Below are 56203 nucleotides of genomic sequence, written 5' to 3' on the forward strand. Positions count from 1 at the left end.
GCAACTCGCTATGACAAGCTGGCCTGCACTTACCGGGCCGGGTTCGTCATGGCCCTCACGGTCGAATGGCTGAAGCTATTGGGAGACATGACCTAAGGCAGTGTGAGCGCTCGGTACACGCCGACTACAGTTGCCGCGCCGATGATTTCGCCACGGTCGATCATCTGCACAGCCTCATCGAGCGGCACCCACCGAATTGCCTCGGCTTCATTGATGTCCGGGCGTGTGTCAGTGAGGTCGGCACCGTGAGCGAGATATACCTCCTGTGGCTGGTCAAGAGTGCCGATCGCGGGTTGGTAGGTCACCAGGTGTTGCATGGTGCGGGGACGCCACCCGGTTTCTTCCTCGACTTCGCGGGCCGCTGCCGAGGCCACGTCTTCGGCGTGGTCGACATACCCGCCAGGCAGCTCCCAAACCCACTGGTCGATGATCCACCGGTGCCGGTACATCAGCAGCACCTCGCGGGAATCATTGAGGACCAGGGTCATCGCGCACCGTGGCATCCTGGCGACGTAATGGGTGAACTCCACCCCATCCGGCAGACGGATATCGGCGGTCGACAACCGGATGTGCCGGTTCTCGTCGAGTATTCGCTCACCGAGGATTGTCCACTGGGTATCGCTCATACCGCTGAAGATAGTGGAATGCGCTGGCGGAATGGAATTGTCGAGTTCGGATGCGTCAGATCGTGTCGACTTCGATGGGCGATCCGAGATGGCGGGAGACGGGCCGGTGGCTCGGCCCGCTCGCCACGTTCATGTCCGCACGGTCAGTGTGGCTACACCCATAGCGGCCAACGCTGCCGAACTCAACTTCGTCAGTGTTTGCCCGACCCGGGGCTGCCGTAGCCATTGCACAGCGCGGGCCGCGACGACAGAGACCAAGAGCAGCCAAACGAACGCGACGACTCCATCGATCGCGCCCAGAACCATCGTCACGCTCACCGCCGAGGACCCGACGGGCGCGAACTGAGGAACGACTGCGAGGAAGAACAGGCCGACTTTCGGGTTCAGTAGACAGGAGACGACGCCATCACGAAACGCTGTTGTCGTTGTGGGCCCTGACTTCTGTTCGGCGCCAGCAACATCCGGTTCGACATCGACGGGCATGATCGTGTTGCGGTGTATGAATCCGCTGATTCCCAAGTAGATCAGGTAAATGCCGCCGATGATCTTCAGCGCCAGCAACGCGGTCGGATACGCGGTGAGCAGCGCCGCCAGTCCCACAGCGACCGCACCGGCCCACACCAACGATCCGAGACCGGACCCCGCTGCGGCGGCGACACCGAGGCGCGCACCGGAGAAGGAGTAGCGCAGCACAAGAAAAGTGTCTGGTCCTGGGGTGATGGCAAGTAGCAGACAGAGTCCGGCGAATGCCGCCAGAGTCGGGGCTGTCATGTTGGCTTCTCCTACCCGCCGATGGTGATTCCGCGTTTTTCTCCGTACTCGCGCACTCGTCCGCGGGCCTCTGCCAGGTCATCCGGGCATTGTCCGGGCATCACAGAGTCCACGTAGTCGGCCATGGTCTTTCTCTATCAATGATGTCCTTGTCGCGCCACTTCTTTTGCGCGCAACTCGTGGACGTTGGTGCTGTTGGTGGTCAGGCCGAGTTGGTGGGCGCGGTCGGGATCCAAGAGCATCGCGAAATCCATCGAACCCGGTTTCAGGTGACAGGACCTCCACATCGAGGGACGCGATGGCGGCGAGGCTGCGGGGATTGCTGCGACCTCTGGTGGCGTCCCCGGCATGATGTGGGCATGAGGATCAGCGTCACCGGGCACATGGACATCAACGCGGCGACGGCGAAGCTCGTCCGCGCCGAGCTGGACCGGTTATTTGCTGGAGTGCCAGATTTGGTGGGAGTCTCCTGCATCGCGCGTGGTGCCATGTCGCGGTTACCGCGAGGCGAAGGTGAAGCCAGATCACCTCGAACAGTTCGATCGACTGCTCGGCATGGCCGATACGGTTCGGGAGATGCCGCATGAGGTCGCAGGGCGGGCGGCGGAGATCGTGTGGCCCCAGGGCGCTGGACGACGGCACTGATCTCGGCCAGCCCCGAGGAAGGTACGGGATTTCCTCTGAATGGTCCAAACGGAGGTCCAGCCCGCGAGCTAGGCGGAGGTCCGGTTAGGCCGGACCGGTCAATGGCACCCCGTCCAGACCCGATCAAATAGGAGTTAGGTGAGACATATGGATTCTGATGATAGACCCAGCACGAGGCGCAAAAGGCGACAGTTCACTCCGGAACAGTTGGCCAGATTCGCGAAGCTGAGCAACGGTTCCCGGGAACTTCTGGAACGGTTCGCGGACCGCCTTGGGCCCGAAGCGCTGGCTCAGTACCGAACTTTCAGCGATGTCGGTGAGTGGGGCGAATTGGTCGACGGCCTGTGTGCCAGCCTCGTGAAGCGGCGAATCCCCGTCACCCCCGCTGAGCGCGACCGCTTGGCCGAACTAATGGCGATGTTCACGAACCGTGACGACTACGCGTATCTCCGCGACCCAGCGCGTGTCGTGACACAGCTTGTTGTTGTGACCGCCTAGCCACTAGTCCAGATATTTATTGGGTCTGATGTGCCGGCATGACCGGTTCCGACTTGCCGGTTCACGGCCGTTTCGGCGTGCGACACGATGCCGGTTCCGGTGGCGTCTGCGGATGGATTCGGGTACGGGGAACTATGCTTCGACACCTGAATGGTGCTCCTGAACCGTTGATGATTCCAGCCTTCGACAAGCGGGATTATCGCAGTTCAGGGCACCATTCTTCGTCAGTGGCACGCCATCGAATCGTAGCCGCGTGAAATCCCTGGGTTAGCCAGGCTGAATGTGTGCCCAAAAGTTGATGTAAATGGCGAACAATTTTGAATCAGTCGGTAAGTTTCTGTAACTGGTCAGGTTATGCGGGCAGTCATGCTCAGCCCTCAGCCCTCAGCCCTCAGCCCTCAGCCCTCAGCCAGTGCGAGCAGGGCTTGAAGGTGCCCGACACCGTGTTTGGCGGTGGTGGGTCGGAGGGGCGGTCGAAGGGGTCGTCGGCCGGGCGATTGTCGGCCCGCCATGACGAGGCGAACATGGCCAGCATCGACCGTGAATGCCCCCGCCGCGGTCGACGGCTGAGCGAGGCAGCCTGGTGCGGATCCTGGGAGCGCCGCGAGCGGGAAATGTGTTCTGCGGTTCACCCTTTGAGTCGCAGCACCGCCAGCACTCTGCGGTGGCGCGTATCCGAGGGTGGCAGGTCGAGTTTGGTGAAGATGTTGCCGATGTGCTTTTCGACGGCGCGCTCGGTGACGGTGAGTGAGGTCGCGATGGCGTTGTTCGTGAGGCCCTGGGCCATCAGTTCGAGCACCTCCCGCTCGCGGGGGGTGAGGCGGGTGAGCGAATCCTGTTGCCGGGAGGCACCCATCAGCTGACTCACCACCTCGGGGTCGAGTGCGGTGCCGCCGGTGGCGACCCGGTGTAGCGCGTCGACGAAGTCACCGACGTCGGCGACGCGGTCCTTCAGGAGGTAGCCGACGCCGCTCGCGCCGGCGGCGAGAAGTTCTGTTGCGTACCGGGTTTCGATCCATTGTGAGAACACCAGGACGCCGGTGTCGGGATACTTCCTGCGCAGTTCGATGGCGGCCAGCAGGCCCTCGTCGGTGAAGGTGGGTGGCATCCGCACATCCACCACCGCCACATCGGGGCGGTGGGCGCCGACCACGTCGCTCAGCGATGTCGCGTCGCCGACCATCGCCACCACCTCGTGTCCGCGTTCGGTGAGCAGGCCGGCCAGCCCGTCGCGGAGGATGGCGCTGTCCTCGGCGATCACCACCCGCAGGGGTCCGTGCGGGGCACCGCCCGCGGTCACTGCGGGCCCTCGTTCGGCAGGATCATGGTCACTACGGTAGGCCCACCGGCGGGGCTGTCGACGGTGAGCGTGCCGTCTACGGCGAGAGCACGGGCGGCGAGTCCGGCCAACCCGCTGCCGGTCACGGTGTGGGTGCCGGGGCGGGGTGCGCCGCCGATTCCGTTGTCCCACACGGTGACCGCGATGGATCGCAGGCTGTCGGGCAGCACCGACACCGTGGCCCGGTTCGCGTGCGCGTGTTTGACCACATTGGTGAGTAGCTCGGCGACGGAGAAGTAGGCGATCGCCTCGATGGCCGGGCTCGGCCGCTGGGGGATGTGCACACGCAGGTCGACCGGCACCGCGCAGCGGGCGGTGAGCGTCTCCAGCGCCGGGCCGAGGCCGAGCTCGAGCGCGGGTGGGTGAATGCCACGTACCAGCTCGCGCAGTTCGGTCAACGCCTCCTTGGAATTGGCGCGTGCGTCGGCGATGAGGTCGCGGGCGTCCCCGCCCGCGGCCAGGCGTTCTTCGGCCCTGCCCAGCGCCATGGCGATGGTGACCAGCCTCGCCTGGGTGCCGTCGTGCAGGTCGCGCTCGACCCGGCGCAGGGTAGCGGTCGCGTCGTCGACCGCGGCCCGTCTGCTGGCCCGCAGTTCCGCCAGTTGCCGGTCGCGCGGTGTCGCCGCCAGCAGGTGGACGATCAGCATCCGATGCAACCAGCAGACGCCCCGGACCAGCCACGGCAGCGCGAAACACAGCACGATGCCGATACCGGCCAGCGCGAGCGCTCGCGGCCACGTGTCGATGTAGAACGAACCGAACTGAGCGAGACTGTGGTGCTCGACGCCGTTGTCGTCGACCTGGACCGGATCGAACAGCACCCACGGGATGGGGGAGATCGCCGTGAATCCGACCATCGCGATCACCACGAGCACGACGTAGCCGACCGCGACACCGAGTATGGACTGCGCGATCAGGAACAGCACGACCCGCCAGCTCGGCCGATCGGTGAACGCGCTCTTCAGGAAGCCGAAAAAGCCCCTCGCCCTGGTGAAGTCCGGTGGTGATTCGACCCGGGCGCCGAGCAGTTCGCGGCCGAGGAACCGATAGATCCGGCCCCAGATCCGCCCGCCGAGCAGAACTGCCGCGAGCAACGGAATGCCGATGAGGAGGATCGACGCGTACAGCCCCCCGCCGAACCCGAAGAACAGGTAGCACACGGCAACGCAGCCGAGGACGAACGACAGGATCAGATAGGCGAGCTCCTTCCAGGTCCTGGCTTCGATCGGCGCGCGCAGCACCGCGGCGAGCGGGCCGGTCCGGCGCGGTGACGGGTGGGTCGGTTCGTCGTGCGCGCCGGTCGGTTCTCCGACGATGTCGACCACGAGAGTCGGCTCGGCTGGTGTCTCGGTCATGACTCCATCGTTGTCGTCGCGGCGCGGAAATTCGATCGAGCTGTCCACCGGGTCGATGGTGTGGCGAGCTACACCTATCCCTGGTTCGGGGCGGTGATCGAACGGCTGGCCGGATCCTCCGCGTCCGTGTATGAATGCGGCGCAACCACATTCGCAGCCGGAGGAGGGCACTATGGGCCAGGATGTCGACTTTCCGGGGCTGCCGGACGGAGTCAGGTCCCGCTTCGTCGACGACGTCAACGGGTTGCGGATGCATATTCTCGAATCCGGCCACGTCGGTGCCGGTCGTCCACTGGTGTTGCTGCTGCACGGATTTCCCGAGCTGGCGTACTCGTGGCGCAAGATCCTGGCGCCACTGGCCGGTGCCGGATTTCACGTGGTGGCGCCTGACCAGCGCGGGTACGGCCGAACCACCGGCAGCGATGTCACCGACCTCGAATCCTTCCGCACCGACAATCTGGCCCGGGACGCTCTCGGCCTCGTTCGCGCACTCGGCTACGACCGGGCTCATCTGGTCGGGCACGATTTCGGGTCGGTCGTCGCGGGCTGGGCCACCCTCGGCGACCAACACGCGGTCCGATCGCTGACGATGATGAGCGCGCCGTTCGCCGGCGCGGGAATCCCCAAGTCCTCGACCGCACTCGACAGCGCGCTTCGGGCACTGTCACCGCCACGTAGGCACTATCAGCACTACTTCGCGGGGACGTCGAGCGCGTCGGACATCGCGCAGGCCCCACAGGGGATCGCCGACTTTCTGCGCGCGTATTTCCATATGAAGAGCGCGGACTGGCCGGGAAACGCGGACGCCAGGGAACTCCCGGGATCCACCGCGCACGACTTGGCACTGCTGCCGCGGTACTACGTCATGGACGCCGACGTCGGCATGCCGGAAACAGTAGCGCCGCACCTACCGCAGCGGGCCACTTGTGAATGGCTGACCGACGAAGAATTGAATTTCTACGCACGCGAATTCGGCCGAACCGAATTCCAGGGCGCACTCAACTGGTACCGGGCCCTTACGCTGCCGAACTCCGCATCGCAGCGCGACTCGCGTATCGAGGTACCTACGCAGTTCATCGCCGGACAGTGTGACTGGGGTGTGTGGCAATCGCCCGGCGCGCTGCGCACGATGGCGGAAGTCGTCTGCGCTCGGTTCGCCGGCTCCGTTTTGATACCCGGCGCAGGCCATTGGGTCCAGCAAGAACAGCCACTCCCGGTCATCGAACAGCTCTCGGGATTCCTCGGCGAGACCGAGATCGGAGGAAGCTGAGCTACCCGGTCATCGGATGATTTCGAATCCGGTGCGTATTCGGCCCGGGTCGGGGTATGCGCTACCTACGTCTGTTCTCGATGATCGGAGGCGTCATGGTGGATATCGACGAGAAAGCCCCGACAGGGCGGGCGGGCGGATGCGCATTCCGCGTAGCCGGGGCGCGCTGGGCGGGCTGGTGGTGCTGCTCCTCGGCATCTGGGGCGCACTCATCCCGTTCGTCGGTCCGTACTTCGATTTCGCGTACACCCCCGACGAGGCATGGGTCTGGACGGCCGCTCGCGGCTGGCTCCAGGTGCTGCCGGGTGTCGTCGCGATAGTCGGTGGCTTGCTCATGCTGATGAGCCGGAACCGGGTGGTCGCCAGTTTCGGCGGCTGGCTGGCGGTGGCAGCGGGTGTGTGGTTCGTGATCGGGCCGTTCCTGGCCGCGCTGCTGCGACTCGGCGACATCGGCGAGCCGGTCGCCACCTCGGATCTGAAGCGTGCGCTGCTGCAGCTCACGTTCTTCTACGGGCTCGGCGCGCTGATCCTGTTCTTCGCCGCGAGCTCGCTGGGACGGCTGTCGGTGCGCAGCGCCAGGGACATCGCCTTCGTCGAACGCACGCGTGTCGTCGGCACCGATCAGCGCCAGGTGGTCGAGGAGAAGGTGGTTCCCGCCGACGGCAAGCAATCCGCTACCCGCCGCCTACAACACCCGACCGACGTCCGGCATCGGCCCGTCTGACGGACTATGCCGTTTTGACGGTGACCATCGTGTCGGCGCTGGGGAAGTCGAGCACGCGCAGCCGTCCGGTGACCAGGTCGACCGTGTCGGCGACCACACGACCGGCGCGGCGCGCGTCGTCGGCGAAGCTGGTGCTCACCACCCGGTAGCTGCGCTTGGCGGTGAGCACGATGTCACCTGCCCGCAGCGACCCGGCCGCGGTGGGGGGCGCGGTCGGGATCGTCGACTGCGCCGGTCTGCGTATGAGCTCGATCAGTTTCAGCAACCTGTTCTCCACACTGTGAAACGCCTGCTAGGACGTTGTTGTCCGCCGGATTCGCGAACAGCATCGAGATCTTTTTACCCACGATCGTCACGGTCGAACCCTCGGATTTCGCGCACCGAACTCGAGAACCGGTGCTGTGCGGGTCCTCGCTGGAGCCTCGGATATCACCCCGCAGTCCGATTCCATCTCATACCAAGGGATTACGGCCGACGAGAATCCGGCCGATAGCTTCGGGGCATGACGACATCTGCTCTGGTCCCCGGGCCATCTCCACGGTCACCGCGGCGTGGCGCCGACGGCGATTACGCCCGTCTGTTGCGTCGAATCTCCGACGCGGGGCTGATGGGCCGGCGTCCCGTCTACTACGCCGTGCGGCTCAGTCTCGTCGGAATCGCGTTGGTGGGCGGCTGGGCGGCGTTCGTCCTCATCGGCGATTCGTGGTGGACGCTGCTGGTCGCGGCGTTCATGGCCGTGACGTTCGCGCAGGTCGCACTCGTGATGCACGATGTCGCGCACCGCCAGGTCTTCCGGTTACGACAGCCGACGGAGCTCGTGGGACGAATCGTCGGCAACGCGGGCATCGGCCTCGGCTACGGCTGGTGGCAGGACAAGCACACCCGCCATCACGCGAATCCGAACCACGAGGAGCTCGATCCCGACGTCGCGCCCGACATTCTGGTCTGGTCACAGCGGCAGGCACGGTCCAGCCACGGTCTGCCCCGGCTCATCGGGCGGGCGCAGGCGTACTTGTTCTTCCCGCTGCTGCTGTTGGAAGGCCTGAATCTCCATGTGGCCGGTGTCCGTGCGCTCAGGAATCGCTCGGTCAAACACCGTGGATGGGAGGGCGCGCTGCTGTTGGGCCACTTCGCCCTCTACCTGACCGCGCTGTTCGCGGTTCTGCCCGCCGACAAAGCGTTCGTGTTCCTCGCTGTTCACCAGGGTCTTTTCGGCCTGTACATGGGCTGCATCTTCGCCCCGAACCACAAGGGGATGCCGACCTTGACCGGCGACGACCGCCCCGACTACCTCCGTCGCCAGGTCCTGACCTCCCGCAACGTGCGTGGCGGCGCGTTCACCGACCTCGCCCTCGGCGGACTCAACTATCAGATCGAGCACCACCTGTTCCCGAGCATGCCGACACCGAACCTGCGGCACGCCCAGGTGATCGTCCGCGACTACTGCACCGAAATCGGCGTGCCGTACCACGAAACCGGGCTGATCTCCTCGTACCGCGAGGCACTGACACACCTGCACGACGTCGGCGCACCCCTGCGCCGCCCCGATCAGCACCCGGATGCCGAAGCGCCGCAACGCAATCTATGAATCGGCCCTGGTTACGTCTGCGGTACGGGTTCGACCCGGGCGGGAACGTGTTTGTGCCAGGGGGTGGCGGAGTACTGATCGCGCCGCCGCAGGTCGGTGAGGTCGTTGGGCGCTACGCCGGTGCGCTGGTCACTTCCGGGGAGATCGAGCCCGAGACCGTTGGGCAGGGAGATGTGGCCGTCCTGCATTCGGTCGTTGAGTTCGACTGTCGCGGTGGCGGAGCCGCGGTTGGTGGTGATCAGTGCTCGCCCGCCGTCGGCCAATCCGAGGCGCTCGGCATCGGCAGGGCTGATACGCAATGCGCCGGTGGCGTCGCGGCGCCGCCAGCTGTCGTCACGGAAGATCGTGTTCGCGGTGAACGCGCGGCGCTCGCCCGCGGAGAGCACGAAGGGGTATTCGCTGCTGGTGTGTGCCCATTCCACCCGGTCGAGACCGCGCAGGGATTCGAGCAACGGAGTGATGGACAGGGGGATCGGCCGATTGCTTTCGGGGACGTAGGTCCAGCTGCCGCCGTCGAGTTCGTCGACAGTGATATGGACGCCGGATCGCTCTGAGAGCATCGCGGTGAACAGCGCTTCGGGGTCCGCGTGCCCGGCGCGGCGCATCGATTGCGGGTGCCGACGCGCGACGCCTTGCGCCAGTGCCCACAGCACCGCTGCTGCGCGTGCCCCGCCGGGCAAGGTCGGGCCCAGCGTTTCGTAGAGCAGGTAAGGAGCCAGGCCGGCGGCCTTCCGATCCAGTTTGAGCACAGCGAGCAGTGTCAGCCCATACGCCTTGCGGCCGAGGCGCAAGGCACCTTTCAACACCGACAACGACAGGGGGTTGGCGACACCGAGCTCACGGATGAGGCGGGCATAGATCTCCGGTTCGGCCAGCGTACCGGGCAGCGGCTCGAGCAGCGGGGCACGGAGCTGGAAGGTATTGACCGGAAATTCGAGGTTGAAGAAGGTCGCTTCCCACTTCTCGAACTGGCTCGCAGCCGGAAGAACATAATCTGCGCGACGAGCGGTCTCGGTCATCGCGACGTCGATGACCACGCTCAGCTCGAGGGAGTCGAACGCCTCACGGAAGCGCTGCGAATCCGCCAGGGAATGCGCGGGATTCGAGGACTCGACGATCATCGCGCGGAACCGCTTCGGATGGTCGGTGAGAATCTCTTCGGCGATGACATTGCAGGGCACGAGACCACCGGGCATCGGCGCTGCGGTCACCGGCGTGGTCTTCGTCTTCAGCGAATAATTGATCAGCGGCGCCAACCACGAGTGCATCTGCATGGTGCCGCGTGCGGCGAAGTTCCCGGTGAGCAACCAGGTCAGTTTGTTCAGATAAGACACCAGGGTGCTGTTCGGGCTCTGCTGCACACCCAGGTCCTCGTAGGTCGACACACTCTCGGCGGTCCCGATCAACTGCGCCGCTCTGCGGACCGATGCGGGATCGACGCCGCTCAGGTGGGCATACGCGTCGACGTCGACGGTGCGCAGGACGGCGAGCACCGGCTCGGCCTCGATGGTGTGCGCGGTCAGGAACTCGCGGTCGATCAGATCTTGCTGAACGATCTCACCGAGGATCGCGGCCAGACACCAGGCGTCGGTGCCCGGTCTGATCTGCAGGTGGATGTCGGCGAGGTCGGCGGTTTCGGTGCGCACCGGGTCGAGCACGATCATGGTGCGTGCGGGGTCCTTGGCGATGTTCTGGAGCACGGTGCGGGCGCGCGGAACGCCGTGGGATTGCCACGGATTCTTCCCGACGAACACGCTGACCTGCGCGTGTTCGAAGTCGCCGTGTGTGTGTCCGCCGGTGAGATGGGCATCGACCCATGCCTCGCCGAGCTTTTCCTGGGCGAGCGCGTTGGAGCGATAGCGCCCGCCGACGGCGCGCAGCAACGCGCCGCTGTATGCGCCGCCCAGGTGGTTGCCCTGCCCGCCGCCACCGTAGAAGAAGATCGATTCCCCACCGTGGGTGTCGCGCACCGCGCGCAGTCGGTCGGCGATCTCGGTGATCGCGACATCCCAGCTGATCTCGGTGTAGGTGCCGTCGTTCTCCCGGCGCAGCGGTGCGGTGATCCGGGCGCCGCCGTTCTGATAATGGTCCAGCCGCAACGCTTTGTTGCAGGTGTACCCGGCGGACGCGGGATGGGCCTTGTCGCCGCGGATTTTCGCGAATCGCCGTCCGTCGACCTTGACGGTGATTCCGCAGTTGTTCTCGCACAGAATGCAGGCGGTGGCCTGCCATTCCTCGCTGCCGCTTGTCACGTGAGCCTCCTCGACCGGCATCGACTGCCCGTCAGCGATGAATGATGCAGGTGGTGGTGGCGTGGGCGACGAGTTTGCCCGCCTCGTCGAACACCTTGCCTTCCGCTGTCGCTGTGCTGCGGCCGACATGCAGCGTCGTGCCGGTGCCGATGAGGCGTCTGCCGTCGATCGGAACCGATCGGATGTAGTTGACCTTCAGCTCCAACGTGCCGTATCCGACTCCCGCGTCCAGTGCGGTGTGCACCGCACAACCCATCACCGAGTCCAGCAGGGTCGCACAGATACCGCCGTGGGTGGTGCCGAGCGGGTTCGCGAAATCGGGCCGGGTGACGAGACTGAACGACACCCGGCCGAATTCCAGTTCTTCGACCTGCATCCCGAGCAGCGTGCCGATTCCCGCTCGATCGGGCATAGTGCTCGCCGCTCGCAGCAGTTCGAGGCCGCTCATGGTGGCGAAATCCGGCGTTTCGGGGTTGTGCGTCGCGGTTGTCATCTTGCCCTCTCACTCGATAGACCGGTCGTTCTATCCTCGGTGACGATACCGTATGATGAACTGATCGGTCTATGGCGAAGGGTTGCTGATGAACACAGTGGCGGGGCCACGAGAACGTCTCATCCGCAGCGCGATTCTCATGATGCGTGAACATGGAGTCGCGGCGACCGGACTGACCGACCTGCTCGCGCACAGCAAGACCGCCCGAGGATCGATATATCTCCACTTCCCCGGCGGCAAGAGCGAACTCATGGAGCAGGCCACTCTGCACGCCGGGCAGCAGATCAGTGCGATGATCGGCGCGCTGGTCACCGAATCGTCGTCACCGGCGGAGGTCGTTCTCGGACTCGTCGAAGTCTGGAAGCGGGTACTCGAGACTTCCTCGTTCACCGCCGGATGCCCGATCGTGGCCGCCGCGCAGAGCGGCAGCGACTCGCCGACCGTGCAAGCGGCGTCGGCGACTGTTTTCGCCGACTGGACCCGTCGGCTGGCCGATTACCTGATCTCGGCCGGTACGGATTCTGCTGCGGCCGCGTCGATCAGCAGCGTCATCGTCAGCACGATCGAAGGCGCGATCATTCAATGTCGAAGCGTGAAATCTCTTCAGCCGCTCGATGACGCGGGCGCCAACCTCGTCAAACTTCTCGAACTCTGACAGTTCTCCGCACCTGGACCAGAGAGGCCTACAACGATGACCGAGCAGATCGATCAGCGCGCCCGGCGCAAGTTTCTTTTCGAGCGTGGCGTGGGACGCTACATCGCCAACCCCACTGTGCGTGCGCTGCGCCGCGTCGGGATCGACACCGCCCTCGCTACCGAGCTGGAAACGATCGGGCGAAAGAGCGGTGCGATTCGCCTGGTCCCGGTCGCCGCGGCCTTCGACGAGTCCGGCGCCTGGGTGATCTCCCAGCACGGCACCCGCTCCGGGTGGACCGCCAACATCACCGCCGACCCGAAGGTGCGAATTCGGCAAGGCGGCCGCTGGCGTACCGGTACCGCGCAGTTGGTGCCTGACGACGATGTCGACGCTCGCGCGCGCACTTTCGCGTCGCATCCCGCTTTCGCCGGATTGACCGCCGCCACCTTCCGGGCGCTGCAGAGTGCGCCGATCTCCGTTCGGATCACCTTTACCGATAACTGATTCTTTACGGCAGGCTGTCGAACCGCACGTCGTGGGCCACGGCGGTGGCGTGGAGACCATCCGCGCCCGGTTGGATGGCGGTCAGGCGCGCACCGAGCGGCAGTTGTCGCAGCGGCACGGTGAAGGTCAGGGCCTGACGTAGCAGCGCCAGGGAGATCGTCGGTCCACCGGCCGCGGGTCGGACGGAGACCGGAGTGACCTCGATGCCGGCGTCGGTGGGTGCGACGGTGACGAAGACGATGGCCGGCACCGAGATTCCCGCTACCGAGAACGTCCCGGTAGCGCGAAGTCCTTCCGGGGTATAGGAAATCGACTCGACTCCTGCCGGGGCGAAGCTCTGCACGATGTCGTAGGGCACCAGGGCTGTCGCGGTCGCCGTGCCCGCGACGAGGTTCGATGTGCGGTTGGCGATCACGTCCGACAGCGGTGCGGAGACGTCGGTCAGCGCGACATCGAGATTGTGGACGGAGATGTTCTGCCCACTCCAGTCGCCGATCCGGATATCGATGGTGCGGTAGTTGCCGTCGACGGCCTGGGTCAGGAACGGGAAGCCGCCGATCTCGACGCCCGGTTGCTGCGGGAGGTCGTACTCGGCGGCGATCTTGCGACCGATCTCGTTCTGCGCCATGACGACCCCGACGCGATCGCCGACGACCAGCGCGATCATCAGCACGACGATCAGTATCAGCAGTGCGCGCATGCGTTCATCATCTCGGCCATCCCACCATCATGCTGTGGATCGAGGCCGGTTGTCGGTTTCGACCCGCTCGTGACAGTGATCGCCGGTCAGGATTCCAGTTCGTCGCGCGAGGAGGCTGGGGCGCGGACCTGCCACATCTCGGCCGCGAGCCACAGGGCCGCGACCGCTACCAGTGCACCCCAGACGATTCGGCCGGTGTGCGGCAGGAAGTACTGCGGCAACATCGTGACCAGCAGTGCCGCGAGCGGGACACCGCTCCAGCGATTGAGAGTGCCCGAACGCCACACCGCCACCGCGGCAAGTACCGCCGCGACCGCGATCAGCGCGAGGCCGATCGCGAACACGCTCATCGCGGTCGGGTCGGACCGGAACGCATTGCCGACCTCGGCCATCGTGGCGTCCCCGTCGGCGACCGCCCGCTGCCCGATCGCTTTGAGGCCGTAGGCCTCCGCGCCGTAGTACGAGATCGTCAGAGCCGATCCGATGTAGCCGATCGTCGCGGCCGCAGCGACTGTGCTCTCGTTGCGGGTGCCTCGGAACTGGCCGCGCAGTGCGCCGTATCCGAGTGGGATGAGGACGAGTCCTACGATCGCGGCGATATGCGCCACCGCCCAGCCGATGCTTGTCCATGACTCGGCGCTGTCGAGGGTGGTCTGGTCGGTGACGCGCGGGGCGGCGGCCTCGTAGATCACGAACAGGATCCCCGCGAGTGCGAAGGCGACGGCGCCCCAGCGGGCGCGACGGTCCGGGTGTGAGGCGAGCGGGGGAAGGGACATGACACTCCTTTTGGGATGCACCGCCCAGATTAGAGAGCGGTGCTCTTTCTTGAGATTTATGGTCACACGCCCGCGCTTGCAAAGCAAGAGCAGTGCTCTTGCTAACCCTGAAACCTTTCACCGTATGGTGATACGTATCGTCATACGGTAGTTTGATGCCGAGTCGACTGATCGGTAGGAATTCGCGATGGACGTGTCCGCAGGTGCCAGACCTCGACGTAGGCGTGCTGGTGGCGAACGTCGGCAGGCTGTGCTCGGGAACGTTGTCGAGATCCTCGCGGAGCGGGGGTATCACAACACCCGCTTCCAGGATGTCTCCCACGCGAGCGGGGTTGCGATCAGCACTCTGCAGGGGTACTTCGGATCGCGGGAAGACATGCTCGTCGAGGCATTACAGGCGGCGACCGACGGCGAGGTCATCGAGATGCTTCGAGTCGGTGAAAGCACAGCGGACCCGTGGCAGCGGGTGGTGCTGTTGATCGATCGGGGCATCGACACCCCGACGCCGGTGTGGCGGATGCTGATGGAATTCTGGGCTGCCGCAGCGCACGACGACGAGTTGCGGGCTCACAGCATCGGCCTGCAGGCCCGCTACCGGGCCCCTTTCGAAACAACGCTGCGACTCGGTGTCGACAATGGCGTGTTCCATCCGAAACATGACATCGGGTCCGTCATCGACGTGGTGGTCGCCGCCCTCGATGGGCTCTGTTTTCCGCGGGTGCTGCAACAGCCGTACCCGGAGATCGACGGCTTTCGGGCGGTTCTGCTCGATCAGCTCGCCACCACACTGGGGGTACAGCAGTGACAGTTCTGGTAACCGGCGCGACCGGCAAAGTGGGTTCGCGGGTACTCGCCGAACTCGGCCGCCGCGATGTGAAGGCACGGGCCGCAGGCCGCCGGTCCGACCCGCCGTTCGATTGGCAGAACCCGCACGGTTGGGAACAGGCCCTCGCCGGCGTCGAGAAAATGTTCCTTGTTCTGCCCGGCGGTGACGACGGCCACCGCTCCGTCCGCGGTCTGGGCGACGGCGCGGTCACTTTCCTGGACGTACTCGAACGATCGAATATCGAACGGGTAGTGCTCATGACCGCACTGGGGATGGAGCACGCGCCAGAGACGGTCGATCAGCGTCGACTGGAGTTGCGGCTGCAGTCCTCGTCGATCGACTGGACGATCGTTCGCCCGAATTGGTTCCACCAGAACGTTACCGAGGGGCCGTTGCGGGATATCGCCGCTGCCGGGGCAGGCACCTTGCGGCTTCCGGTGGCCGAGGCCGCTGTGAGCTTTGTCGATACCCGCGACATCGCGGCAGTGGTGACCGAGTCGCTCCTGGCGGAGGGGCACGTGGGCAACGAGTACGCGTTGACGGGACCGGAATCGCTCACCTTCCGCGAGTTGGCCGCGCTGACCGCCGGTACGGGTATCGGCGTGGAACGCTACGAGCCGGTATCACCCTCGGAGTTCGAACGATTCACCCTCGAACTCGGCTGGGACGCCGAGTACGTCGAAACGTTGCTCGGGCTGTTCTCGACTATCGCAGACGGGTACGCGGCACCGACGACGACCGATGTCGCCGACATATTGGGAAGGCCCGCACGCACATTCGCGGATTTCGCGGCGGTCGGTGCCGCACGGTCGCGATGATTCTCACCGATCGGGTCGGCCGTGGTGTCGCATCCGGCGAGATCGCCACGGGTCGTTCACGCTGGGCCGAGTGCGGGCTGAAATGATCTGATGTGGTGCGGCCCGACTTGGGGCGGCCTTTGTTCAGGACGGGATCTCGTGAACTCCGTTGTGCTGGTGATATCGGTCGTGCTGGTTCCGGCGGTGATGTTCGTGGTGCCGTGGTGGGTGCTCGTTGCCGCGCCGACCGGGCGTAGTGGGACATTGTTTCGGGTCGGGACCGTGGCGTGTGTGGTGGGGTATCTGTGTTTGCCCGTGGCTCTGTTCTTCGGGCACGGGCCGCCGCAGTTCGATCCCGCGGCGATCGTCGGTGACGTGCTGCTCGGGGTGTTGTGGGTGGTGTTCGTCTGGTCGGTGATCGGTGGGGTCGTCCGGGCAGGGTTGGGTGTCGCGGGGGTCAAGGGGGTGCGCGCTACGCAGGGTGTGGCGCTTGCGGTGGTGGTGGTTTCGGTGGTGCTCACCGGGTACGGGGTGTACGAGGCGCGGCGGGTGCCGCAGGTTCGGACGGTCGATGTCGCGATCCCGGGTTTGGCGGACGGGCTCGACGGGTTGCGTGTGGTGGTGCTGACGGATACGCATTTCGCCGCGATCGATCGGGAGGGTTGGTCGCGACGGGTTGTCGAGGTGGTCAATGCGCAGCGGCCCGATATCGTGGGTCTGGCCGGGGATCTCGTCGATGGTTCGGTGGAGAAGCGAGCCGATCAGGTCGCTCCGCTCGCTGGTGTCGAGGCGCCGTTGGGCCGGTTCTACATCACCGGTAATCACGAGTACCTCGACGACGCCCAGGGCTGGATCGATTACATGGCCTCGATCGGTTGGCAGCCGTTGCACAACGCGCATCGGGTTGTCGAGCGTGACGGTGATCGGTTGGTTGTCGCTGGTATCGATGATCCGACCGCTGACGTGCCCGGTCACGGTCCCGATCTGCCTGCCGCGCTCGCGGGCACCGACCCCGGGTTGCCGACTGTTCTGCTGGCGCATCAGCCGAAGCAGGTGGTCGACAGTTCCGCGGCCGGGGTGGAATTGCAGATCTCCGGGCATACGCACGGTGGTCAGATCTGGCCGTTCCACTATTTGGTCCGGCTCGACCAGCCGGTCGTCGCGGGATTGAGCAGGCACGCGAACGGCACCCAGCTCTACACCAGTCGCGGTACGGGGTATTGGGGTCCGCCGATGCGGGTGTTCGCGCCGAGTGAGATCACCGTATTGGTATTGCATCCGCAGCGGTAAATGCTTGCAGCACTGTTCGGTTCGAGGTTGACGGCTATCGGTCGAGTTCGAGGCGGATGATGCGGTCGTCTCCGGGGTTCGGGTCGCCGCGACCGTCGGTGTTGTTCGTCAGCAGCCAGAGTGCTCCGTCGGGGGCCACGGCGATGTCGCGGAGGCGTCCGTACTCGCCGACGAGATATTCGGTCGATTCGGTGAGGTTGTCGAGCGGGACTCGAAACAGTCGCTCGCCGCGCAGATTCGCGATGTAGAGCGACCCGCCTGTGTTCGTCATCCCGCTCGGGCTGGCCTCGGACGGTCGCCACTGCTGAACGGGGTCGATGAAGCCCGCTCGGTTGGCGATGCCCTCGACCTCGGGCCAGCCGTAATTGCCGCCGGGTTCGATGAGATTGAGTTCGTCCCAGGTGTTCTGGCCGAATTCGCTGGCGAACATCCTGCCGTCGGGCGCCCAGGTGATGCCCTGCGGATTCCGGTGACCGTAGCTGTAGACGAGTGAGCCCGGGACGGGATTATCGGCTGGTGCTTGCCCGTCCGGTGTCATGCGCAGGATCTTTCCAGCGAGAATGGCGCGATCCTGGGCGGTGCGTCGGTCGCCCGCGTCGCCGGCGGTGGCATACAGCATCCCGTCGGGACCGAAGGCGATCCGGCCGCCGTTGTGGTTGGCCGCGGCGGGCAGCCCGGTGAGGATCGTCGTGCCACCGCCGAGAGCGAGGTTGCCCGGCTGTCCGGTGAGGTCGAATCGTTCGATGCGGTTGTCGTCGGCGGCGGTGTAGTAAGCGAACAACTGCTCCCCACGCACCGCGATGCCGAGGAGGCCGCCCTCGCCGGCGGCCTCGACATCGTCGATCCTGCCCACCTCGTGTTGCGTTCCGTCGGCACCGATTTCGAGAATGCGGGCGCTGTCGCGCTCGCTCACCAGTGCGGTGGTGCCGTGGAAAGCGATCGACCACGGGGCATCGAGCTCATCGGTGACGGTCGAGTTGCGCTCGGAGGAGCCGGTCCGGGTGCTCGGCTGCTCGGAGGAGTCGCTCGGGGCGCATGCGCACAGCACGGCGACAGCGAAGGCGGACGCGACGAGAAACGCGGTATTGCGGGACTCCATGATGTCGAGGTTAGGCCCGATGTTCGGCGGTGTGCCAGGTGCTGGGCGGGGTGCCCGCAGTACCGGATCCCGCCGGTCATCCGGCCTCTATCAGAGTTTGACTACGATATCGGAACACAATTACGGTATTTGTATGACGTTGGAACCCCCGACCGACCGACGCAAACGCCGGACCCACACCGCCGTGCTCGACGCCGCGCAGGTCCTGTTCCTTCGAGAGGGCTACCGCGGCACCACCATCGACATGCTCGCCGCCGAGGCCGACGTGGCGGTCAGCTCGATCTACGCCAATTTCCGCGAGGGCAAGGCCGACGTGTACGCCGCGCTGGCTTGGCGCACAGCAACCCACCACACGGAAGCGATGTCCGCACCGATCGGCCGTGGATCGACCCCACGCGGCGACGTCGCCGCCATCTTCGACCGCTACGTCGCCTTCCATCGGGAGAACCCACTCGCGTTGCGGATCCTCGCGCTGACCGACGTCGACGTCAGTGAATCCGAACTGGCGACGACAGCGAAGGTGCGAATCGACGACGCACTCGGCGGGTTGATCGAAACCTTCGCCGCCGCGGTGCGACTGGTGGGCTGTGACGTCGAACCCCAGGCGCTGGTGATGGTTTCGTGGGCCGCGGTGAACGGTGCCTACTCGCTGTTCCAGCGCCGGATGGTCGACGAGACAACCCTGCAAGCCATGCTCGGCATCGCCCGAGCCGATCTGCTTTCCCACGTAGGAGATGACCATGAGGCGTGAAGGCGAACTGAGCCGACTGCGGCAGATCCGCACTGTGGGTTCGGCATTGGGTGTACAGACAGTGGCCCTGCCGCGTCTGATCCGGGGGCTGCGTCGAGAGGGAGACGGTTCGGGCTGGGTGGCGCCGATGCCGCCGGATTCACGACTGTGTCGGTCGGCGCTGGAAGAAGCCACCGAGACGCTCTCTCCCGCGCTGCTCGCCCACAGCTTGCGATGCTGGGAGTTCGGCATCGCCTTGGCGGAAGTGGACGATCTGCGGCCCGACCCCGAGGCGCTCTACCTCGCCTGCGTGCTGCACGACGTCGCCGTGGGCGAGCCCGCCGACCCCACGGTGGGGTGTTTCGCTCTGCTCGGCGCGCACCGGGCCCGCACATTCGTCCTCGACCGTGGCGCCACGCCTGAGCTGGGGGAGTGCGTCCATACCGCCATCGCGCGCCACCTCGACCCGGCGACTCCGCGTGACCGTGGCGCGGAAGCGGCGTTGCTGCACGACGCCGCCCATCTGGATGTCACGGGTTTGCGTGCCTACCAATTGGATTCGCGTCAGATCGCCGCCATCGACGCCCGCCACAGCAGGAACGGATTCGCCGCGGAGTTCACTGCGGCCATGCGACACGAGGCGCACGTCCGGCCGCGTTCGACAGCGGCGACGCTCTGGTACTCGGGCATGCGGTTAGCGATCGCGCTGAACCCGTTGGATCGCTGAACCGCGTCAGCTCAGCGGGCCCCGACGATGCGTAGGGCCATGTCGGCGTAGGCGTCGCCGATGTCCTCGGGGCTCCAGTCGCCCTCGTCGCGGTACCAGCGGGCGATGTCGATGCCGAGCGAGAGCAGGGCGACCCCGGCCATGCGGGGGCTGGGGGTGTCGAAGACGCCTGCCGCGACGCCGCGCTCGACGAGTGCGCGAATCTCGCGGTCGATCCGGTGGCGGATATCGAGGATCTCGGCGTAGTGCTCGGGGGTGAGCGCGGACAGTTCGTAGTTCACGATCCTGGCGCCGGTGTGCCCTCTGGCATGGTGAACAGCGAAGGCGCGCACCACATTTCGCAGCGCGGTGGCCGGTTCGCCGGACGACTCGACCCCCCTCAGTACGAGGTCGAGCGTGGCTTCGTGCCCGGATCGCGAGATCAGATAGAGCAGCTCTTCCTTGGATTTGTGATGGACGTACACCGCGGCGGGGCTCAAGCCCGCGGCCGCGGCGATATCGCGCGTGGTGGTGCCGTTGAAGCCCTTCTCGGCGAATGCGGCGATGGCTGCCTCGAGTAGACGCGCACGGGTCGCATCGGAGCGGGCTTCTGTCATGTCGGTCATCGCGGGCTCATTATCTCGCCCCGTAATCGCATCCCTCGGATCAGGTGGTGTGACGCGGATTACAAGTGTTCGCATATTGACGTCCGTCGCCGGACTGTTGCACCATGCTGACTAAGCAAGCGCTTACTTAATTGAGGAGATTCGATGCCGGAAGCCGTGATCGTCGCCGCTGCCCGTTCCCCGATAGGCCGGGCAGGTAAGGGGTCGCTCAAAGACATGCGCCCTGATGATCTGACCGCCCAGATGGTGCAGTCCGCATTGGCGCAGGTACCGGCGCTGGATCCCGCCGAGATCGAGGACCTGGTGCTCGGCTGCGGGCAGCCCGCGGGGGAGTCGGGCTTCAACATGGCCCGGGTGGTCGCGGTACTGGCCGGTCTCGACGCGGTGCCGGGCACGACGGTCAACCGCTATTGCTCGTCGAGCTTGCAGAGCACCCGGATGGCGCTGCACGCGATCAAGGCCGGGGAGGGCGATGTCTTCATCTCGGCCGGAGTCGAGACCGTGAGCCGCTATGTCAAGGGCAACGCCGACGGTCTGCCCGACACCCAGAATCCGTTCTTCGCCGAGGCCGTGACGCGCACCGAAGGACGGGCGGCGGGTGGCTCGACGTGGGGTGATCCGCGCATTGATGGACTGGTTCCCGATGTGTACATCGCGATGGGGCAGACGGCGGAGAACGTCGCCCAGCACACCGGCATCACCCGCGCCGAGCAGGACGCGTTCGGTGTGCGGTCGCAGAATCTGGCGGAGAAGGCGATCGCCAATGGTTTCTGGGCCACCGACATCACACCGGTGACGTTGCCGGACGGCACCGTGGTCAGCACGGATGACGGTCCGCGCGCGGGGGTCACCCTGGAAGCGGTCTCGACGCTGAAGCCGGTGTTCCGGCCCGACGGCACGGTCACCGCGGGCAACTGTTGTGCCCTCAACGACGGCGCGGCCGCCCTGGTGATCATGTCCGACACCCGGGCGAAGGAGCTCGGGCTCACCCCGTTGGCCCGGGTCGTCAGCACCGGTGTCTCGGCGCTGTCTCCCGAGATCATGGGGCTGGGCCCGATCGAAGCGTCGAAGAAGGCGTTGCTGCGGGCCGGTCTCACCATCGACGACATCGACCTGGTGGAGATCAACGAGGCCTTCGCGGTGCAGGTGATCGGCTCCGCCCGCGAGCTCGGCATTCCCGAGGACAAACTCAATATCAACGGCGGCGCGATCGCGGTGGGACACCCGTTCGGCATGACCGGTGCGCGGATCACCAGCACCCTGATCAACTCACTGCGCTACCACGACAAGCAGTTCGGCCTCGAGACCATGTGCGTCGGCGGCGGCCAGGGTATGGCGATGGTGCTGGAGCGTCTGTCGTGACCGGCCGATTCGCGGGCAAGACCGCGATTGTGACCGGGGCGAGCCGGGGCATCGGGTTCGGCATCGCCGAGCGACTGGTGGCCGACGGGGCGACCGTCGTGATCACCGCGCGCAAACAGGACGCGCTCGATGACGCGGTCGAGCAGTTGGGCGGTGCTGGGCGTGCGCTCGGCGTGGCCGGACGCGCCGACGACATCGAGCACCAGGCCGACGTGGTCGGTCGTGCGATCGAGGCGTTCGGCAGCGTCGATCTGCTGGTCAACAACACCGGCATCAACCCGGTGTACGGGCCGATGATCGAGATGGGCCTCCAGGCTGCCCGCAAGATCATCGAGGTCAACTGCCTCGCCGCGCTGTCGTGGGCTCAGCAGGTGCACAAGGCGTGGATGGACGAGCACGGCGGCTCGATCGTCAACGTCTCCTCGGTCGCCGGGTTGCGGCCCGCGCCGGGCATCGGTTTCTACGGTGCCAGCAAGGCGATGCTCACCTACATCACCCAGGAGCTGGCCGTGGAACTCGGCCCGAACATCCGGGTCAACGCCGTGGCACCCGCGGTGGTGAAGACGAAGTTCGCCACCGCGCTCTACGAGGGCCGCGAGCAGGAAGTCGCCGACACCTACCCGCTCAAACGGCTCGGCGTGCCCGAGGACATCGCCGGCGCGGTGGCGTTCCTGCTCTCCGCCGACGCCGCCTGGATCACCGGCCAGCTGCTGGTCGTCGACGGTGGCGTGACCCTGACCGGCGGCGTCTGACATATCGGCTCGGACAGCCGAAGACATATCGAACCAAGGAGGAATGACTCGATGAGTACCACCAACACCGCCATCGTCACCGGTGCTGCCCGCGGAATCGGCGCTGCCGTGGCCCGCCGCCTCGCCGCGGACGGATTCGCCGTGGCCGTCATCGATCTCGACGAAGCCGCGGGCAAGCCGGTGGTCGCCGAGATCGAGGCCGCCGGTGGACGTGCGATCGCGATCGGCGCCGACGTCGCCGACGAAGCTGCCGTGGAAGCCGCTGTCGAGCGGGTCACCGCTGAGCTCGGCGCGCCCACCGTGCTGGTCAACAACGCCGGTGTCCTGCGCGACAACCTGCTGTTCCGGATGACCGCCGACGACTGGGACACGGTGATGAACGTGCACCTGCGCGGGTCGTTCCTTATGAGCCGGGCGGTCCAGAAGCACATGACCGCAGCCCGTTTCGGACGCATCGTCAACCTGTCGAGCACCTCGGCGCTCGGCAACCGCGGCCAGGCCAACTACGCGGCCGCCAAGGCCGGGTTGCAGGGGTTCACCAAGACCCTCGCCTTCGAGCTCGGCAAGTTCGGCATCACCGCCAATGCGGTCGCGCCCGGTTTCATCGAAACCGAGATGACCGCCGCGACGGCCGCGCGCGTTGGTATCTCGTTCGAGGACCTCAAGGCAGGGGCTGCTGCGGAGATCCCCGTCGCTCGCACCGGTGTGCCCGACGACATCGCGCACGCGGTGTCGTTCTTCGTCAGCGAGGGCGCCGGTTTCGTCTCCGGACAGGTGCTCTACGTGGCGGGTGGGCCGAAGGCATGAGGACCTTCCATGGCGTCGCCGAGCTCGAAGCCGCTGTCGGCACACATCTCGGCTACTCCGAATGGCACACCGTCGCCCAGGCCCAGATCGATACTTTCGCGGATGCCACCGGCGATCACCAGTGGATCCATGTCGATCCGGCGAAGGCGGCAGAGGGCCCCTTCGGCAGCACCATCGCGCACGGCTATCTGACGCTGTCGCTCGTGCCGGACCTCGTCGGGCAGATCTACCGGGTCGAGGGCGTCACAATGGGTGTCAACTACGGCGCCAACAAGCTTCGGTTCCCGGCTCCGGTGCCGGTCGACTCGAAGGTTCGCGCCGGTGTCGAGCTGCTCTCGGTCGAGCCCGGCCGTGGCGGACATCTGGTCACCGCGAAGGTCACCGTCGAACGCGAAGGCGGCGACAAGCCGGCGTGTGTGGTCGAGACCGTGTCGCTCGTGGTGACCTGATGGCGATTCAGACGGAACTCCCCGGGCTCGATCTCGGTCGCTTCTCGTCGTGGTTGCGTACCGAGATCCCCGGCGTCGATTCGCCGATCAGCGGTGAGCTGATCGCAGGCGGGAAGTCGAACCTGACCTATGAGGTCACCGACGGCACCCGGCGATGGATCGTGCGGCGTCCGCCGCTGGGACATGTGCTGGCGACCGCACACGACATGGCGCGCGAGTACCGGGTGATGGCGGCGCTGGCGCCGACCGCCGTCCCGGTGCCCGAGATGTACGCGCTGTGCCGTGACGAGGACGTTCTCGGCGCGCCGTTCTACGTGATGGAGCGGGTCGACGGCACGCCGTACCGGGATGCCGCGGAGCTGGTCGCGCTGGGACCCGAACGGACCAGGGCGATCTCGACCGGTCTGGTCGACACCCTCGCCGCGCTGCACGCTGTCGACCCGGCGGCGGTCGGGCTGGCGGACTTCGGCAGGCCGGCAGGTTTTCTCGCTCGCCAAGTGGCCCGATGGCGCATGCAGCTCGACGCATCGCACACGCGCGAGCTGCCCGCGGCCGTCGAGCTCCACGCGCGCCTCGCCGCCGACGTCCCCGCCGAGTCGGCCGTCGGGATCGTGCACGGCGACTTCCGCCTCGACAACGTGCTGACCGATGCCGACGACCGGCCCGCCGCCGTCATCGACTGGGAGATGGCCACGCTCGGCGACCCACTCACCGACCTGGCGTTGATGATCGTCTACGGCCGCCTCGCAGCCGGCACCTCGAGCAACGCGAACGTGGCGGACGCGTCCGTCGCGCCCGGCTTCCTGTCCGAAGCCGAGATCATCGCGCGCTACACCGCACGCAGCGACCGCGACATGTCCCGCTTCGGCTTCTACCTTGGGCTGGCGGCCTTCAAGCTCGCCGCGATCCTCGAGGGCGTGCACTACCGCTACCTACACGGCCAGACCGTGGGCGCGGGCTTCGAGACCATCGGCGCCGCGGTCGAACCGCTGCTCGAAACCGGCCTCGCCGCACTACGTTTCGAGGTCGACGAGAACACTCCAGCCGGCAGCGAGCCGCGCGGAGAACGGGAGGCACGATGACAGTCGACGAACTCGGGCGCAAGATCGAGGAGTTCCTCGCCGCCCATGACCCGGCCACCACCGAGCGCCTGGACTTCCTGCGCGCCCGCTACGACGCGGGGCTGGCCTGGGTGTACTTCCCGCCCGGCCACGGCGGGCTCGGTCTGTCGCATGCCCGGCAGGTCGAGGTGGACCGTGCGTTCGAGGAGGCGGGCGCACCCGACAACAACCCCAATGGCAACGGGATCGGGCTCGGCATGGCAGCGCCGACGATCCTGGCCTACGGGACCGACGAGCAGAAGCGACGTTTTCTGCGGCCGCTGTGGACCGGCGAGGAGATCTGGTGCCAGCTCTTCAGTGAGCCGGGCGCGGGCTCTGATCTGGCCAATGTCAGCACCCGTGCGGTGCGCGACGGCGAGGGCTGGGTCGTCGACGGGCAGAAGGTTTGGACCTCGGGCGCGCACCTCGCGCAGTTCGCGATCCTGCTCGCCCGCACCGACACCGGCCTGCCCAAACACCGTGGCATGACGTACTTCCTGTGCGATATGACCGATCCCGGGGTGGAGGTCCGGCCGCTGCGTCAGATCACCGGGGAGGCCGAGTTCAACGAAGTCTTCCTCACCGAAGTCCGGATTCCCGACGCCCAGCGACTCGGCGGCGAAGGTGACGGATGGCGGGTGGCCAACGCGACGCTCAACACCGAGCGGGTCGCGATCGGCGGCAGGGCCAGTGACCGCGAGTCCGGGATCGTCGGTGTGGTCACCGAGACCTGGCGCGCGCATCCCGACCAGCGCACGCCCGAGTTGCACGACCGGCTGTTGCGCCTGTGGGTCGACGCCGAGGTCGGTCGGCTCACCGGTATGCGGCTGCGGCAGAAGCTGGCTCAGGGCCGACCCGGTCCGGAAGGGGCGGCGATGAAGCTGACCTTCGCCCGGGTCGCCCAGCAGCTGTCCGGTCTGGAACTGGAGATACTCGGCGAAGAAGGCTTGCGCTACTCGGACTGGACCATGGTGCGGCCCGACCGGGTCGATTTCAACGCTCGCGACGCGGGCTACCGCTACCTTCGCGCCAAGGGCAACTCCATCGAAGGTGGCACCTCCGAGATTCTGCGCAACATCGTGTCCGAGCGGATTCTCGGCCTGCCACCCGAGCCACGGACCGACAAGGCCCGACCATGGAAGGAGGTCGCCCGATGACCGACCTGGATCTGCTCTACACCGACATCGAGGACGACCTGCGCAATGTCGTGCGTGCTGTTCTCGCCGCGCACTGCGATCCGGTCGCGGTGACGGCCCTCTACGACGGTGACCGGTCGCTGGTCGAAAGCCTGTGGAAGAACATCGCCGTCGACCTCGGTCTGGCCGGGCTGCTGGTCCCCGAGGACCGCGGCGGTGCGGGCGCGTCGGCGCGGGAAGCCGCGGTGGTGCTCGAGGAACTCGGCCGCTTCGTCGCGCCGGTGCCGTTCCTGACCAGCGCGGTCGTGGCGACCACCGTGCTCCTCGACACCGACGGTCCGCTGCTCGGTCAGGTGGCGGCGGGGGAGCGGACCGCGGCCCTCGTGACACCGCTGTCCACATCGGCCCACGGGGCGTTTCCCACCGTGTCTCTCGGTCCGGACGGCCTGACCGGCAGCATCACCAGTGTGGCCGGTGCGCTCGAGGCCGACCTGCTGCTGGTTCCGGTCAGCGTTGCCGATGGCATTGCCGTGTATGCCGTTTCGGCCGAGCACGCCGAGATCACCCCGGTGATCTCGCTCGACATGACCCGGCAGCTGGCCGACATCACCTTCGATGTCGTCGCGGGCGAGCAGATCGTTTCCGACGGAGAGTCCTCGGTGCGTCGCGCGCTCGAGGCGGGCACCGCCCTGCTGGCTTCGGAGCAATACGGCATTGCCCGTTGGTGTCTCGACGAGACCGTGGCCTACCTGAAGGAGCGCCGCCAGTTCGGGCGTGTGGTCGGCGGCTTCCAGGCGATCAAGCACCGGCTGGCCGACCTCTACACCGCGGTCGAGTCCGCCAACGCCGCCGCCAGATACGCCGCGGCAGCCCTCGCCGCGGGCGACGCCGACACCCAGGTGGCAGCCGGTGTGGCGCAGGCGTTCTGCGGCGATCTCGCCGTGCTCGCGGGTGAGGAGGCAGTGCAGCTGCACGGCGGCATGGGCATGACCTGGGAACACCCGGCACACCTGTACCTCAAGCGTGCCAAGGCCGACCAGATCGCCTTCGGCACAGGTGGCGTTCATCGGTCGCGCCTGGCGGATCTGCTCGACATACCCGGCCCGCGATAAGGCTGTCGCCGCCGCGCGTGCCCTATCCGACCTGTGCCAGGAGGTCGTGCGCGGCGGCGACCGGGGCGTTGGTGACGTTGCCCGCGTGGGTGTTCAGGCCAAGTCCGAGACTGGGATCCTCCGCGCAGGCGCGTTCCCAGCCCTTGCCTGCCAAGGCCACCACGTAGGGCAGGGTGGCATTGGTCAGTGCGTAGGTCGAGGTGTGCGGCACCGCGCCCGGCATGTTCGCCACGCAATAGAACGTCGATCCGTGGACCTGATAGGTCGGATCCGCGTGGGTGGTCGGGTGGGTGTCGTCGAAGCAGCCGCCCTGGTCGACCGCGATATCGACCAGCACCGAACCCGGTTTCATCTGCGCGACCAGCTCGTTGCTCACCAGCTTGGGCGCGGCGGCTCCGGGGACCAGGACGGCGCCGATCACCATATCCGCCGCGCGGACCTGCTCGGCGATCGCCAGCTTCGACGATGCCAACCCGCGCACGCGGTTGTTGTAGCGCCAGAACGACATTCGCAGTTTGTCGAGGTCGGTGTCGAGAAGCGTGACATGTGCGCCCATTCCCAAGGCGATGTTGGCCGCGTTCTGGCCCGCGACTCCGGCCCCGATGATGACCACCTCGGCCTGGTCGACCCCGCCGACGCCACCGAGCAGTACCCCGCGACCGCCGTAGGGCTTCATCAGCGCGTGCGCGCCCACTTGCGGGGCAAGGCAACCCGCGACTTCCGACATCGGGTACAGCAGCGGCAGTGTGCCGGAGGGCAGTTGCACGGTCTCGTAGGCGATCGCCGTAACCCGTTGCGCCAGTAGCTGTTCGGTCAACGGCCGGTCTGCCGCCAAATGCAGATAGGTGAACAGGACCAGCCCTTCACGCAAGCGGTGATATTCCTGTTCGACGGGTTCCTTGACCTTCAACACCAGCTCCGCCTCGGCCCAGACGGCGTCGGCTTCGGCGAGGATCTGTGCTCCTGCGGCGAGGTATTCGGAGTCGGGAATCGACGATCCCACCCCTGCCCCGGCTTCGATGATCACGTGATGACCGTTCGACACCAGTTCGTGCACACCGATCGGCGTGATCGCTACGCGAAATTCGTTGTTCTTGACTTCTTTGGGGACACCGATGCGCATGGGAGCTGCTCCTTACGGATGATCGAGTTCTGATCCGAGGATCGAGGATCAGTACGGCAATCGGCTATAACACCTGCACAATCGGCGGATATCGATATCGGAGCCGAGTATCCTGCGATCATGGCGTCGCGAGAGCAACACCGCCCGCAACCCGTGCGGCCGTTCCGGGGGTTGCCGTCGAACCTCGACGACATCGACCGCAGGCTGCTCGCCGAACTCGCCGAAGACGCGCGGGTTCCCAACAATGTCCTGGCGGCGCGGGTCGGCATCGCCGCGTCGACGTGTTCGCTGCGCCTGCGCAGGCTCCGTGAACTCGGTGCGATCCGTGGTTTCTACACCGACATCGCCCCGGAGGCACTGGGGCTGCCGCTCCAGGCGATGATCTCGGTGCAGGTGCAACCGGCGGCTCGGGCACGCATCGGTGAGCTGAGTGCCAAGCTCGCCGCGCTGCCCGGTGTGGTGAACGTGTACTTCCTCGCGGGCACCGTCGACTTCTTGATCCAGGTGTCGGCGGCCTCGCCGGACGCGTTGCGCGAGTTCGTGACCCAGGAACTCAGCGCGACCCGCGAATTCGCGTCGACCGAGACGAGTCTGGTCTTCGAGCACATTCGCAGCCCACAGCCCACGCTCTGACAGCCGATCGCGCCGAGCCCGAGCCCGGCGTCGGGACGAACTCTCTGCGACGATGTGCCCATGAGCACCACCACCCGACCGGGCGTGATCACCGCGGGCACGCTGGTCCTGTTGTCGTCGCTGTATTTCGCGCAGGGCCTGCCGTTCGGCTTCTTCACCCAGGCGCTGCCGGTGGTGCTGCGCGAATCGGGCTATTCGCTGGTGGCGATCAGCGCCTCGGGTGTGCTGTTCCTGCCGTGGGCGCTGAAGTTCCTCTGGGCGCCCTATGTCGATCGGTACGGCACCCGGCGCACCTGGCTGCTGGTGCTGCAACTGCTGTCGGCGGCGGTGGCGATGGTGCTGGCCTGCATGGATCTGTCGTCCTCGCTGCGCTGGATGTTCGTCGGCATCGTCGTGGTGAACCTGCTCTCGGCGACCCAGGACGTGGCCACCGACGGTTTGGCGGTGCGGCTGCTCGGCCCACGTCAGCGCGGACTGGGCAACGGTATCCAGGTCGGTGCCTATCGGGTCGGGATGATCGTCGGCGGTGGCGCCCTGCTGTGGTTGTACGCGCTGGCGGGCTGGCGGGCGCTGTTCCTCGCGATGGCGGCACTGATCGTGCTCACCACGGTGCCGGTGTGGCTGCTGCGGGAGCGGGTCGTCGACCGTCCGCCACGCGTGAAGCCCGCGCGGCTGCTCGGCGCCTGGTGGACCAGATTGCGCCGCCCCGGGATCCTCGCGTTCATCGCGTTGATCGGCGCCTTCAAATTCGGTGACTCGATGGCCGCGGCGCTCACCGGTCCCTTCCTGTCCGACGCAGGCCTCGACCTCGGCGAGATCGCCCTGATCAAAGGTGTTCTCTCTTCGGCGGGCGCGCTGGCGGGTGCGGCGCTGGGTGGCTGGCTGGCCTACCGGTTCGGCCGGCGGAAGGCGCTGCTGATCGGCGGTGTCACCCAGACCGCGAGCATCGCGCTGTATCTGTTCGCTGCCCTCGGCCTCGGCGGGTTCGAACTTCTCGTCACCGCGAGTCTGGCCGAGCACGTGTTCGGCGGTGCCGCCACGGTCGCTGTCTTCGCCCTCATGATGGACGCCTCCGAACCCGACCACGCGGGCAGCGACTACACCCTGCTCGCCTGCGCGATCGTCGTCGTCCAAGGCGTGGCGGGGATCGCCGCCGGCATCGTCGGCGAGCTGGCCGGATACCCCACGCTCTTCGCCACCGGTCTCGTGCTGTCCGGGCTCGGGTGCGCCGCCATGATTCTCGGTCTGTCCCGCGGTCTGGGGCCCGCCAACCTGTACCAAGCCCTCGCGCCGACGGACAGTCCGCTACCCGCCGTCGACCGCGACCAGCGCGCCGACAGGTAGTCCGGCGACGGTCGCGCCGTCCACCCGGAAATCCCGCCCTTCCGCATCGGCCCTGATCATGCGCCGAACCGGTTCGCTCGGCTATCTTGAGTCCGATGTGCTCGCCCGAGATCGTTCGTCTCGCCCATGAGAGTGCGCCACAGCCGAGTCGGCGGGCCGTGCTCGGCCTCGCCGGGCTCACCGCGCTGGCCGTGGCGGCGCCCGCGCCCGCCGTCGCCGCGCCGCGATCCGGCGTCGTCGACCTCACCCACACGCTGACGCCGCAACTGCCGGTGTGGCCGGGCAATCCGCCGATGGTCATGGTCCCGGTGGCCTGGCACGCGTCGGGTGGGTTCGGGCAGTACGCGCTCGGGTATTGGGAGCACACCGGAACCCATCTCGACGCGCCCGCCCATCGGATTCCCGGCGCCACCACGACCGAGGCCCTCGCCGTCGACGACCTCGTCGCGCCGCTCGTCGTCATCGATATCAGTGCCAAGGCCGCCGCCGACGCCGATGCGGTGGTGACCGTTGCCGATATCGACAGCTGGCGGTCGCAGCACGGTGACCTCCCGGAGCGGGCCTTTGTCGCGATGTATTCCGGGTGGGAACGTCGGCTCACCCAACCGTCGACCTTCCTCAATCTCGACGAGCGCGGAATGCCGCACGCGCCGGGTTTCTCCGCCGACGCCGCGGAATACCTGGTGGCGCAATGCGGGATCGTCGGCGCCGGTGTCGACACGCTGAGCCTGGATTGTGGTGCCGATCCCGAATACGGTGCGCATACCGCCCTTCTCGGTGCGGGTCGCTACGGCGTGGAGATGCTCGCCAACCTCGCCGCGGTACCGCCGAGCGGGGCGACGGTCGTCATCGGCGCGCCGAAACACGCGGGCGGCACGGGTGGACCGTGCCGGGTGCTCGCGCTCACCTGACCGGCATCACCAGTCCGGTCGACCGATCGAAAGCCGGTGCTGGAAAACATTTCCCGGATCCGCGGCGGCCTTGACCCGAAGCAGCCGCCGATAGTTGTCGCCGTAATAGAAGGCATGCCACGGTAGGCCGGAGGTGTTCCACGCGGGATCGGCCAGATCCGGGTCCGGATAGTTGATGTAACTGCCGCCGTAGGCCTCGTTCGGCACCGGGACACCGCCGGTGTCGGCATGGACGTCGCGATACATCGCGCGAGCCCAGTGCAGATATCGGTCGTCGTCGAAGGGCAGTCGCCACGATGCGTGGATCATCATCTTCATGAACGAATCCCGCGCGGGCATCGCCGTCGCGTCGGCGGTGACGGCATTGATCGCGCCGCCGAAAGGCAGGAATTCGAGCTGGGATTCGCCGAGGAAACCGAGATCGGTGATGTAGCGGTAGAAGATCCGGAGTTGTTCGGGGGAGTAGGCCTTGCGTAGATAGGCGGCTTTCACTTTGACCCGTGTCGTGTTCACGCCCTTGGCGTAATATACCTGGGCCAGGGTGTCCGGGTAGGACAGCTGGGTGACCGGGGTGAGTATTCCCGGCGGGAAAACGCCGTCGCTCACCGCGTCGACGAATTCGTCGAAACGGGCTCGCGCGTCAGGTGTTTCGGCATCCAACAGGATCAGCATCTCGGCCGCGCCGGTGCCGGTCGTCCGGATCATCAGTGGCGCGTACAGACCAGCGAATTCATTACCGGGCGCACTGTGACGTTCGAAGAACCCGAGGTAGTTACCGAGCAACCGGACGAACGAATCCTCGGTCGTGATGGGCAGGATCAGTCGCGCGTTCAGCATGCTGCCCGGCGGCTTCGGCAGGGCGTGCGCCGGGTCCGAGCCGTCGGAGTCCGGCGAGCGGAGCAGGAACCGGGTCACCACACCGAAATTTCCGCCCCCACCACCGGTGTGCGCCCACCACAGGTCGTGGTCGGGGCCGTCCTTGGTCGCGACCACCACTTTCGCGGTGCCGTCGGCATCGACGGTGACGAGTTCCACCCCGGCCAGATGATCGGCGACCAGCCCGAATCGCCGCGACAACGGACCATAGCCACCACCGCTGACATGACCGCCCATCCCGACGCCGAGGCAGATCCCGCCCGGCACCGTGACACCCCAGCGGTGCAATGCCTGGTAGACGGTGCCGATGTCGGCGCCTGCGTCGACCGAGAACGCACCGTGGTCCTCGTCCCAGAACACCGCGTTCAGCCGCCCGAGGTCGATGATCGAACGCGTCTGCGCGTTGTCGACGAAATCGTCGAAACAGTGCCCGCCCGAGCGCGCCGCGATCCTCGAGTCCTCGCCCACCGCCTGGGCGACCGCGCGACGAACCTCCTCGGCGCTGGTCGGCGCATAGATCTTCGCCGGTTGAGCCAGGAATCGCCGGTTGTACCCGCGCGCGGCCAGCGACTGGAACTCACCCGCACCGAGCACACGCTGCTCAGCGCGCCCCACGGGCATTCCGAGCGCGGCCATGGTGCCGCCGACCGCGGCCGCAGTGATCAACGTTCGACGTGAGAGCGACACCGGGTTCCTTTCGCGCCACGCTGTTCGAGATGGCTCTGCTCGGACAGTAGCGTCGATCGCCGATGCGGGGACGGCGGAAATGCGGTGGGGTCGCAGAGGTTGTGAGTTCGATATCGACCGCTCAGGTCGGCGGATCGGTGGGACGGAGGTAGACGGGGTGCCCGGCGGTGAGGTTGTTGTACAGGATGCTGAGGTCGAGTGCGTCCGTGGCCGGCTTCTTCGGGCGTGCGCTGCGGTCGACCTGACGGTGTAGGGCTTCCATCTTCTCGTCGAGCTGGGTGGCGACCTCGGCTGCCTGGGCGAGGTCGGTGCGCAGGTTCGGGGGTACCTCGCCGCGATATTTGTAGTAGATCTTGTGTTCGAGGCTGGCCCAGAAGTCCATCGCGATGGTGCGGATCTGGATCTCGACCGGAATCCGTTCGGTGCGGTCGGAGCGGAACACCGGGATCGACACGATCAAGTGCATGCTCTGATAGCCGTTCGGCTTGCGGTTGGTGATGTAGTCGCGCTCCTCGAGGACCGTGATGTCTTCCTGACCGGCCAGCATGTCCCTGATCGTGCCGATATCGGAGATGAAGCTGCACACCACCCTGACCCCGGCGATATCGAGCACGTTTTCCCTGATGGCGGCCAGATTCATCGCGTAATTCTTGCGGCGGACCTTCTCGAGGACGCTTTCGGGCGATTTGAGCCGCGAGCCCACGTGCTCGATCGGGTTGTACTCGTGGGTGTTGTTGAAGTCCTCACGCAAGATGTTGATCTTGGTGGTCACCTCGTCGATCGCGAACTTGTAACCGAGCATGAAGTCGACGAACTGCTCGCGCAGCGCGCGCAGGTCGTCGAAGCCGACGCCGTCGCCGTTGCCGAGCGGGCTGTCACCGGTGCTGGGATCGCGCTGCCAAGGTTTCATCGACCTCCATTGTGCCGTTCTTCGGGCGAACACCTCGACCAGTGCGTGCGGCATCACGTTGGCACCTCTCACAGCTCCCGGGTGTTCTGTTCGTCCGGTCGCCAGAAATCCGCAGATACTTCGTTTGCCCACGGGCAGGCAGGCCGACGATGACTTCTGGTGCAGTGCCTGACGACGGGCACCGTCACGGCACGGGGGCCGAGGCGAGCGGGCACTACCCGGCAGTGTGGCCGGGCTGAGGAAAGCGCGCAGCAATGCCGAGTGATGTCGTCGATGTGTCCGTGGAGTTCTCCGTCTCGCGCCGGGAGCTGTGGGATGTGCTGCTCGAGCCCCAGAGTTACCCGCGGTTGTGGGCCGGGATCGGGGGTTGTGATCGGCTGCTGAATCCCGACGGGAGCACCGTGTGGGAGGTCAGGATCGGTGACCGGGCGGTCGGTGTGCGGCGTACCGGGCTGGTGCTGACCATCGGGCGCTGGTACGAGAGTTTCGAACTGCACAATCCCGAATCCGGCGGTTTCGCCCTGATCCGGCTCACCGGGGACGAGCAGCGCACGCGGGTGAGCGTGACCGTCTTCGCGGCGCCGCGGCTGCACCCGGCGCTGGCGGGCGTGACGAACGCGGTGGTCATCGGGTGGGTCAAGGACGGTCTGCGGCGCGCGGCCGATGTCGTGGGTGGCGCGCGCACCTCGGTGGTGGCCAATGGCAACCGGGCACCGCTGCGGCGCAAGTCCGAGCTCGTGCGCTGGTGGGTGCACTCCGGTCAGGTGGCGCCGCCGCTGACCTCGGCCCGGCAGCTGCGGTCGCTGTACCGGTGGGGATTCAACCTGGCGGGCGGATACGCCGCCGGTGCCGCGCACAGCCCGGACCAGGTCGCGCTGATCGACGACGGCAGCACCGCCACCTTCGGCGAAACCGACAAGCGGACCACCGCGTTGGCGGGCGCGATGTACGAGGTCGGGTTGCGCGCGGGTGACGCGGTGGGCCTGCTGGCCGGAAACCATTGCGGCATGGTCGAATCCATGGTCGCGGCGGGCAAGCTCGGTGTCGACGTCGCGCTGCTGAACTCGGGACTCTCGGGGCGGCGGATCGAGGATGTCGTGCAGCGCCACCGGCTTTCGGCATTGTTCGTCGATACCGAGCTGGCTCATCTCGTGCAGTACCTGCACACCGATCTGCCGCGTTTCTTCACCGACGACGCGCCCGCCGACCCGACCCGGATCACGATCGAAGACCTCATCGCGACCCGCCACACGAAGTTTCCCGTCCCGACGATGCCGGGACGCCAGATCGTGCTCACCTCGGGTACCAGCGGCACCCCGAAGGGGGCGAGGCGCCCGCACCCGAAGGGCTTCGACACGCTGGTCGCGCTGCTGTCGCTGATCCCGATCCACGCGGGCAGCACCATGATGATCCCGGCGCCGCTGTTTCACACCTGGGGGCTGTCGGCGCTGCAATTGAGCACCGCGGTGCGGGCCACGGTCGTGCTGACGCAGGGCTTCGACGCCGAGGAATGCCTGCGCCGCGTCGCCGAACACGGGGTACACACGCTCATCGCGGTGCCCACGATGGTGCAGCGCCTGGTCGACCTGCCCGCGCAGGTGCGAAACCGCTACGACCTGAGCAGCCTGCGGCAGGTGATCAGTTGCGGCGCACCGCTGGCGGCGGTCACCGTCGACCGGTTCCTCGACGACTACGGCGACGTCCTCTACAACCTCTACGGTTCCACGGAGGTCTCCTGGGCCAGCGTGGCCGGGCCCGACGACCTGCGCGCCGCGCCGACTACGGCAGGACGCCCGCCGCTCGGCACCAAGATCGCGATCCTGGACGCCGCGCACAAAGCGGTGCCGATCGGGGTGGTGGGGCGGATCTTCGTCGGCAATCACATGCTGTTCGACGGCTATGTGAGCGACTCACCGCCCGAGGAAGCCGACGGCATGATGGACACCGGCGATCTCGGCTACCTCGACGCCGAAGGCAGACTGTTCGTGGCGGGGCGCGACGACGAGATGATCATCTCCGGCGGCGAGAACGTCTTCCCGCGGCCGGTGGAGGAAGCGCTGGCGCATCTGCCGCAGGTCACCGATGTCGCGGTGGTCGGCGTGCCGGACCACGAATTCGGCCAGCGGCTGGCCGCGTTCCTGGTGAAGAACGAAGGCTCGGGGCTCGATCCGGAGATGGTGCGCACCTACGTCCGGAACCGCCTCAGCCGTTTCTCCGTTCCGCGCGATGTCACCTTCCTCAATGCGCTGCCACGCGGCGAGACCGGCAAGGTGCTCAAGCGGTTGCTGGTCGACCCGGAGGGGCTGGCCGGCTGAGCCGGAGCACGGCGACCAGCCCATCGCACACTACGCGGACAGTGGTGTTCTCCGATGTGGATTCACTGCTCAGAGATCGAGGACCAGGCGTTTTCCCGCGCAGCGCGAGACGCACGCCAGTGTGACTCCCGCGGCGTGTTCGTCGGGGGTCAGCGCGCCGTCGCGATGGTCGGGTGTGCCGTCCACGACGCGGACCACGCAGGTGCGGCAGAAGCCCTGGCGACACGAGTAGGGCTGGTCGGGGCGCACCGCCAGCAGCGCGTCGAGCATGGTCTGGTCGGCGGCGACGGGGACGACCTCGCCGGTGCTCGCCATCTCCACCTCGAACGCGGTGCCGTCGACAACCGGTGCGGGGGAGAACCTCTCGGAGTGGAACTCGATGCCCGGCATCGTGCGCACCGCGGCGACGAGGGCGGCCGTCATCGGGGTGGGTCCACAGCAGTAGATCGCCGTGTCGTGGTCGACGCCGTCGAGAAGATCGGTGGCACTCGGCGTTCCGTGCTCGTCGTCGGTCCGCACCACCACGTGTCCGGCGAGTTCGGCGAGCTCGTCGAGGAAAGGCAGGGTGTCGCGACTTCGCCCGCAATAGACCAGGGTCCAGGCGATGCCGAGCCGGTCGGCGGCACGGGCCATCGCCAGGATCGGGGTGATGCCGATGCCGCCAGCGACGAAGTGCAGCCGTTTCGCCGAGGAGCCACGTCCGGGCGGCGCGAACGGGAACGCGTTGCGTGGCCCGCGGATCACCAGCGCGGTCCCGATCGGCAGCTCGTCATGGATCTCGATCGACCCGCCACCGCCGTGCGGGATGCGACGCACCGCGATGCGGTACTCCCCGGTCTCGGCCGGGTCGCCGCACAGCGAGTACTGCCGTAGGCGGCCGGACGGGAGTTCGATGTCGATGTGCGCGCCCGGCGCCCACCGGGGCAGCTGCGCACCATCGGGGGCGCGCAACTCCAGATTGATGACGGCCTGATCCTCGGCCACCAACAGCCGGTCGGTGACCACCACCGGGAAGCGAGCGTCGTCGGTCCTGGTGAGGATGGGACGGCGATTGATCAACGTCGACCAGCGAATGCGCAGGTTGGCCACGGCGTCGATCGCCCTGGTGGTCGGATCCTGATCGTGCTTGCCGTACAGGTCCGGCGGGATCACGGTGGGCGCGGGATGAACGGTCACTGTGCCGCCGCCCTGGCCGCAGGCGACTTGGCGAGATAGGCGATCGCCTGTTCGGTCGACCCGACCGACGCCGGGTCGTAGCGCGGGTTGAACGTGGACCCGGCGCTGATCAGCAGCGCAGGAATACCTGGCAGCGCTCCGCGCCACATCGCCCCGAGGATCTTCCAGATCAGTTTGGGATAGCCCATATTCGGCAGTTCGGGATCCTGATTGACCAGGAATTTCGTGCCGCGCACGAGCAGACTGAGCAGGATCGGAATGACGATCAGCATCATCCCCGCACGGCGCAGGTACCCGGCCCCGAAGTAGATCGCGACGTCGTGGGCGACACTGCGGTGTTCGACCTCCTCGGCGCCGTGCCAGCGGAACAGGTCGAGCACGCGCGGTTCGGCACCGTGGGATTCCAGGTCGGCGTTGAGAATCCAGTCACCGAGCCAGGCGAAGAAGTGCTCGAGGCTGGCGATGAACGTCAGCCGTTCGACCAGGCGGGTCTGTGTCGCCTGCGGGGTGCCCTCGCGCGCGCCGAGCGAGTTACGGAAGACGTATTCCATCTGGCGGGTGTAGGGCGCGGTGTCGATGTGGTGAGCCGTGAAAACCTGGTCGAGCACCTTGGCATGGGTCTCGGCGTGCATCGACTCCTGGCCGATGAACCCCAGCATGGCTTCGCGTACCTTGGCGTCGCGCACGTAGGGCAGCGCATCGCGGTAGGTGGCGCAGAACATCCGCTCGCCCTCGGGCAGCAGTAGGTTCAGCGAGTTCACCAGGTGCGAGGCGATCGGCTCGGACGGCATCCAGTGCAGTGGTGCCGAGGTCCAGTCGAACTTCACATTGCGGGCCTGCAGGGCGACGTCAGGTGCGCGCACGGTCCTGGGCGCGCGACGGAACGGGCGTTTCATCGGGTCTCCTGTGCGAGGGGAGCGGAGTTGTCGTGGCCGGCGCGCAGGAACTGTCCGGTTCCCCAGTCCGCGCCGATGCCGGGCGTCACTTCGCCGGCGCCGAAGACCCGGCGGCCGTTGACGACGGTCGCGACGACGGCGCGGTCGTTGCGGTTCACCATGCGGTCGAGCCCGAACTCGGGCAGTGCGGCTTCGTGGAGCTGGTGCACCTCGTCGTCGAGCCCGGCGGGGTCGATCACGACCAGGTCGGCCCGGTCGCCCTGACGCAGGTGGCCCGCATCGATCTGATACCAGTCGGCGAGCTCACCGGTGAGCCGGTGGACGGCACGTTCGGTGCTAAGGAACGGCTTGCCGGATTCCTGTGCGCGCAGCACCCTTTCGAGCAGGCGCAGCGGGAAGTTGTAGAACGACATGTTGCGCAGGTGCGCGCCCGCGTCGCCGAACCCCATCTGCACGCCGGGACTGGCGGCGAGCTTGTTCAGATAGTCGGGGCGGTCGTTGGCGATCGTGGTGCGCCAGCGCAGCGCGGGACCGTATTCGACCACCATGTCGAGGTAGGCGTCGACCGGGTGCAGGCCACGGTCCTTGCCGACCTGGCCGATCGACTTGCCGACCACTGATTCGTCAGGGCAGGCGATGATCTCGGCGTCGAAGAAGTTGCGGTGCCAGATGCGGGGGGTGAACTTGTTGTCGTACTGCTTGCGGAACCAGCGACGGTACGGCTCGCTCTGGAGCAGTTCGTTGCGTTCGACCTGGTCTTTCAGATGCAGGGCCGCGGCACCGGCGCCGAACTCCTCGAACACCACCAGGTCGATGCCGTCGGCGTAGACGGTGAACGGCACGGGCAGGTGCTGCCACCGGAAGTTGGTGCGGGCGAACCGATTCAGCAGCGGCGCGGCGTAGAGCATGAACCACACCAGCGGCGGGTAGGCCTTGGAGTCGGCCGCCGACAGCAGCGAGGTGCGCAGCCTCGGCCTGCCGATGCCGGCGCTGGCGAGGAAGAACTTGGCGATGTTGGGATTCAGGCTGACCGTCGGGGCGCTCTGCAGAACCCGGCCGCGCTTGCGCAGCACCTTGTTGAGCGCGCGCACCTCTTTGCCACGCGTGTAGGTCGACGGCAGCGACCGCGACCGGTATTCGTCGCCGTCGATCTTGTCGAGTTTGTTCGTCATCGATGACAGTCCGAGGAAGCCCGCGTCGACCGCCGATTCGAGCAGGGTGGTCATCTGCTCGATCTCGGCAGCGGTGGGTTTGGTGTCGCGGGTGACCGCGCGGCCGAGCCCGAGCACATGGGTGCGCAGATCGGAGTGCCCGAGGAACGCGGCGACATTGGGTCCCAATGGCAGCGAGTCCAGTGCCTTCGCGTACTCGCCCGGATCCGACCAGGTGCGGTGCTTGTCCAAGGCGTCGTGCACCGCATCACGCGGCACGGCTTCGACGCGGCTGAACAGATCCGCGCAGTCGGCGTTGGACGCCAGCACGGTCGACAGCGAGCAGTTACCGACGACGACCGTGGTGACGCCGTGGCGCAGCGACTCCGACAGCTCCGGCTTGATCAGCATCTCGGCGTCGTAGTGGGTGTGTACGTCGACGAAACCGGGCAGCACCCATTTGCCCTCGGCGTCGATCACCTCGGTGCCTGCGCCGATCGGCAGCGGATCGACGGAGACGGCCGCGACGATGCCGTCGCGGATGCCGATATTGCGCTGTGCGGACGCGGCTCCGGTGCCGTCGAACCAGAGTCCGTCGGTAATGACGATGTCGAAGTCGAGCATTGGCTTTTCTCTCATTCGTCGTTACTTGGGCTGGGCCTGGATGAACGCGTCGGCGTATTCGGCGATCGCGGCGGGGTCGGAGTAGGGCAGCCAGTGCCCGCGCGGCAGGTCGTGGCGGATGACCTGATCGGCCCACTTCGCGGTGTCGTCGTAGCTCGCGGAGCGCACGGCGATGTCACGGGTGTTGACCAGCAGTTGCACCGGCACGGTCGTGCGGCGTTCCCGTGGCCCGAACATGCGGGCGATGATGTTGGCTTTGTAGAAGCGCAGCCCCGAGATCATGTCCTGCTTCAGCGTCGGTGCCAGCGAGATCTGATCAGCGGGCGTGCCCTCCACCACGCGGAGGAACAGCTTCCAGATCTTCTCGGTGCCGACGAGCCGGAAGAACAGGCCCGGCAGGATCGGCAGCATGAAGAAGGTGGTGTAGGCCGAGGACAGGCACTGGCTGAGCGTGCCCCAGATCCCGCGCGGGGTTCCCGACAGCACGCCACCGCGCATCCAGGTGGCGAGGTGGTCCAGGTTCGGGCCCGAGATCGAGGTGAACGACGCGACGTACTGGTTCGCGCCCGGCTCACACACCGCTTCCCAGATCTGGACCGAGCCCCAGTCATGGGCCACGACGTGCACTGGTTCGGTGGGGCTCACGGCCTCCACCACGGCGAAGAAGTCGGTCGCGAGTTTGCTCAGCTGGTAGGCCGAGACCTGGGTCGGCGCGCTGGACTCGCCATAACCGCGGGTGTCGTAGGAGATCACCCGGTATTTGTCCGACAACAGCGCCACGACGCCGTCCCAGAGGTGGTGGGTGTCGGGCCAGCCGTGGACGAGGACGACCGGAATGCCGTCCTCGGGTCCGAATTCATAGACCGCCAGCGAGATGTCGCCGTTGCGCACCAGATGTGTTCTGGATGACGCTGCCCCGGGATGGTCGTTACCGGTTTCGCGCGTCATACGAGACTCCTTTCCCACGGGGCTACGTTGCTCCGTGCACGATCAATAGTACCGTCGGTACCATTGTCTGGTACGCGTGGTACCAGGAATATATTGAGGATCTGGAAGGTCGCTGTCAACAGGACCCCTGAGTCCGCCCGCGATACGGCGGCCGATCCATCGCCGAACGCCGCTATCCTGGCCGTACGCGAAGGGCGGATCAGGGAGAACAGTGACTACATCGTCTAGACCGGTTCGCCGGTCGCCCGTACGGTTGCTCACCCGCGAACAAGTCATCGCGGGTGCGGTGCGGTGCATCGACCGCGATGGACCCCAGGTGAGCATGGAAACGCTCGCCCGGGAGATGGGTGTTGCCAAACCGCGTCTGTACCGCATGTTCGCCGATAAGTCCGAACTCGACGGCGCGGTCTCGGATTGGCTCGTCGCGCAGATCTACGCCGCCGTCGCGCCGGATCTTTCGCTGATCATGCAGCCGCCACGGGCCACGATCCATCGGTTCCTCACTGCCTACGCCGGGGTCATCGCTGAGCACCCCGATGTGTTCCGGTTCCTCGTCCTCACCCAGAGCGTGTCGAGCGCCGACCCGTCCGCTCGGCCATTGGACATCGGTCGGCGCCTCTCGCACGATCTGGCCGAGCGCAGCCGCAGTGTGCTGTCCTCGGTCGCACTCGATACCGACGGTATCGATCATCTGCTGCGCGGCATCGTCGGTTTCGTCATGGCCGTCACCGACCTGTGGCTCGACACCGATCCCGTCCCGCGTCCGGAACCGACGGCACTGTTCGTCGATCGGACAACCAATGCCGTCGTCCAGTTGTTCGACGGCTTTCTTCGAGAGAAGGGCCTCGTCATCGAGCCCGATATGTCGGTGGCGGCGACCTTGGCCACTATCACCGAAAACGCACCGTCCCTCGACTGAGGCCCGGCCGCCTCCGCGCGAATCCGCGGAGGCGGCCGTCGGCGCTGGGTCAGACCTTCATCTCGTAGGTTCCGGCCAGGGCGCGTGCCTTGCCGAGCACGCGCTCGAAACGAGCGTCGTCGAACACGGGACGACGAACCAGGTCGAGGGCCCGGCGCTGCTGGGTGGGGGTGGCGGTCGGCTTGTTGTGCAGGTTGAGCGCGTTCGCGGAGAAGGTGCGCACGAATCCGTCGAAGATCTGGTCGATCACCGCCGGATCGGTGCCGTCGATGCGCGCCTGCTCCAGCACCAGCTGCGCGTAGGGCACCGCGGTGAACAGCTCACCGAACGCGAACAGGAAGTCCACGTCCTGCTGCTGCGACGATGTCGGTGCGGCAACCGCGAGCAGGGCCTGCAGCGCGAGCACCTGCTCGAGGAACATCGCCACGTTGGGTACCTCGCGGAAGCTCTCGAAAACCGGTCGCCAGTCCGCGAAGCGAATCCGGCCGAGACCGCTGCTCGGGCCCTGCCGGAACAGGAACTCGTCGTCGGCGGTGTCGTGCCGCGATGGCACCGGAGCGTAAGCGGCACTGGCGAATTCGGCGCGCAGCGGCTTCACGACCGCGCCGAGGCGCGGGGTGATCTTGCGACTCGACCAGCTCAGCGCACCGGCGACCGCGCGGGTGGTTCCCTTGGATGCCACCGAGGCACCCGGCAGCGACTGCATCGCGGCCAGGCCCGCGTCGGCGGGGTGGAACATGTAATTGGCCATGAACTTCAGCGACAGCGCCATGTTGACGTGGACGGTGCCCTCGAGCCGGGGCAGGCCGAACATGGCCGTCATCGCGACCGGGAAGTACATGTCGTTCTCGAACCCACGCGCGGCGATCACGTCGGCGAGGTCCTCGATCACGCGCTGTCCCTGGCGGGTCACCGACATCTTCTCGATGGCGTTGAACAGCAGGTAGCGACGATCGTCGGGCGATGCCGAACGCATGTAGTCCACCGCGCGGGCGCTGTAGAGCTTCATCGCGGCGATGCGCGCGTAGGAATCGGTGATCAGCGCCCGGACCTGGGGGAACTCGGTGACCTTGTGCCCGAACAGAATCCGGTTCTCGGCGTGGTTGATCGCCTCGTAGAAGGAGTGCTCACAGGCGCCGACCGCACCGAAGCCGAGGTTGAACTTGCCCACGTTGACCGTGTTCATCGCCGCGTGGAACGCGTCCTCGCCGCGGTGGAGGATGTCCTCCTCGGCGACGGGGTAGTTCTCCAGATCGAAAGCGGCGACATAGATCTGGCTGTTGACGACATTCTTGCGCAGCTTGTACGCCTCGTGCTGGGAGTCGGCGACGAAGAAGAGATACCCCTCGTAATCCTCCTGAGTCGGCTTGCCCCGCAATGCCGCTGCGCTGTCGATGATCGGCTTGTCCGAACGACGGCCGAATACCGACACCATCGAGGCCAGGTTGCCGTTGCCGATGTAGTACTTGCCGCCGGTGGCGGTGTAACCACCGTCGGGCTGCGGGTCGACGATCATGTCGGTGGAGTACACGTCGGCGCCGTGCTCCTTCTCCGACAGGCCGAAGGCGAAGATCTCACCGGAGTCGAGCTGCGCGGCGGCCTTCTGCTTGGCCGCGGTGTTCTCGCTCTGCCAGATCGGGCCGAGGCCCAGGATGGTGACCTGCCAGATGTACCAATAGGTCATGCCGTAGAAGCCGAAGATCTGGCTCAGCATCGCGTTGCGTGCGGTATCCCAGCGCTTGTCCGGGTCACCGCCTGCCTCGGCCGCCGGAGTGAGGAAGGTGGCGAACAGGCGCTCGCGCTTGACGAAGTCGAGGAAGTCCGACGGCCAGACGCGGGATCGATCGTCATCGAGCAGCTGGGTCTTGCCGCGGGTCTCGAACCAGTCGACCGTCGCGCGCAACAGTCTGCGCGTCTGCGGATCGAACTGGGCGAAGTCGGCGGTGTTCGGGTTGAAGAAATCCTGGGGCATCGTCGCTCCTCCTGCGGGCGTCCGGCAGGGTCGGGACGCTTCATTCGTCACTGTAGCATTTTCGTACATCGATGTAGGAACACCGGATGGGTTGCTATTGTGGGCTCATGGTTAGCGAGTCGGTAGTGCAGCGGCGAGGGCGGGCCGCGCACCTCGGCCCCGAGCGGCGCAGGCCGCAGGTGCTCGACGCGGCTCTGGCCATCGCCGCCGACGACGGCGTCGCCGCGGTCACGATGGGCGCGGTCGCGGACTACATGAAGGTGACCCGCCCGGTGGTGTACGCCTGCTTCCCGGATCGGGTCGAATTGATCGACGCGCTGATCCAGCGCGAGGAGAGTTTCCTGATCTCCGGTGTGCTCGACGTGCTGCCGCCGCGCGCGACCGACGCCGACGAGACGGTCTTCGTCGAGGGGTTCCGCACACTGCTCCACAAGGCCGCCGATCGTCCCGACGCCTGGCGACTGATCTACGGCAACCCCGACCCCGCGGTCGCCGGCTCGTTCGGTCGTGGTCGGCGGCTTGCCGTCGAGCGCTGCACGGCGCTGCTGCGTCCGACCCTGCAGGCATGGGGCATCAACGACGCCGAGCGTAAATTACCCGCTCTGGTGGAGCTGTGGGTGTCGGCCGCCGAAAGCGCGGTCCGAACCCTGTTCGCCAACCAGGACGAGTGGAATCCCGATGATCTCGGCGCCTTCGTCGGCTCGGCCGTCTATCGGGCCATGCGCGGCGCGTAATGCCCGCGCCGTAAGCGGCGCGTCTCGATGAACGGTGGCGCGGCTGTTCGCTGACCACAGTTCGTCGACACGTCCGGTCAGTGGGTGGGTGAGGGGGTCCTGCTGGGCGAGCGCACACTGTCGAGGAAGTCCGCGATCGTCGCCCACGTGGTGTCGCGGGCGGCAGGCCCCGCGATGATGCCGAGGTGGCTTCCCGGGACCTCGGTGAAGCGAACCTCCGAGGCGCCGGTGAGGACCCCGATGCCCGCCGCGACGGACGCCGACGAGGCCAGGGCGTCCTTGGTGCCGCCGATCAGCTGCGTCGGCGCGGTGAGTCCGGTCAGATCGATCGCGCGATCCGGACCCAGATGCACTGTGCCCTTGAACATTTCGTTGCGGATGATCAGTTGCCGGTACGCCTGACGATAGAACCGGCCCGGGTAACCGGGCATGGTGTCCATGAACCGATCCACCGATTGCATGCGGGCCAGTGCTTCGGTGTCGGCGATATTGCGGGCGATGTACCAGGGCTTGGTGAGTTCGCGGTCGATCGACTGGATGCGGAAACCGGCCCGCACCCCGTACTTCGGCACGCCACCGGCGACGCGCACCGGAAAGGTGACCTCGCGACCGCCGGTGAGCTGTCCGAACCTGCGAGCCACCGAGATCTGGCCGTTGCGGCGCTGATCGAACGGGGTTCCCACCGCGGTGACCGACCCAATCGGCAGGTCGGGGTGCCCCGCGGCGGTGAGCACGCTGATGGTGCCACCGAACGACCAGCCGATCAGGTCGACAGTGGAGTGATCGTTGTCCGTGCTCACCGCGTCGATCGCTGTCGGCACGATGTCGTCGACCCACTCCTCGAAGCCGAGATCGCGGTCCGCGTAGGTGATCTCGCCGTAGTCGAGCACATAGACCTCGCGCCCCAGGTCGAGCAGGAAGCGCACCAGGCTCTGGCTCGGCCGCATGTCGTAGCAGGAGATCGTCACCGCGAGCGGCGGCACGAGCAGCACGGGATCGCCCGTGGCGGGGGTGGAGCGCCGGTAGCGCAGCAGCCTGCGGTGCGGTTCGTCGTAGACGATGTCCGACGGCGTCGGCGCGTACGGCTCGACACCGTCGCGCAAGAGTGCGACCGCGTTGCGCAGTGCAACAGACAGGGGGCCCATGTGAATTCTCCGGATACGTCGCGACGACAGGAGAAAACTATGTGTAACTCCCCGTATCACCTTATCTGTTCTCGCGGAGTCATCCGAATCCGCAGGTAAACCACTGCTGGGCGGTCACCGGAACAACGTCGACGCCCCGTTCGAGCACGTATCGAACGGGGCGGATCGGGAACTTCGGCGGCAGCGGTGTCCGCCGCCGTTCGCGGCGTGGGTCAGGGTTTGCGGGCGACCGCGCCATAGGCCGAGATCGGGCGGACCTCGCCGACCTGGGTTGCTTCCGGGCGCCACTCGGTGATCGAGACGACGCCGGGTTCGACGACCTCCAGACCGTCGAAGACGCCGCGGATCTGGGCCTGTGGGCGGGGGACGTACGGTGTGCCGCCCGTGCCGGTGTAGTTCTCGCACAGGGTGACGTAGGCCTGGCTGTCGTCGGTGCCGTCCCACATGATCAGGTAGCTGCCCGACGGTACCTCGCCGACGACCGTGCGCACGATGCGCAGCAGGTCGTCGTAGGTCTTGGCGTGACCGAGAACGCCCATGAACATCACGGCGATCGGCTCGTTGAAGTTCAGCACGTTGCGCGCGTCGGCGACGATCTGCTCGGGATTGTGGAAGTCGGCGTCGATGTAGGTGGTGACGCCTTCGTCGGTGGTGCTGGTCAGCAGTGCGCGCGCGTGGGTGAGGACCAGTGGGTCGTTGTCGACGTACACCACGCGGGCGTCGGCGGTGACACCCTGGGCGACCTCGTGGGTGTTCTGCATCGTCGGCAGCCCGGTACCGATATCGAGGAACTGGCGGATGCCGCGTTCCTTGGCGAGGAAGCGCACGGCCCTGATCAGGAACTGCCGCGACTGCACGGCCATGGTCGAGATGTCCGGGTCGACCGCGAGCCCGGCGTCACCGGCGATTTTGTCGATCTCGTAGTGGTCCTTACCGCCCATCCAGTAGTTCCAGATCCGTGCCGAATGGGGGATATCGGTCCTGATCATCGGGGTCTGCACGTCGGACATGAGCCTTGCTCCTCTGTAACTTGACAGTGGTGCGCCCGCCCAGGGAGAACCACCAGCGACATAGCATCTGATCTGGCTGCGACAGTACAAGATTCCCGCCGCGCCGACAGCTGGACGCCGTGGATATCCCGGCTGAGGGCGGTGGAAGGCCGAGTTCGCGTTGCGATCGACATTCCAAGTGTTCACTGCGACGAACACGTTCCGCCGGTAGCATCGCTAACGGACCGTAAGGTCTAGTCCAGCAAGATGTTTCGTTGCGATCGCGGAGAACCGGGGTCCACGGGGCACCGGGTGATCGAGAGGTTTCACAGTGGAAACGGTGACGAATCGGGTCGTAATGGATCCGACTGGGCAAGATATTCAGGGCGAGATCGTCGAGATCAGGGCGCACGGTCCCGCCACCAGGGTCGAGTTGCCGGGCGGGGTACAGGCATGGTCGATCACCGATGCCGCGCTGCTGGAGAAACTGCTCATCGATCCCCGCGTCTCCAAGGACGCCGGCCAGCACTGGCCCGCGTTCGTGGCCGGTGAGATCCCCCCGGATTGGCCGCTGTACCTGTGGGTTTCGGCGCCGAACATGTTCACCGCCTACGGCCCCGATCATCGCAGGCTGCGCAAGCTGGTAGCGCCCGCGTTCACCGCGCGCCGCACCGAGGCCATGCGCGGACAGGTCGAGCGCATCACCACCGAACTGCTCGACGAGCTGGCCCAGACCCCGGCCGGTCAGCCGGTGGACCTGCGCGAGCAGTTCGCGTATCCGCTGCCGATCCAGGTGATCTCGGAGCTGATGGGCGTGCCGGAATCGCTGAACCCCGGGCTGCGGACGTGCATCGACGGCATCTTCGATACCTCGCTCACCCCGGAGCAGTCGCAGGCCAATTACATGGAGATGTACCGGATCCTCGGTGAATTGGTGGCACTTCGCCGCGAACAGCCCGGCGACGACATCACGAGCCTGCTGATCGTCCAGCGCGACGAGGACGAGGGCCAGCTCACCGAGGAAGAGCTTGTCGGCACCCTGCTGCTGGTGATCTCGGCCGGTCACGAGACCACCGTGAATCTGCTCGACCAGGCCATCACCGCGCTGCTCACCCGGCCCGATGTGCTCGAGCGCGTGCGCGCAGGCGAGATCACCTGGCCCGATCTGGTCGAGGAGACACTGCGATTCGAGTCGCCGGTCGCGCATCTGCCCTTGCGTTTCGCGGTGGACGACATCGAGATCGACGGGGTGCGGATCGCCAAGGGTGACCCGATTCTGGCGAGCTACGCCGGTGCCGGTCGTGATCCGAAGCTGCACGGCGAGACCGCCGACGAGTTCGATCCCACGCGGGAGAAGCAGTCGCACATGGCGTTCGGCTACGGTGCCCACCACTGCCTCGGTGCTCCGCTGGCCCGCCTCGAGGCGCTGGTGTCGCTGCCCGCCCTGTTCGAACGGTTCGCCGACCTGAAGCTGGCCGCTCCCGTGACCGAACTCGGCACTGTGCCCAGCTTCATCTCCAACGGGCACCGCCACCTGCCCGCTTACGTGCACGGCGCGTAGCACCGAACTTGCTCGGCCGACCCGGTCGGTCGGCCGAGCAAGGGGTCAGTTACCGGGCACCACCAGCGGGGCCATGCTGGGGAACACCACCGGCAGCCCGGCCAGCGCCCGGTGGAACGGACCCGGCCGCCAGACCAATTCGTCCGCTGGGACCGCCAGTTCGAGTTCCGGCAGCGCGTCGAGGAGCTGGTCGATGGCCTCCTGGGCGATCAGGTAGGCCGGGGACTTCGCCGGGCAGCCGTGCGGGCCGGTGCTCCACGCCAGGTGCGCGCGATTGTCGAGGAAATCGCCGGTCCCGATCGCGGGATCGTTGTTGCACGCGGCCATGCTGATGACAACAGGCTGATGCGCGGGCAGCCACACGTCGTCGACCAGGATCGGCTGACGAGGATAGGTGGTGCAGAAGTTGGCCATCGGCGGGTCGGTGTAGAGCACCTCGTCGAGGGCGTCGCGGGTGGACAGGCTGCCGCCGAGCAGGCTGCCCGCGAAACGCTGATCGGTGAGCATCAGCCGCACCGTATTGAGAATCAGATTGAGCATCGGCTCGATCCCCGCGCCGTACATCGTGAGCACCTGGTTCATCAACTCTTCGTCGGTGAGCCGCTGCGGATGCTGCACCAACCGGGTCGTCACATCGTCGCCGGGCTCGCTCTGCTTGAGCCGCACCAGGTCGTAGAGCGCGTCCTCCATCATCTGCGTGCCGCTGGCCGCGGTGTCGCCGCCCTCGAACATCTGCCCCATGCCGGTCGCGATGTGCCCGCCGATATCGGCGGGCACACCGAGCATCGCGTTGATGGTGGCGAAGATGACGGGAAAGGCATACTGGCTCAGCAGATCCGCGCTGCCGTCGGCGCAGAAGGAGTTGATCACCGGCATCGCGATCTGCTCGACGGTGCGGTGCAGCTGGTACAGGTCGACACCCGCCAGGCCCGCGACGGTGACCTGCCGGTGGCGCGTGTGCTCCGCGCCCGCGGTGCGAATCGCGTTGGGGCGGTAGCGCATCATCGGAAGCACCGGGCAGTCGGCGGGGATGTCGCGCTGCCACATCTTCGGGTCGGCGGGGAAATGGTCGGGATCGTTGAGAATCTGTACCGCGGTGCGGTAGCCGATCACGAGGGTGGCGGGGACCCCGGGCACCAGGTCGACCGGCACCAGCGAACCGAAGCGGTGCCGCATGGCGCGGTAGGTGCTCTGCGGATCGGCCGCGAACTCCGGTGAGTACAGCGGCACCCGGTCCTGGCCGCTACGCGAGTCCGGCGAAACATCCAGTGTCACAGCGTGTACTCCTGAGTCGACGATCGGTGCCTCGGCGACGCGCCGAGTTCGTGGCCGACCCTGGCGGCCAGCTCGTTCATGCGATGGGCAACGAGCGCGAGGTCGACATCGCCGGTCGTGGCGACGCCGAGCAGGGTGCCCGCGCCCGCGGCCGTGATGAGGACCATGCCCTCGTCGTATTCGGTCATGTTCTGGCGCACTGTATTCGAGAGCCCGCCGCAGAACTCGCCGAGTACCTTACCCAGCGAGCGCAGCCCGCACGCGGCGGCCGCGAATCGCTCCGCGTCATCGGTGGTGATGGAGCCTGAATGCGCCACGCGTAGGCCGTCCTCGGATAACAACACCGCGAAGCGGACGCCGTCGAGAGCCAGGTCGTCCAGCAGCCACGCGAGGCGGTTGGTGCTGTTGGCGATCGGAGTACTCATCAGCTGTCGTGCCCTTTCGTCGAACGCGCGGCCGCGGCGCGACCGTGTCGGGAGCCGCTGTGCCAGGCCGCGGCGAGCTCGGGGCGGGCGAGCGTCTCCGCGGTGCCCGCGCGCTCGTCGACCGGGGCGACGGCGCGGCGGGTGCGCTTGGGCAGCCCACCGGTGGTCCGGTCGTACTCGGCCACCTCCGGCTCGGGCGCCGGCCTGGTGATCTCGGAAACGGGTTGTGGTGCTACCGGTTCCGGTGCCTCGGCGTGTTTGGGCCGGTGCACCTCGGTGGCCGCGACGAGCAGGGCGGCGGGAACGAACACCATCGCCCTGGTGCCGCCGTAGATATTGGGTCCGTCGACATAGGCGGCGAAGCCGTAGCGGCGCGCGAGCGCGGCGACACCGGGGAACCCGACCCGCGGTGACGGGCCGAGCGCGTTGATGTCGACGACACGTTCACCCGAGAGCACCTGGCGTGCCTCCTCCATCTGTTCGCGGCTCATCCGCACGCCCGCGTCGTCGATGATCACGGTGACGCCGTGGTGGCCCTGCTGGTAGGAGATGTCGACGAACGAGGACGGCGGCGAGTAGCGCAGCGCGTTGTCGAGCAGGGTCGCGACCGTGTGCACGAGCGGTTCGACCGCCCGGCTCATCACCACCAGTTCGCAGTTGCCCGTGCGCACACGCAGATAGTCACGCACGCGGCCGGTGGCGCCGCCCACCACGTCGCCGACGGTCTGCTGTGGCCAGCGCCTGCCGGGCAGCCCGCCCGAGACGATGACGTAGGCCTGGGCCTGGCGGATCATCTGCTGGACCGTGTGGTCGATCCGGGTGAGCGTCGCGTAGACCTCGTCGTTGCGGTTCTCCCGCAGCGCGTTGCTCACGACCTGGCCGACGTCGGCACCGAGACTGACCACGGTGGTACCGAACGCGCGCACCGCGTTGCTGGTGGCGGACCGGGCGTCGGCGGCGACCTGGGCGCGTGTCGCCTCCTGTGCTGCCTCGACCTGCGCCGTGGTGTGGTCTTCGGCGGCCCGTTCGGCCAGTGCCGCCTCGTGTTCTCGCGCACGCAGCTCGTCGTCGTGGGCGAGTGACATCTGCGCCATCGCCGCGTCTTTGGCTTGGAGGTCGCGCTCGGCCACCACCAGGCGGGCGCGGATCTGACGTTCGTTGCGCAGCGCCTGGAGCGCGACAGCGACCGCGCCGAGCAGGACGAGGGTTGCGATGGAGAACAAGAAGACCGCGAGCGTCGGAGTCATCGGTTCCTTTGTCGTTTGTACCGACCGAAGAGCCGTGGTGGCCGGGTCCTCGCCGGTCTCTCCGACGAGACTTCTCGCCGATACCTGCCCTCACACCATCTGCGCCGCACCATGATTCGGCACCGCGCGCGCGAGTTCGGTCGAGTCCGGGCTCGCTGCCCGGCGCTTCGGCGATGCGGACACGTTAGCAGTGCGAACCGGCGAGTGCACGAAACGGGTTGCTGCAGAACGTGACTCGCATTGTGCCGAAGCGGATGAATCGAGACCGCGGGTTTACCCTCGCCGTGTACGGTTGAACAGATCCAGGTCAGCCGTGGACCAGCGGCGACCAACGCGTCGTCGCCGCACTCGGCCTCGAGTCACCGGCTCTCATTCCTTCTCTCGTTTCCCCGCTGCGGCGCCGTCGATCGATCCGAGGAAGAATCCGCATGACCAGCGATCTCGACGACGACCCGTCCGACATGACACCCGCCGACCACGAGGAAGAAGACCCGACCGTCCACTGGCCCGAACCGAGCCCGCTGCAATCGTGGTGGACCGACATCATGGGCGCGAAGAAGCCGCGCCGGTTCGGCCAGCAGAGCTGACTCACCCAGCACGACCCACCAGGGCCGCACCGTTCTCGGTGCGGCCCTTGTCGTGTTCGCGCCGTATTCCCCGGGGTATTGACCTGGACGCCGTGTCCAACATAAATTACATGGACACCGTGTCTCAGGTATCTGGGACACACGGCACACGGGAGTGCGTTCATGACACAGAAGGTGTTCGTCGTCGGCGTCGGCATGACGAAGTTCGAGAAGCCGGGTTCGCTGGAGTGGGACTATCCGGACATGGCCCGCGAGGCGGGGACCAAGGCGCTCGCCGATGCCGGAATCGACTACGACCAGGTCGAGCAGGCCTACGTCGGCTACGTGTACGGCGAGTCCACCTCGGGCCAGCGCGCGGTCTACGAGCTGGGGCTCACCGGCATTCCGGTGGTCAACGTCAACAACAACTGTTCCACCGGGTCGACGGCGCTCTACCTCGCGGCACAGGCGATTCGCGGCGGGCTCGCCGAGTGCACGCTCGCGCTCGGCTTCGAGAAGATGCAGAAGGGCTCGCTCGGTTCGACCTACGACGACCGCGAGCAGCCGATGATGAAGCACCTGCTGGCGCTGGCCGAACTCCAGGAGTTCGCCATGCCGCCCGCGCCGTACATGTTCGGCGCCGCGGGCAAGGAGCACATGGAGCTCTACGGCACCACCGCCGAGCAGTTCGCCAAGATCGGCGTGAAGAACCACAAGCACTCGGTGAACAACCCGTACGCGCAGTTCCAGCAGGAATACAGCCTCGAAGAAGTCCTCGAGGCGAAGCAGATCTACGGCCCGCTCACCAAGCTGCAGTGCTCGCCGACCTCGGACGGTTCGGGCGCGGTGATCCTCGCGAGTGAGGACTTCGTCGACCGGCACAACCTGGCCGATCGGGCCGTGGAAATCGTCGGGCAGTCGATGGTCACCGACCTGCAGTCCACCTTCACCGACCCGACCGCGATCAACCTGGTCGGTTCCTCCATGTCGCGCACCGCCGCGCTGAAGGTCTACGAGCAGGCCGGAATCGGCCCCGACGACATCGACGTCATCGAACTGCACGACTGCTTCTCCACCAACGAACTGCTGACCTACGAGGCCCTCGGCCTGTGCGCGCCCGGCGAGGGTGGTCGGCTCGTCGACGACAACGCCACCACCTTCGGCGGCCAGTGGGTCGTCAACCCGTCGGGCGGCCTGATCTCCAAGGGACACCCCCTCGGCGCGACCGGGCTGGCCCAGTGCAGCGAACTCACCTGGCAGCTACGCGGCGACGCCGACGCCCGTCAGGTCGCCGACGCGCGAATCGCCCTGCAACACAACATCGGTCTCGGTGGCGCGGTCGTGGTGACCGCCTACCGCCCCGCCGTCCGCTGAACATCCCCACCGAATCACACCAGGAGTAACCCATGGCATCTGTGTCCGTTTCCACCGCACTTCCCGTCGCCCCCGAGCTGGCGTGGGCCCGGCTGAGCGATCTCGCCAACTGGGAGGAATGGCTGACCATCCACCAGGGCTGGCGCGGCGATCTGCCCGCCGAGCTCGCCGCGGGCTCGCGTTTCACCGAGGTCGTGTCGGTGATGAACATGGCCAACAAGATCGAGTGGACCGTCGCCGAGGTCGTCCCGAACTCGTTCCTGCGCATCACCGGTGCCGGAATGGCCGGCGTCACCATCGAATTCGTCCTCAAGGTGGAGGCCACCGATACCGGCTCCTCGGCCGCGTTCGACGCGAGCTTCAAGGGTGCGATGATCGTCGGCCCGATCGGCAAGGCCGTGGCCAAGCACGCCGAAGCCGATCTGAAGGAGTCGATGGGCAAGTTCACCGAGCTCGTGGGTTCGGCCGCATGACCACCTCGGAATCGGCCGGAGTCGTCTTCGACGGCTCCGGCCTGGGGGAGTGGACCGACGAAGAGCGGTTCTCGGTCACCGCCGAGCGGATCGCCGAATACGCCGCGGCGACCAATGATCCGATCCCCGCGCACCTGTCGGGCGAGATCGCGCCGCCGGTCTTCGCGGTGGTGCCGGTATTCACCTCGATGGCGCCCGCCGCGCTGTCGGTCGCACCGGTGGAGCTGCTGATGAAGCTGGTCCACGGTGAGCAGGACTTCCTGTTCCACCGGCCGATCCGGGCCGGTGACGAGCTGGTGGTGCGGGCCAAGCCCATCGGCTATGTCGGCCGCCCGAACGGTTCGACCGTGGTCGTCTATGCCGAAACCCGGGATTCGGCAGGCGAACTCGTCAACGAGCAGTGGCTGACCGCGTTCTTCCGCAAGGTCGACGCGGGCCCCGGTGAAGGGGAACTCGCGCCCGCCCACCGGATCACCGACGAGGATCGGGCAGCTGATCCGGCCGCGAAGGTCACCGCCCACATCGACGAGGACCAGACCTTCCGCTACTCACCGGCCTCGGGTGATCCGATGCCGATCCACCTCGACGACGAGATCGCCCGCATGGCCGGGCTTCCCGGCATCATCAACCACGGTCTGTGCACTATGGCGTTCACCTCGTGGGCCGCGCTCACCGAACTCGCCGACGGCGACACCGCGCGCCTGCGCAGGCTCGCCGTGCGGTTCGCCAAGCCGGTACTGCCCGGCCAGGACATCACCACCACCTTCTGGCCCACCGAATCCGATGATCCCGGCGTGCGGGCCTACGCCTTCGAGACCGAAGCCGCGGGCCAGATCGCGATCACCGACGGCCGCGTCGAAATCAACTAGGAGACAAGACTCATGGGAAAACTCGACGGTCGCGTCGCGGTCATCACCGGTGCCGGTCGCGGCATCGGCCGCGAACACGCGCTGCTGTTCGCCCGCGAAGGCGCCAAGGTCGTGGTCAATGACCTCGGCGGCGCCAACGACGGCACCGGCACCGACTCGGGCCCGGCCCAGCAGGTGGTCGACGAGATCGTCGCCGCCGGCGGTACCGCGGTCGCCAACACCGACAACATCGCCACCTGGGACGGCGCGAAAGCGCTGGTCGACCAGGCGATCGGCGAGTACGGCACCCTCGACATCGTGGTGAACAACGCGGGCATCCTGCGCGACGCGTTCATCGCAGGCATGGACGAGTCGCAGTGGGATTCGGTCATCGCGGTGCACCTCAAGGGCCACGCCGCCACCCTGCACCACGCCGCGGCGTACTGGAAGGCGCAGTCCAAGGCCGGTAACCCGGTGTCGGCCTCGGTGATCAACACCGCCTCGGCCTCCGGCACGTTCATGCCCAACGCCGGACAGGGCAACTACGGTGCGGCCAAGGCGGGCATCGCCGCGCTGACGCTGGTCGCCGCCGACGAGCTCGAACGGTACGGCGTGCGCGTCAACGCGATCGCCCCGATCGCGCGCACCCGCCTGACCCTGGCCACCCCCGGTATGGGCGCGCTGTTCGCCGCCGAGGTGCCCGAGGGCGAGTTCGACGCGTTCGCCCCGGCCAACATCTCCCCACTGGTCGCCCACCTCGCCGAGGCCGACTGCGCGCTCACCGGCAAGGTGTTCGCCGTCCAAGGCGGTGCGATCGTCGAACTGGCCGGCTGGCACGACGTGCGCACCGTCGAGACCGACGGACCGTGGACCATCGACGAGGTGGCCGCCCAGCTGAAAGAGACCAACTAGCCATGGCGCGCAACAGTTATGAGCTCGGGGTCGGCGTCAGCGAGGATCATCTGGCCCTCGCCGACGCGGTCGCCGGTTTCGTCGAACGAACCATCACGGCCGAGGTCGTCCGGTCCGCGGTCGAGTCCGCCGATGAGGGCAAAGCGCTGCCGCATTGGGACGCGCTCGTCGCCCAGGACCTGCTGGGTCTGCACATCGCCGAGGACCTCGGCGGTCAGGGCGCCGGTCTGCTGACCCTTGCCGTCGCACTCGAACCGCTCGGGCGTGGCGTGCACACCGGGCCCTTCGTGTCGACCGTTCTCGCCAGCGCGGTGCTCGCTCAGGCAGCGAATGCCGATGGTGCCCAAGACAAGTCGAAAGAGCTTCTGGCCGGTTTGGCGGACGGGTCGCGAACCGGTGCGGTGGCTTCTGCCTCGAACCTGACCGGCGCGCTCTCGGACGGCGTGCTGACCGTCAGCGGCACCGCCGACGGTGTGATGGGCGCGCTCACCGCCGATGTCATCATCGCGCCGGTCGCGGTGGCCGGCGAACAGCGGTGGGTGGCCTTCGAGAACATCGATCTGACGATCACCGCGCAGGACAGCATCGACGTGCTGCGCGGTTCGGCCCGGCTGCGGGCGGATTCGGTCGAGGTATCGATCGATCGGGTGCTCGACGTGAGTTCGGCCCGCGTGCGTTCGGTGGCCGCGGTGGTGCTCGGTGCCGAAGCGGTCGGCGTCATGTCGTGGTGTGTGTCGACCGCGTCGGAGTATGCCAAGACCCGAGTGCAGTTCGGTCGGCCGATCGGCCAGTTCCAGGGCGTGAAACACAAGTGCGCCCAGATGGGTATCGCCCTGGAGAAGGCACGGGCCGTGCTGTGGGACGCCGCGTTCGCCCTCGATCGCGACGACGACACCGCCGATTACGCGGCAGCCGTTGCCGCGCTGATCATTCCGGACGCCGCGGTGCACGTCGCGCAGGAATGCATCCAGGTGCACGGCGGCATCGGCTTCACCTGGGAGCACGACGCGCACCTGTACTACCGACGGGCCCTCGCCTTGCGCGGTCAGCTCGGTGCGCGCGACGAACGGGCGGAAGCGGTGGCGGATTACGCGTTGTCGGGACTGACCCTGTCCAGCGAACTGGAACTGCCCGCCGAGGCCGAACAGATCCGCGCCGCGGTGCGTGCCGAACTCGCCGAGATCGCGGCGATCGACGAC

The 56203-nt window shown here is 66.8% G+C and carries 53 protein-coding genes and 1 pseudogene (1 of these 54 cut by a window edge); 30 read left to right on the top strand and 24 right to left on the bottom strand.

Features of this window, described 5'->3' with window-relative positions; all coding sequences use genetic code 11:
• Positions 1–92: 92 nt before the first annotated feature.
• The 4 genes from ACFWPK_RS29385 to ACFWPK_RS29400 form a co-directional block, all read right to left on the bottom strand.
• Positions 93–626, bottom strand: coding sequence for an NUDIX hydrolase (locus tag ACFWPK_RS29385; RefSeq protein WP_378921239.1), 534 nt, complete (start codon positions 624–626; stop codon positions 93–95).
• Positions 627–755: 129 nt separating this feature from the next.
• A complete protein-coding gene (locus tag ACFWPK_RS29390) occupies positions 756–1397 on the bottom strand; it encodes a LysE family translocator (RefSeq protein WP_378921241.1) in 642 nt (213 codons plus the stop codon).
• Positions 1398–3168: 1771 nt separating this feature from the next.
• Positions 3169–3810, bottom strand: coding sequence for a LuxR C-terminal-related transcriptional regulator (locus tag ACFWPK_RS29395; RefSeq protein ID WP_378921349.1), 642 nt, complete (start codon positions 3808–3810; stop codon positions 3169–3171).
• A gap of 26 nt (positions 3811–3836) precedes the next feature.
• A complete protein-coding gene (locus ACFWPK_RS29400; protein WP_378921243.1) occupies positions 3837–5234 on the bottom strand; it encodes a sensor histidine kinase in 1398 nt (465 codons plus the stop codon).
• Between the two features lie 172 nt (positions 5235–5406).
• On the opposite strand from ACFWPK_RS29400, the gene ACFWPK_RS29405 reads away from it, so the two are divergent.
• Positions 5407–6504, top strand: a complete 1098-nt coding sequence (locus ACFWPK_RS29405; RefSeq protein WP_378921245.1) for an alpha/beta fold hydrolase — start codon at positions 5407–5409, stop codon at positions 6502–6504.
• Positions 6505–6643: 139 nt separating this feature from the next.
• Positions 6644–7228 (top strand): hypothetical protein, encoded by a 585-nt coding sequence (locus ACFWPK_RS29410; RefSeq protein WP_378921247.1) that lies wholly within the window; start codon positions 6644–6646, stop codon positions 7226–7228.
• A 4-nt stretch (positions 7229–7232) separates the two neighbouring features.
• Here the strand turns inward: ACFWPK_RS29410 and ACFWPK_RS29415 are convergent, their stop codons facing one another.
• A complete protein-coding gene (locus ACFWPK_RS29415) occupies positions 7233–7493 on the bottom strand; it encodes a hypothetical protein (protein WP_378921249.1) in 261 nt (86 codons plus the stop codon).
• A 237-nt stretch (positions 7494–7730) separates the two neighbouring features.
• Here ACFWPK_RS29415 and ACFWPK_RS29420 point away from each other — a divergent pair, with 237 nt between their 5' ends.
• Positions 7731–8816, top strand: coding sequence for a fatty acid desaturase family protein (locus ACFWPK_RS29420; RefSeq protein WP_378921251.1), 1086 nt, complete (start codon positions 7731–7733; stop codon positions 8814–8816).
• A gap of 11 nt (positions 8817–8827) precedes the next feature.
• Here ACFWPK_RS29420 and ACFWPK_RS29425 read toward each other — a convergent pair whose 3' ends face one another.
• Both ACFWPK_RS29425 and ACFWPK_RS29430 read right to left on the bottom strand, forming a co-directional pair.
• Positions 8828–11089, bottom strand: coding sequence for a molybdopterin-dependent oxidoreductase (locus ACFWPK_RS29425; protein WP_378921253.1), 2262 nt, complete (start codon positions 11087–11089; stop codon positions 8828–8830).
• Positions 11090–11099: 10 nt separating this feature from the next.
• Entirely contained in the window at positions 11100–11561 is a 462-nt protein-coding gene (locus ACFWPK_RS29430; RefSeq protein WP_378921255.1) for a PaaI family thioesterase, read from the bottom strand.
• Positions 11562–11649: 88 nt separating this feature from the next.
• On the opposite strand from ACFWPK_RS29430, the gene ACFWPK_RS29435 reads away from it, so the two are divergent.
• Both ACFWPK_RS29435 and ACFWPK_RS29440 read left to right on the top strand, forming a co-directional pair.
• The gene (locus ACFWPK_RS29435; RefSeq protein WP_378921257.1) at positions 11650–12216 is read left to right on the top strand and encodes a TetR/AcrR family transcriptional regulator; all 567 of its coding nucleotides are present in this window, start codon (positions 11650–11652) and stop codon (positions 12214–12216) included.
• A 51-nt stretch (positions 12217–12267) separates the two neighbouring features.
• Positions 12268–12702: pseudogene (locus ACFWPK_RS29440) on the top strand (nitroreductase family deazaflavin-dependent oxidoreductase); the annotation flags it as partial.
• A gap of 4 nt (positions 12703–12706) precedes the next feature.
• Here the strand turns inward: ACFWPK_RS29440 and ACFWPK_RS29445 are convergent.
• Positions 12707–13402, bottom strand: coding sequence for a DUF2993 domain-containing protein (locus ACFWPK_RS29445; RefSeq protein ID WP_378921259.1), 696 nt, complete (start codon positions 13400–13402; stop codon positions 12707–12709).
• An 86-nt stretch (positions 13403–13488) separates the two neighbouring features.
• Complete coding sequence (locus ACFWPK_RS29450) at positions 13489–14178, bottom strand: hypothetical protein (protein WP_378921261.1); 690 nt, start codon at positions 14176–14178, stop codon at positions 13489–13491.
• A gap of 187 nt (positions 14179–14365) precedes the next feature.
• Here ACFWPK_RS29450 and ACFWPK_RS29455 point away from each other — a divergent pair, with 187 nt between their 5' ends.
• The 3 genes from ACFWPK_RS29455 to ACFWPK_RS29465 all read left to right on the top strand — a co-directional run bounded on the left by ACFWPK_RS29455 (position 14366) and on the right by ACFWPK_RS29465 (position 17091).
• Positions 14366–14983 (top strand): TetR/AcrR family transcriptional regulator, encoded by a 618-nt coding sequence (locus ACFWPK_RS29455; RefSeq protein ID WP_378921263.1) that lies wholly within the window; start codon positions 14366–14368, stop codon positions 14981–14983.
• Positions 14980–15822, top strand: a complete 843-nt coding sequence (locus ACFWPK_RS29460) for an NAD(P)H-binding protein (protein ID WP_378921265.1) — start codon at positions 14980–14982, stop codon at positions 15820–15822. The genes ACFWPK_RS29455 and ACFWPK_RS29460 overlap by 4 nt, the downstream gene beginning before the upstream one ends.
• Before the next feature lie 138 nt (positions 15823–15960).
• Positions 15961–17091, top strand: a complete 1131-nt coding sequence (locus ACFWPK_RS29465; RefSeq protein ID WP_378921267.1) for a metallophosphoesterase — start codon at positions 15961–15963, stop codon at positions 17089–17091.
• A gap of 34 nt (positions 17092–17125) precedes the next feature.
• Here ACFWPK_RS29465 and ACFWPK_RS29470 read toward each other — a convergent pair whose 3' ends face one another.
• Entirely contained in the window at positions 17126–18190 is a 1065-nt protein-coding gene (locus ACFWPK_RS29470) for a PQQ-dependent sugar dehydrogenase (protein ID WP_378921268.1), read from the bottom strand.
• Between the two features lie 133 nt (positions 18191–18323).
• On the opposite strand from ACFWPK_RS29470, the gene ACFWPK_RS29475 reads away from it, so the two are divergent.
• Positions 18324–18941, top strand: coding sequence for a TetR/AcrR family transcriptional regulator (locus tag ACFWPK_RS29475; protein WP_378921270.1), 618 nt, complete (start codon positions 18324–18326; stop codon positions 18939–18941).
• Positions 18931–19647 carry a hypothetical protein gene (locus ACFWPK_RS29480; RefSeq protein WP_378921272.1) on the top strand — a complete coding sequence of 239 codons (717 nt, stop codon included), beginning with the start codon at positions 18931–18933 and terminating at the stop codon, positions 19645–19647. The genes ACFWPK_RS29475 and ACFWPK_RS29480 overlap by 11 nt, the downstream gene beginning before the upstream one ends.
• An 11-nt stretch (positions 19648–19658) precedes the next feature.
• On the opposite strand, the gene ACFWPK_RS29485 is transcribed toward ACFWPK_RS29480, so the two are convergent.
• The gene (locus tag ACFWPK_RS29485) at positions 19659–20252 is read right to left on the bottom strand and encodes a TetR family transcriptional regulator (RefSeq protein WP_378921274.1); all 594 of its coding nucleotides are present in this window, start codon (positions 20250–20252) and stop codon (positions 19659–19661) included.
• Positions 20253–20396: 144 nt separating this feature from the next.
• On the opposite strand from ACFWPK_RS29485, the gene ACFWPK_RS29490 reads away from it, so the two are divergent.
• From ACFWPK_RS29490 to ACFWPK_RS29520, 7 genes are read left to right on the top strand one after another with little or no spacing between them, the layout of a single operon-like run.
• Positions 20397–21614 (top strand): acetyl-CoA C-acetyltransferase, encoded by a 1218-nt coding sequence (locus ACFWPK_RS29490; RefSeq protein WP_378921276.1) that lies wholly within the window; start codon positions 20397–20399, stop codon positions 21612–21614.
• Positions 21611–22366 (top strand): SDR family oxidoreductase, encoded by a 756-nt coding sequence (locus ACFWPK_RS29495; protein ID WP_378921278.1) that lies wholly within the window; start codon positions 21611–21613, stop codon positions 22364–22366. The genes ACFWPK_RS29490 and ACFWPK_RS29495 overlap by 4 nt, the downstream gene beginning before the upstream one ends.
• A 51-nt stretch (positions 22367–22417) precedes the next feature.
• A complete protein-coding gene (gene fabG / locus ACFWPK_RS29500) occupies positions 22418–23173 on the top strand; it encodes a 3-oxoacyl-ACP reductase FabG (protein WP_378921280.1) in 756 nt (251 codons plus the stop codon).
• On the top strand, positions 23170–23622 hold the full coding sequence (locus ACFWPK_RS29505; protein ID WP_378921282.1) for a MaoC family dehydratase: 453 nt from the start codon (positions 23170–23172) through the stop codon (positions 23620–23622). The genes fabG and ACFWPK_RS29505 overlap by 4 nt, the downstream gene beginning before the upstream one ends.
• Positions 23622–24704 (top strand): phosphotransferase family protein, encoded by a 1083-nt coding sequence (locus ACFWPK_RS29510; RefSeq protein ID WP_378921284.1) that lies wholly within the window; start codon positions 23622–23624, stop codon positions 24702–24704. The genes ACFWPK_RS29505 and ACFWPK_RS29510 overlap by 1 nt, the downstream gene beginning before the upstream one ends.
• Positions 24701–25879, top strand: coding sequence for an acyl-CoA dehydrogenase family protein (locus ACFWPK_RS29515; protein ID WP_378921286.1), 1179 nt, complete (start codon positions 24701–24703; stop codon positions 25877–25879). Before ACFWPK_RS29510 ends, ACFWPK_RS29515 begins: the two co-directional genes overlap by 4 nt.
• A complete protein-coding gene (locus ACFWPK_RS29520; RefSeq protein WP_378921288.1) occupies positions 25876–26970 on the top strand; it encodes an acyl-CoA dehydrogenase family protein in 1095 nt (364 codons plus the stop codon). The genes ACFWPK_RS29515 and ACFWPK_RS29520 overlap by 4 nt, the downstream gene beginning before the upstream one ends.
• A gap of 22 nt (positions 26971–26992) precedes the next feature.
• Here the strand turns inward: ACFWPK_RS29520 and ald are convergent, their stop codons facing one another.
• Positions 26993–28093: an alanine dehydrogenase gene (gene ald / locus ACFWPK_RS29525; protein ID WP_378921290.1), complete on the bottom strand. Its 1101-nt coding sequence runs from the start codon at positions 28091–28093 to the stop codon at positions 26993–26995.
• Between the two features lie 120 nt (positions 28094–28213).
• Between ald and ACFWPK_RS29530 the strand changes: the two genes are divergently transcribed.
• From ACFWPK_RS29530 to ACFWPK_RS29540, 3 genes are all read left to right on the top strand, one after another.
• Positions 28214–28726 carry an Lrp/AsnC family transcriptional regulator gene (locus ACFWPK_RS29530; RefSeq protein WP_378921292.1) on the top strand — a complete coding sequence of 171 codons (513 nt, stop codon included), beginning with the start codon at positions 28214–28216 and terminating at the stop codon, positions 28724–28726.
• Positions 28727–28786: 60 nt separating this feature from the next.
• Complete coding sequence (locus tag ACFWPK_RS29535; protein WP_378921294.1) at positions 28787–30070, top strand: MFS transporter; 1284 nt, start codon at positions 28787–28789, stop codon at positions 30068–30070.
• A gap of 95 nt (positions 30071–30165) precedes the next feature.
• Positions 30166–30981, top strand: coding sequence for a cyclase family protein (locus tag ACFWPK_RS29540; RefSeq protein ID WP_378921296.1), 816 nt, complete (start codon positions 30166–30168; stop codon positions 30979–30981).
• Positions 30982–30987: 6 nt separating this feature from the next.
• Here the strand turns inward: ACFWPK_RS29540 and ACFWPK_RS29545 are convergent, their stop codons facing one another.
• Both ACFWPK_RS29545 and ACFWPK_RS29550 read right to left on the bottom strand, forming a co-directional pair.
• Positions 30988–32544 carry an FAD-binding oxidoreductase gene (locus ACFWPK_RS29545; RefSeq protein ID WP_378921298.1) on the bottom strand — a complete coding sequence of 519 codons (1557 nt, stop codon included), beginning with the start codon at positions 32542–32544 and terminating at the stop codon, positions 30988–30990.
• A 121-nt stretch (positions 32545–32665) separates the two neighbouring features.
• Positions 32666–33454, bottom strand: coding sequence for a GTP pyrophosphokinase family protein (locus tag ACFWPK_RS29550; RefSeq protein WP_378921299.1), 789 nt, complete (start codon positions 33452–33454; stop codon positions 32666–32668).
• Positions 33455–33708: 254 nt separating this feature from the next.
• Here ACFWPK_RS29550 and ACFWPK_RS29555 point away from each other — a divergent pair, with 254 nt between their 5' ends.
• Entirely contained in the window at positions 33709–35769 is a 2061-nt protein-coding gene (locus ACFWPK_RS29555) for an AMP-binding protein (protein WP_378921301.1), read from the top strand.
• Positions 35770–35838: 69 nt separating this feature from the next.
• Here the strand turns inward: ACFWPK_RS29555 and ACFWPK_RS29560 are convergent, their stop codons facing one another.
• From ACFWPK_RS29560 to ACFWPK_RS29575, 4 genes are read right to left on the bottom strand one after another with little or no spacing between them, the layout of a single operon-like run.
• Positions 35839–36945, bottom strand: coding sequence for a PDR/VanB family oxidoreductase (locus tag ACFWPK_RS29560; RefSeq protein ID WP_378921303.1), 1107 nt, complete (start codon positions 36943–36945; stop codon positions 35839–35841).
• Positions 36942–37841, bottom strand: coding sequence for a metal-dependent hydrolase (locus ACFWPK_RS29565; protein ID WP_378921305.1), 900 nt, complete (start codon positions 37839–37841; stop codon positions 36942–36944). Before ACFWPK_RS29565 ends, ACFWPK_RS29560 begins: the two co-directional genes overlap by 4 nt.
• Entirely contained in the window at positions 37838–39616 is a 1779-nt protein-coding gene (locus ACFWPK_RS29570; RefSeq protein ID WP_378921351.1) for an amidohydrolase family protein, read from the bottom strand. The genes ACFWPK_RS29565 and ACFWPK_RS29570 overlap by 4 nt, the downstream gene beginning before the upstream one ends.
• A gap of 21 nt (positions 39617–39637) precedes the next feature.
• Positions 39638–40564, bottom strand: a complete 927-nt coding sequence (locus ACFWPK_RS29575) for an alpha/beta fold hydrolase (RefSeq protein ID WP_378921307.1) — start codon at positions 40562–40564, stop codon at positions 39638–39640.
• A 286-nt stretch (positions 40565–40850) separates the two neighbouring features.
• Between ACFWPK_RS29575 and ACFWPK_RS29580 the strand changes: the two genes are divergently transcribed.
• The gene (locus tag ACFWPK_RS29580; RefSeq protein ID WP_378921353.1) at positions 40851–41483 is read left to right on the top strand and encodes a TetR/AcrR family transcriptional regulator; all 633 of its coding nucleotides are present in this window, start codon (positions 40851–40853) and stop codon (positions 41481–41483) included.
• 49 nt (positions 41484–41532) lie between these two features.
• On the opposite strand, the gene ACFWPK_RS29585 is transcribed toward ACFWPK_RS29580, so the two are convergent.
• Positions 41533–43455 (bottom strand): acyl-CoA dehydrogenase family protein, encoded by a 1923-nt coding sequence (locus tag ACFWPK_RS29585; protein ID WP_378921309.1) that lies wholly within the window; start codon positions 43453–43455, stop codon positions 41533–41535.
• A gap of 107 nt (positions 43456–43562) precedes the next feature.
• Here ACFWPK_RS29585 and ACFWPK_RS29590 point away from each other — a divergent pair, with 107 nt between their 5' ends.
• Positions 43563–44189: a TetR/AcrR family transcriptional regulator gene (locus ACFWPK_RS29590; RefSeq protein WP_378921311.1), complete on the top strand. Its 627-nt coding sequence runs from the start codon at positions 43563–43565 to the stop codon at positions 44187–44189.
• 77 nt (positions 44190–44266) lie between these two features.
• On the opposite strand, the gene ACFWPK_RS29595 is transcribed toward ACFWPK_RS29590, so the two are convergent.
• Entirely contained in the window at positions 44267–45334 is a 1068-nt protein-coding gene (locus tag ACFWPK_RS29595; protein ID WP_378921312.1) for an alpha/beta hydrolase, read from the bottom strand.
• Between the two features lie 212 nt (positions 45335–45546).
• Positions 45547–46344 (bottom strand): SAM-dependent methyltransferase, encoded by a 798-nt coding sequence (locus tag ACFWPK_RS29600; protein ID WP_378921313.1) that lies wholly within the window; start codon positions 46342–46344, stop codon positions 45547–45549.
• A 337-nt stretch (positions 46345–46681) separates the two neighbouring features.
• Between ACFWPK_RS29600 and ACFWPK_RS29605 the strand changes: the two genes are divergently transcribed.
• Positions 46682–47884 carry a cytochrome P450 gene (locus ACFWPK_RS29605; protein WP_378921355.1) on the top strand — a complete coding sequence of 401 codons (1203 nt, stop codon included), beginning with the start codon at positions 46682–46684 and terminating at the stop codon, positions 47882–47884.
• 45 nt (positions 47885–47929) lie between these two features.
• On the opposite strand, the gene ACFWPK_RS29610 is transcribed toward ACFWPK_RS29605, so the two are convergent.
• From ACFWPK_RS29610 to ACFWPK_RS29620, 3 genes are read right to left on the bottom strand one after another with little or no spacing between them, the layout of a single operon-like run.
• Entirely contained in the window at positions 47930–49153 is a 1224-nt protein-coding gene (locus tag ACFWPK_RS29610; RefSeq protein ID WP_378921357.1) for a cytochrome P450, read from the bottom strand.
• 2 nt (positions 49154–49155) lie between these two features.
• Positions 49156–49584, bottom strand: coding sequence for a roadblock/LC7 domain-containing protein (locus ACFWPK_RS29615; protein WP_378921315.1), 429 nt, complete (start codon positions 49582–49584; stop codon positions 49156–49158).
• On the bottom strand, positions 49584–50831 hold the full coding sequence (locus tag ACFWPK_RS29620) for a sensor histidine kinase (protein WP_378921317.1): 1248 nt from the start codon (positions 50829–50831) through the stop codon (positions 49584–49586). The genes ACFWPK_RS29615 and ACFWPK_RS29620 overlap by 1 nt, the downstream gene beginning before the upstream one ends.
• A 428-nt stretch (positions 50832–51259) precedes the next feature.
• Here ACFWPK_RS29620 and ACFWPK_RS29625 point away from each other — a divergent pair, with 428 nt between their 5' ends.
• The 6 genes from ACFWPK_RS29625 to ACFWPK_RS29650 all read left to right on the top strand — a co-directional run.
• Complete coding sequence (locus tag ACFWPK_RS29625) at positions 51260–51418, top strand: hypothetical protein (RefSeq protein WP_378921319.1); 159 nt, start codon at positions 51260–51262, stop codon at positions 51416–51418.
• A 162-nt stretch (positions 51419–51580) separates the two neighbouring features.
• Positions 51581–52771, top strand: a complete 1191-nt coding sequence (locus tag ACFWPK_RS29630) for a lipid-transfer protein (RefSeq protein WP_378921321.1) — start codon at positions 51581–51583, stop codon at positions 52769–52771.
• 32 nt (positions 52772–52803) lie between these two features.
• On the top strand, positions 52804–53244 hold the full coding sequence (locus ACFWPK_RS29635) for an SRPBCC family protein (RefSeq protein WP_378921323.1): 441 nt from the start codon (positions 52804–52806) through the stop codon (positions 53242–53244).
• Positions 53241–54113: a MaoC/PaaZ C-terminal domain-containing protein gene (locus tag ACFWPK_RS29640; RefSeq protein WP_378921325.1), complete on the top strand. Its 873-nt coding sequence runs from the start codon at positions 53241–53243 to the stop codon at positions 54111–54113. Before ACFWPK_RS29635 ends, ACFWPK_RS29640 begins: the two co-directional genes overlap by 4 nt.
• A 12-nt stretch (positions 54114–54125) precedes the next feature.
• Positions 54126–55004: an SDR family oxidoreductase gene (locus tag ACFWPK_RS29645; RefSeq protein ID WP_378921326.1), complete on the top strand. Its 879-nt coding sequence runs from the start codon at positions 54126–54128 to the stop codon at positions 55002–55004.
• 2 nt (positions 55005–55006) lie between these two features.
• Positions 55007–56203 carry the 5' portion of an acyl-CoA dehydrogenase gene (locus ACFWPK_RS29650; RefSeq protein WP_378921328.1) on the top strand. It continues 1032 nt past the right edge of the window, so 1197 of the gene's 2229 nt are visible here — the first part of the coding sequence; it begins with the start codon at positions 55007–55009; its stop codon lies beyond the right edge, outside the window.

Source organism: Nocardia sp. NPDC058519, from assembly GCF_042719755.1.
In the GTDB taxonomy this organism is placed as follows: domain Bacteria; phylum Actinomycetota; class Actinomycetes; order Mycobacteriales; family Mycobacteriaceae; genus Nocardia.

Excerpts from the sequence above, each read along its gene's own strand:
- ACFWPK_RS29400 (WP_378921243.1), bottom strand. The coding sequence starts at position 5,234 with ATGACCGAGACACCAGCCGAGCCGACTCTCGTGGTCGACATCGTCGGA.
- ACFWPK_RS29530 (WP_378921292.1), top strand. The coding sequence starts at position 28,214 with ATGGCGTCGCGAGAGCAACACCGCCCGCAACCCGTGCGGCCGTTCCGG.
- ACFWPK_RS29570 (WP_378921351.1), bottom strand. The coding sequence starts at position 39,616 with ATGCTCGACTTCGACATCGTCATTACCGACGGACTCTGGTTCGACGGC.
- ACFWPK_RS29630 (WP_378921321.1), top strand. The coding sequence starts at position 51,581 with ATGACACAGAAGGTGTTCGTCGTCGGCGTCGGCATGACGAAGTTCGAG.
- ACFWPK_RS29565 (WP_378921305.1), bottom strand. The coding sequence starts at position 37,841 with ATGAAACGCCCGTTCCGTCGCGCGCCCAGGACCGTGCGCGCACCTGAC.
- ACFWPK_RS29625 (WP_378921319.1), top strand. The coding sequence starts at position 51,260 with ATGACCAGCGATCTCGACGACGACCCGTCCGACATGACACCCGCCGAC.
- ACFWPK_RS29635 (WP_378921323.1), top strand. The coding sequence starts at position 52,804 with ATGGCATCTGTGTCCGTTTCCACCGCACTTCCCGTCGCCCCCGAGCTG.
- ACFWPK_RS29435 (WP_378921257.1), top strand. The coding sequence starts at position 11,650 with ATGAACACAGTGGCGGGGCCACGAGAACGTCTCATCCGCAGCGCGATT.
- ACFWPK_RS29645 (WP_378921326.1), top strand. The coding sequence starts at position 54,126 with ATGGGAAAACTCGACGGTCGCGTCGCGGTCATCACCGGTGCCGGTCGC.
- ACFWPK_RS29455 (WP_378921263.1), top strand. The coding sequence starts at position 14,366 with ATGGACGTGTCCGCAGGTGCCAGACCTCGACGTAGGCGTGCTGGTGGC.
- ACFWPK_RS29430 (WP_378921255.1), bottom strand. The coding sequence starts at position 11,561 with ATGACAACCGCGACGCACAACCCCGAAACGCCGGATTTCGCCACCATG.
- ACFWPK_RS29470 (WP_378921268.1), bottom strand. The coding sequence starts at position 18,190 with ATGGAGTCCCGCAATACCGCGTTTCTCGTCGCGTCCGCCTTCGCTGTC.
- ACFWPK_RS29490 (WP_378921276.1), top strand. The coding sequence starts at position 20,397 with ATGCCGGAAGCCGTGATCGTCGCCGCTGCCCGTTCCCCGATAGGCCGG.
- ACFWPK_RS29425 (WP_378921253.1), bottom strand. The coding sequence starts at position 11,089 with ATGCCGGTCGAGGAGGCTCACGTGACAAGCGGCAGCGAGGAATGGCAG.
- ACFWPK_RS29520 (WP_378921288.1), top strand. The coding sequence starts at position 25,876 with ATGACCGACCTGGATCTGCTCTACACCGACATCGAGGACGACCTGCGC.
- ACFWPK_RS29420 (WP_378921251.1), top strand. The coding sequence starts at position 7,731 with ATGACGACATCTGCTCTGGTCCCCGGGCCATCTCCACGGTCACCGCGG.
- ACFWPK_RS29615 (WP_378921315.1), bottom strand. The coding sequence starts at position 49,584 with ATGAGTACTCCGATCGCCAACAGCACCAACCGCCTCGCGTGGCTGCTG.
- ACFWPK_RS29605 (WP_378921355.1), top strand. The coding sequence starts at position 46,682 with ATGGATCCGACTGGGCAAGATATTCAGGGCGAGATCGTCGAGATCAGG.
- ACFWPK_RS29515 (WP_378921286.1), top strand. The coding sequence starts at position 24,701 with ATGACAGTCGACGAACTCGGGCGCAAGATCGAGGAGTTCCTCGCCGCC.
- ACFWPK_RS29485 (WP_378921274.1), bottom strand. The coding sequence starts at position 20,252 with ATGACCGACATGACAGAAGCCCGCTCCGATGCGACCCGTGCGCGTCTA.
- fabG (WP_378921280.1), top strand. The coding sequence starts at position 22,418 with ATGAGTACCACCAACACCGCCATCGTCACCGGTGCTGCCCGCGGAATC.
- ACFWPK_RS29620 (WP_378921317.1), bottom strand. The coding sequence starts at position 50,831 with ATGACTCCGACGCTCGCGGTCTTCTTGTTCTCCATCGCAACCCTCGTC.
- ACFWPK_RS29595 (WP_378921312.1), bottom strand. The coding sequence starts at position 45,334 with ATGGGCCCCCTGTCTGTTGCACTGCGCAACGCGGTCGCACTCTTGCGC.
- ACFWPK_RS29505 (WP_378921282.1), top strand. The coding sequence starts at position 23,170 with ATGAGGACCTTCCATGGCGTCGCCGAGCTCGAAGCCGCTGTCGGCACA.
- ACFWPK_RS29535 (WP_378921294.1), top strand. The coding sequence starts at position 28,787 with ATGAGCACCACCACCCGACCGGGCGTGATCACCGCGGGCACGCTGGTC.
- ACFWPK_RS29575 (WP_378921307.1), bottom strand. The coding sequence starts at position 40,564 with ATGACGCGCGAAACCGGTAACGACCATCCCGGGGCAGCGTCATCCAGA.
- ACFWPK_RS29445 (WP_378921259.1), bottom strand. The coding sequence starts at position 13,402 with ATGCGCGCACTGCTGATACTGATCGTCGTGCTGATGATCGCGCTGGTC.
- ACFWPK_RS29550 (WP_378921299.1), bottom strand. The coding sequence starts at position 33,454 with ATGAAACCTTGGCAGCGCGATCCCAGCACCGGTGACAGCCCGCTCGGC.
- ACFWPK_RS29585 (WP_378921309.1), bottom strand. The coding sequence starts at position 43,455 with ATGCCCCAGGATTTCTTCAACCCGAACACCGCCGACTTCGCCCAGTTC.
- ACFWPK_RS29590 (WP_378921311.1), top strand. The coding sequence starts at position 43,563 with ATGGTTAGCGAGTCGGTAGTGCAGCGGCGAGGGCGGGCCGCGCACCTC.
- ACFWPK_RS29640 (WP_378921325.1), top strand. The coding sequence starts at position 53,241 with ATGACCACCTCGGAATCGGCCGGAGTCGTCTTCGACGGCTCCGGCCTG.
- ACFWPK_RS29540 (WP_378921296.1), top strand. The coding sequence starts at position 30,166 with ATGTGCTCGCCCGAGATCGTTCGTCTCGCCCATGAGAGTGCGCCACAG.
- ACFWPK_RS29390 (WP_378921241.1), bottom strand. The coding sequence starts at position 1,397 with ATGACAGCCCCGACTCTGGCGGCATTCGCCGGACTCTGTCTGCTACTT.
- ald (WP_378921290.1), bottom strand. The coding sequence starts at position 28,093 with ATGCGCATCGGTGTCCCCAAAGAAGTCAAGAACAACGAATTTCGCGTA.
- ACFWPK_RS29450 (WP_378921261.1), bottom strand. The coding sequence starts at position 14,178 with ATGTCCCTTCCCCCGCTCGCCTCACACCCGGACCGTCGCGCCCGCTGG.
- ACFWPK_RS29510 (WP_378921284.1), top strand. The coding sequence starts at position 23,622 with ATGGCGATTCAGACGGAACTCCCCGGGCTCGATCTCGGTCGCTTCTCG.
- ACFWPK_RS29480 (WP_378921272.1), top strand. The coding sequence starts at position 18,931 with ATGAGGCGTGAAGGCGAACTGAGCCGACTGCGGCAGATCCGCACTGTG.
- ACFWPK_RS29410 (WP_378921247.1), top strand. The coding sequence starts at position 6,644 with ATGCGCATTCCGCGTAGCCGGGGCGCGCTGGGCGGGCTGGTGGTGCTG.
- ACFWPK_RS29385 (WP_378921239.1), bottom strand. The coding sequence starts at position 626 with ATGAGCGATACCCAGTGGACAATCCTCGGTGAGCGAATACTCGACGAG.
- ACFWPK_RS29405 (WP_378921245.1), top strand. The coding sequence starts at position 5,407 with ATGGGCCAGGATGTCGACTTTCCGGGGCTGCCGGACGGAGTCAGGTCC.
- ACFWPK_RS29475 (WP_378921270.1), top strand. The coding sequence starts at position 18,324 with ATGACGTTGGAACCCCCGACCGACCGACGCAAACGCCGGACCCACACC.
- ACFWPK_RS29600 (WP_378921313.1), bottom strand. The coding sequence starts at position 46,344 with ATGTCCGACGTGCAGACCCCGATGATCAGGACCGATATCCCCCATTCG.
- ACFWPK_RS29555 (WP_378921301.1), top strand. The coding sequence starts at position 33,709 with ATGCCGAGTGATGTCGTCGATGTGTCCGTGGAGTTCTCCGTCTCGCGC.